This is a genomic window from Paenibacillus mesophilus, assembly GCF_005938385.1.
GTDB classification, from domain to species: Bacteria; Bacillota; Bacilli; order Paenibacillales; family NBRC-103111; genus Paenibacillus_AB; species Paenibacillus_AB mesophilus.
In genome coordinates this window covers 115,343-173,013 of sequence record NZ_VCRA01000015.1, presented here as the reverse complement: position 1 = coordinate 173,013, position 57,671 = coordinate 115,343, and the positions used below count along the sequence as shown (strand labels likewise).

41 protein-coding genes and 1 pseudogene (2 of these 42 running past the window's edge) are annotated in these 57,671 nt (G+C 46.0%); 37 read left to right on the top strand and 5 right to left on the bottom strand.

Annotation, left to right across the window (positions count from 1 at the left end; all coding sequences use genetic code 11):
• From pglX to FE783_RS24210, 26 genes and pseudogenes are all read left to right on the top strand, one after another.
• On the top strand, positions 1-1,026 hold the 3' end of the coding sequence (gene pglX / locus FE783_RS24335) for a BREX-1 system adenine-specific DNA-methyltransferase PglX (RefSeq protein WP_138881990.1). Its footprint begins 2,529 nt before the window's first position; only the last 1,026 of its 3,555 coding nucleotides appear in the window; the start codon falls outside the window, past its left edge; the stop codon is at positions 1,024-1,026.
• Between the two features lie 24 nt (positions 1,027-1,050).
• Complete coding sequence (pglZ, locus tag FE783_RS24330) at positions 1,051-3,573, top strand: BREX-1 system phosphatase PglZ type A (protein ID WP_138881989.1); 2,523 nt, start codon at positions 1,051-1,053, stop codon at positions 3,571-3,573.
• Positions 3,574-3,585: 12 nt separating this feature from the next.
• Positions 3,586-5,649 (top strand): protease Lon-related BREX system protein BrxL, encoded by a 2,064-nt coding sequence (brxL, locus tag FE783_RS24325; protein ID WP_138881988.1) that lies wholly within the window; start codon positions 3,586-3,588, stop codon positions 5,647-5,649.
• A gap of 172 nt (positions 5,650-5,821) precedes the next feature.
• Positions 5,822-6,274: an EVE domain-containing protein gene (locus tag FE783_RS24320; protein WP_138881987.1), complete on the top strand. Its 453-nt coding sequence runs from the start codon at positions 5,822-5,824 to the stop codon at positions 6,272-6,274.
• Positions 6,275-7,110: 836 nt separating this feature from the next.
• Positions 7,111-9,801: a DEAD/DEAH box helicase gene (locus tag FE783_RS24315; protein ID WP_138881986.1), complete on the top strand. Its 2,691-nt coding sequence runs from the start codon at positions 7,111-7,113 to the stop codon at positions 9,799-9,801.
• Positions 9,802-10,023: 222 nt separating this feature from the next.
• Positions 10,024-12,573, top strand: coding sequence for a DEAD/DEAH box helicase (locus tag FE783_RS24310; RefSeq protein ID WP_238403241.1), 2,550 nt, complete (start codon positions 10,024-10,026; stop codon positions 12,571-12,573).
• 79 nt (positions 12,574-12,652) lie between these two features.
• Positions 12,653-14,824: an McrB family protein gene (locus tag FE783_RS24305; protein WP_138881984.1), complete on the top strand. Its 2,172-nt coding sequence runs from the start codon at positions 12,653-12,655 to the stop codon at positions 14,822-14,824.
• Positions 14,799-16,292 (top strand): DUF2357 domain-containing protein, encoded by a 1,494-nt coding sequence (locus tag FE783_RS24300; RefSeq protein ID WP_138881983.1) that lies wholly within the window; start codon positions 14,799-14,801, stop codon positions 16,290-16,292. Before FE783_RS24305 ends, FE783_RS24300 begins: the two co-directional genes overlap by 26 nt.
• Positions 16,289-17,077: a PDDEXK family nuclease gene (locus FE783_RS38040; protein ID WP_202916250.1), complete on the top strand. Its 789-nt coding sequence runs from the start codon at positions 16,289-16,291 to the stop codon at positions 17,075-17,077. The genes FE783_RS24300 and FE783_RS38040 overlap by 4 nt, the downstream gene beginning before the upstream one ends.
• A complete protein-coding gene (locus FE783_RS24290; RefSeq protein ID WP_138881982.1) occupies positions 17,061-17,651 on the top strand; it encodes a hypothetical protein in 591 nt (196 codons plus the stop codon). The genes FE783_RS38040 and FE783_RS24290 overlap by 17 nt, the downstream gene beginning before the upstream one ends.
• A 29-nt stretch (positions 17,652-17,680) precedes the next feature.
• Positions 17,681-18,589 (top strand): HD domain-containing protein, encoded by a 909-nt coding sequence (locus tag FE783_RS24285; RefSeq protein WP_138881981.1) that lies wholly within the window; start codon positions 17,681-17,683, stop codon positions 18,587-18,589.
• Positions 18,590-19,312: 723 nt separating this feature from the next.
• Positions 19,313-20,230, top strand: a complete 918-nt coding sequence (locus FE783_RS24280) for a helix-turn-helix transcriptional regulator (RefSeq protein ID WP_202916249.1) — start codon at positions 19,313-19,315, stop codon at positions 20,228-20,230.
• Between the two features lie 6 nt (positions 20,231-20,236).
• The gene (locus FE783_RS24275) at positions 20,237-21,568 is read left to right on the top strand and encodes a dynamin family protein (protein WP_138881980.1); all 1,332 of its coding nucleotides are present in this window, start codon (positions 20,237-20,239) and stop codon (positions 21,566-21,568) included.
• A complete protein-coding gene (locus FE783_RS24270; protein WP_138881979.1) occupies positions 21,565-23,886 on the top strand; it encodes a dynamin family protein in 2,322 nt (773 codons plus the stop codon). The genes FE783_RS24275 and FE783_RS24270 overlap by 4 nt, the downstream gene beginning before the upstream one ends.
• A 13-nt stretch (positions 23,887-23,899) precedes the next feature.
• A complete protein-coding gene (locus FE783_RS24265; RefSeq protein ID WP_138881978.1) occupies positions 23,900-24,535 on the top strand; it encodes a hypothetical protein in 636 nt (211 codons plus the stop codon).
• A gap of 4 nt (positions 24,536-24,539) precedes the next feature.
• Positions 24,540-27,869: an ATP-binding protein gene (locus FE783_RS24260; protein WP_138881977.1), complete on the top strand. Its 3,330-nt coding sequence runs from the start codon at positions 24,540-24,542 to the stop codon at positions 27,867-27,869.
• Entirely contained in the window at positions 27,866-28,474 is a 609-nt protein-coding gene (locus tag FE783_RS24255) for an HNH endonuclease signature motif containing protein (RefSeq protein WP_138881976.1), read from the top strand. The genes FE783_RS24260 and FE783_RS24255 overlap by 4 nt, the downstream gene beginning before the upstream one ends.
• Positions 28,474-28,851, top strand: a complete 378-nt coding sequence (locus FE783_RS24250) for a hypothetical protein (RefSeq protein WP_138881975.1) — start codon at positions 28,474-28,476, stop codon at positions 28,849-28,851. Before FE783_RS24255 ends, FE783_RS24250 begins: the two co-directional genes overlap by 1 nt.
• 260 nt (positions 28,852-29,111) lie before the next feature.
• Positions 29,112-31,955, top strand: a complete 2,844-nt coding sequence (locus FE783_RS24245; RefSeq protein WP_138881974.1) for a helicase-related protein — start codon at positions 29,112-29,114, stop codon at positions 31,953-31,955.
• Positions 31,956-32,401: 446 nt separating this feature from the next.
• On the top strand, positions 32,402-33,907 hold the full coding sequence (locus tag FE783_RS24240; protein ID WP_138881973.1) for a recombinase family protein: 1,506 nt from the start codon (positions 32,402-32,404) through the stop codon (positions 33,905-33,907).
• Between the two features lie 30 nt (positions 33,908-33,937).
• Positions 33,938-34,312 (top strand): annotated as a pseudogene (locus FE783_RS24235) (sigma-70 family RNA polymerase sigma factor); the annotation flags it as partial.
• 638 nt (positions 34,313-34,950) lie between these two features.
• A complete protein-coding gene (locus FE783_RS24230) occupies positions 34,951-36,120 on the top strand; it encodes a GntR family transcriptional regulator (RefSeq protein WP_138881972.1) in 1,170 nt (389 codons plus the stop codon).
• Positions 36,120-36,938, top strand: coding sequence for an MBL fold metallo-hydrolase (locus FE783_RS24225; protein ID WP_138881971.1), 819 nt, complete (start codon positions 36,120-36,122; stop codon positions 36,936-36,938). Before FE783_RS24230 ends, FE783_RS24225 begins: the two co-directional genes overlap by 1 nt.
• A gap of 61 nt (positions 36,939-36,999) precedes the next feature.
• Positions 37,000-38,088 (top strand): extracellular solute-binding protein, encoded by a 1,089-nt coding sequence (locus FE783_RS24220; RefSeq protein ID WP_138881970.1) that lies wholly within the window; start codon positions 37,000-37,002, stop codon positions 38,086-38,088.
• Positions 38,089-38,261: 173 nt separating this feature from the next.
• Positions 38,262-39,269, top strand: a complete 1,008-nt coding sequence (locus FE783_RS24215) for an ABC transporter ATP-binding protein (protein WP_138881969.1) — start codon at positions 38,262-38,264, stop codon at positions 39,267-39,269.
• Between the two features lie 17 nt (positions 39,270-39,286).
• Positions 39,287-40,996 (top strand): ABC transporter permease, encoded by a 1,710-nt coding sequence (locus FE783_RS24210; protein ID WP_138881968.1) that lies wholly within the window; start codon positions 39,287-39,289, stop codon positions 40,994-40,996.
• On the opposite strand, the gene lepB is transcribed toward FE783_RS24210, so the two are convergent.
• A complete protein-coding gene (lepB, locus tag FE783_RS24205) occupies positions 40,972-41,571 on the bottom strand; it encodes a signal peptidase I (RefSeq protein ID WP_158302004.1) in 600 nt (199 codons plus the stop codon). The genes FE783_RS24210 and lepB overlap by 25 nt on opposite strands.
• Positions 41,572-41,639: 68 nt before the next feature.
• Entirely contained in the window at positions 41,640-41,777 is a 138-nt protein-coding gene (locus FE783_RS37670; protein ID WP_158302003.1) for a hypothetical protein, read from the bottom strand.
• Between the two features lie 230 nt (positions 41,778-42,007).
• Between FE783_RS37670 and FE783_RS24200 the strand changes: the two genes are divergently transcribed.
• Positions 42,008-42,670: a response regulator transcription factor gene (locus FE783_RS24200; protein WP_138881966.1), complete on the top strand. Its 663-nt coding sequence runs from the start codon at positions 42,008-42,010 to the stop codon at positions 42,668-42,670.
• 38 nt (positions 42,671-42,708) lie between these two features.
• On the opposite strand, the gene FE783_RS24195 is transcribed toward FE783_RS24200, so the two are convergent.
• On the bottom strand, positions 42,709-45,756 hold the full coding sequence (locus FE783_RS24195; protein ID WP_158302002.1) for an ATP-binding protein: 3,048 nt from the start codon (positions 45,754-45,756) through the stop codon (positions 42,709-42,711).
• Positions 45,757-46,045: 289 nt separating this feature from the next.
• Entirely contained in the window at positions 46,046-47,158 is a 1,113-nt protein-coding gene (locus FE783_RS24190; protein WP_138881964.1) for an ATP-binding protein, read from the bottom strand.
• 259 nt (positions 47,159-47,417) lie between these two features.
• Between FE783_RS24190 and FE783_RS24185 the strand changes: the two genes are divergently transcribed.
• From FE783_RS24185 to FE783_RS24145, 10 genes are all read left to right on the top strand, one after another.
• On the top strand, positions 47,418-48,200 hold the full coding sequence (locus FE783_RS24185; protein ID WP_138881963.1) for an alpha/beta fold hydrolase: 783 nt from the start codon (positions 47,418-47,420) through the stop codon (positions 48,198-48,200).
• 192 nt (positions 48,201-48,392) lie between these two features.
• Entirely contained in the window at positions 48,393-48,893 is a 501-nt protein-coding gene (locus FE783_RS24180) for a D-lyxose/D-mannose family sugar isomerase (protein WP_138882012.1), read from the top strand.
• A 175-nt stretch (positions 48,894-49,068) separates the two neighbouring features.
• Positions 49,069-50,379 (top strand): ABC transporter substrate-binding protein, encoded by a 1,311-nt coding sequence (locus FE783_RS24175; RefSeq protein ID WP_138881962.1) that lies wholly within the window; start codon positions 49,069-49,071, stop codon positions 50,377-50,379.
• An 18-nt stretch (positions 50,380-50,397) separates the two neighbouring features.
• Positions 50,398-51,498, top strand: a complete 1,101-nt coding sequence (locus FE783_RS24170) for a dipeptide epimerase (RefSeq protein WP_138881961.1) — start codon at positions 50,398-50,400, stop codon at positions 51,496-51,498.
• Entirely contained in the window at positions 51,495-52,433 is a 939-nt protein-coding gene (locus FE783_RS24165) for a C40 family peptidase (RefSeq protein ID WP_138881960.1), read from the top strand. The genes FE783_RS24170 and FE783_RS24165 overlap by 4 nt, the downstream gene beginning before the upstream one ends.
• Complete coding sequence (locus FE783_RS24160) at positions 52,423-53,391, top strand: carbohydrate ABC transporter permease (RefSeq protein WP_138881959.1); 969 nt, start codon at positions 52,423-52,425, stop codon at positions 53,389-53,391. Before FE783_RS24165 ends, FE783_RS24160 begins: the two co-directional genes overlap by 11 nt.
• A gap of 27 nt (positions 53,392-53,418) precedes the next feature.
• Positions 53,419-54,102, top strand: coding sequence for a carbohydrate ABC transporter permease (locus tag FE783_RS24155; RefSeq protein WP_338015896.1), 684 nt, complete (start codon positions 53,419-53,421; stop codon positions 54,100-54,102).
• On the top strand, positions 54,096-54,239 hold the full coding sequence (locus FE783_RS38865) for a hypothetical protein (RefSeq protein ID WP_338015895.1): 144 nt from the start codon (positions 54,096-54,098) through the stop codon (positions 54,237-54,239). The genes FE783_RS24155 and FE783_RS38865 overlap by 7 nt, the downstream gene beginning before the upstream one ends.
• Positions 54,239-55,033 (top strand): HAD family hydrolase, encoded by a 795-nt coding sequence (locus FE783_RS24150; protein WP_238403240.1) that lies wholly within the window; start codon positions 54,239-54,241, stop codon positions 55,031-55,033. Before FE783_RS38865 ends, FE783_RS24150 begins: the two co-directional genes overlap by 1 nt.
• A 78-nt stretch (positions 55,034-55,111) precedes the next feature.
• Positions 55,112-55,858 carry a Cna B-type domain-containing protein gene (locus FE783_RS24145; RefSeq protein WP_138881957.1) on the top strand — a complete coding sequence of 249 codons (747 nt, stop codon included), beginning with the start codon at positions 55,112-55,114 and terminating at the stop codon, positions 55,856-55,858.
• Positions 55,859-56,024: 166 nt separating this feature from the next.
• Here the strand turns inward: FE783_RS24145 and FE783_RS24140 are convergent, their stop codons facing one another.
• On the bottom strand, positions 56,025-57,671 hold the 3' portion of the coding sequence (locus FE783_RS24140) for a LuxR C-terminal-related transcriptional regulator (RefSeq protein ID WP_138881956.1). It continues 852 nt past the right edge of the window; only the last 1,647 of its 2,499 coding nucleotides appear in the window; its start codon lies off the right edge, out of view — the gene reads right to left on this strand; the stop codon is at positions 56,025-56,027.

Here is a 57,671-nt window from a genome sequence, read left to right as displayed (position 1 = left end):
AGCGACTCCGTAGATAGTATCGTTGACAACTGCGTAAGTATAGCAAAGGAGGACTGGGATGCTTTTGAATGTTCATGGGGATTTGTACGCCATCCTTTGCTGAAATATAATACTGCCTCTTCAATAACCAGTGCGTTTAATGAATGGCAACAATTTTCAACTAAGCAGTTTCAGTCACTGAAAGAAAATGAAGAAGTTCTGAATCGGTTGTTTATCAATGCATTTAAATTGCAAAATGAAATTACTTCAAGCATGGAAGAAAAAGAGATAACAATCCGCAAAGCTGATCTTGCTCGTGACATCCGTTCATTCATCTCCTATGCCATAGGTTGCATGTTTGGCCGCTACAGCCTTGATGTTGAAGGACTGGTCTACGCCGGTGGTAAATGGGATGTTAATAAATACAGCACTTTTATCCCGGACAAAGATAATATCATTCCAATTACTGATGAAGAATACTTTGAGGATGATGTTGTCGGTTTGTTCTGCGCATTCCTGAAAAAATCATTTGGGGTGGATACATTTGAAGAAAATCTGAACTTCATCGCTAAAGCACTTGGTAGCAAAGGTAATACACCTAAAGAAGTCATTCGCAATTACTTCTTGAAAGACTTCTTTAAAGATCACTGCAAGATTTACCAAAAACGTCCGATCTACTGGCTCTTTGACAGCGGTAAGGAAGATGGGTTCAAAGCTTTGATCTATTTGCACCGCTATAACGAGAATACAATCGGCAACTTACGAATTGACTATCTTCACCTGATACAACGTGTCTACGATAGAGAGATTGCCCGCATGCAGGAAACTATTGATAATAGTAGTAATGCACGTGAGGTGGCTGCGGCGAATAAACGGAAAGAAAAGCTGACCAAGCAGCTTAAGGAAACTAAGGAATACGATGAGAAGATCGCTCACTTAGCTCTAGTACGTATCTCTATTGATCTGGACGATGGCGTGAAAGTAAATTATGATAAAATACAGACCGGATCAGACCGCAAGAAGCTGGATATTCTTGCGAAGATTTGACAAACCATGAAAGGGGCTGGTCGGATGGCTGAACTGAATTTGAAACAGATTGCCGACAAGCTGAATGCTGAGTTTTCCGGTGGTACCCGAAAGCTGGTATTCTGGTACGACGAAAAAGCTGAGTTCGCTGATGATATTCATACACTAGAATTGTCTAATGCCAAGGTTTATTATTTGGAGCCAGACAATCAGTTCTATTCAAAATACTTTCTAGAGCGATTGGATCAATCGACCAATTATCTGATTTATGCTCCGTTCCCCAAGCCGGTTGTACGGGATAATCATCTGGCAGATACCATCAAGTATTCCAAAGAATTTTTTGCCGATCGTGTTTCTTTGCTAACGGTTGACCTTGGAATTGATGAGAAGTATAAATCTGTCATTCAGAAGTACATTAAGTTCTTTGGGGCAAAAGATAGGACGCAGCGGTTCTACGATCTAGAGATTGAGAATTTCACTAGAGATACGATCGAAATAGCACTGATGAGCGCACTCTGCAAGACACGAACAGCTTCCTTTGAGGAAGTTGTTCGTGTCGTTTTGACAGATAGCGATTTGGTGGATAATAAGTTTCTTGTAGAATTTGAGAAATACGATCTTCTTCCTGCTTTCTGGAGGCTTTGTGAAGAACAGTTTGGCTATTCTGATGTGAAGCCAACGCTTGAAAAGCTTGTCGTTACCATGTTTGTTACCTATACTGAGCGATATATGGATGCGGAGCTTCCTAAGTCCTGGAAGAGCTTTGTTTCTTATAAATCCGGCAATATTATTGCGTTCTTGGACAATTTGATGAATAGCCTGCTCTACCGTGGCAGATATAACGAGCTTTCTGAGTATGTGGCTGCGGGTTTGAATGCAGCTAACGCGTTGGAAGCGATTGATCCAGAAGATTTGTTGCGATGTGATACGTTTGCGTTTATCGACCGAATGCTTATCAACTGGATCACCGAACGGCTATTGGTTGAGGATACTGGTGCTAAGCTGAACAGCATGACTATTCCGCTGATATGCGAGGAGCGGAGTAAAATGTATTTTGGTGGTACCTACAAGGAACTGTATCAGCTTCTGGAACATGCCTATTACTTAATTCTTGAAGGCAATTATAAATGTCCGGATAATTTATTAGGGATTGTTAATCAATATCGTGAATCTGACTATCTGATTGATACCCACTATCGGTGTTTCTATACCTGTTTAGACAAGCTCAAGGACAATACTGCGTTTGAACAACTGCGTGATCTGATCGAGAACATCTATACAAATGAATACCTTGAAAAGATCATTCCTAAATGGAATGCAGCTATTTTAAACGATGAATTGATGACGGTACTGCCGCTGCAGCGGAATTTCTATTCACGATATATTCTCAACAGCAAGGAGCGTGTAGTCGTCATCATATCCGATGCATTGCGATATGAGACAGGCCGCAGTCTCTGGGCAAGATTACAGGATGATGAAAAATGCACAGCCAAGTTGGAATCCATGCTGAGTGTAATGCCGTCATATACAAGATGTGGTATGGCTGCGCTTTTACCACATAGATCATTAGAGATGACGGAAGATTACCGTATACTGGTTGATGGTACTTCCTGCGATGATTTGAAACAGCGTGAGAGAGTACTACAAAGGTATAATCCTAACAGCCGCTGCATTCAATATGATGACATTAAGACGATGAAACGGGATGCAATCCGCCAGTTATTTGTTGGAATGGATGTTATTTATATTTATCACAATCAAATCGATGCCCGCGGCGATAAGCCCAATACAGAGAACGAAGTTTTTGTCGCATGTGAAGAAGCGATGAATGAAATTCATGATCTTATTAAGCAATTAACAGATCATGTGAGTGCTACGCATTATATTGTCACTGCAGATCACGGGTTTATCTATAAGCGGGACAAGCTGCAGGAGAGCGACAAGATTGTGAGTTGCGCTGAGAAAGGTTCATTTGTTAACCGTCGATTTATAGTCTCTGATAAGGAAATTCAGGGGGATGGTATTGGATCTATGCCCTTAAGTAGAGTACTTGGCAATAATGATACTAAAATAGTATCGTTCCCAATCAGTTCCAATGTTTTCAAGGTAGCAGGCGGCGGTCAGAACTATGTACATGGTGGTTCATCCCCTCAGGAAATGATTGTTCCGGTTCTGGATATTAAGACTGAAAAAGGTCATAAAGAGACTCGCACTGTTGAGATAACGCTGGTTAGTATGGTTCACAAAATCTCAAACCTGATAACTACGCTGGACTTCATACAGAACGAGCCGGTCAGCGATGTCGTGAAGGGAACCAGTTATAAGATATCCTTCATTTCCGATGACAATGAGAAGATCTCAAATGAGAACATTTATATCGCTGATAAAAAAGATGTAGAGCCGCAAAAGCGAATTTTCCGTCTGCGGTTTAACTTTAAAAATAAAAAATACGATAAATCGAAACGATACTATCTCGTGGCATATGACGAAAAAAATGATCTAGAGGTTCTTCGTCATGATGTAATTATGGATATAGCCTTTGCCAATGACTTTGGATTTAACGTGTAGGACGGTGATAGCATGAGCGAAGATGTTCAGCAGGGTACAGAGCACCAATCAGAAATGATTGAAAAATTAAAAACCCATTTCTCAGGTAAAATCGTTAGAAAAGACCTAACGAAGAGAATCAAAGAAGGAGCCAACGTACCTGTCTACGTATTGGAATATTTACTTGGCATGTATTGCTCCTCCATGGATGAAGAAGAGATTGAAGCAGGAGTTGCTAATGTCAAGCAGATTTTGGCTGAAAATTATGTGCGCCCGGATGAAGCGCAGAAAATTATCTCAAAGCTACGTGAGCGCGGCAGTTATACAGTCATTGATAAAATATCGGTCAAATTAAATTATAAGAATGATATCTATGAATCAGAATTTTCCAACCTCGGGATCAAAGGGGTTCCAATCGCGGAAACGTATGTTTCGGACTATGAACGATTGCTCTGCGGAGGAATCTGGTGTATTGTCCAGATGGAATATTTTTACGATGAAGCAGATAAAAACCGATGTCCTTTCATTATCCGCAAGCTGACACCAATTCAGATGCCTAGTTTGGATATAGATGAGGTCAAGGCAGCTAGAGTCAATTTCAGCGATGATGAATGGATCGATCTTCTTCTAAGAAGCACGGGGATGGAGCCTTCTCAATTTAATAAACGGGTCAAATGGCTGCATTTAGCCAGATTGATTCCACTTATCGAAAATAACTACAACTTGTGCGAACTGGGACCAAGAGGAACAGGGAAATCCCATATTTACAAAGAAATTAGCCCCAATAGTATTCTTGTCTCCGGTGGTCAGACTACAGTAGCCAATTTATTCTATAACATGGGCAGCAAAACAGTAGGACTTGTTGGCTTGTGGGATTGTGTAGCTTTTGATGAAGTGGCCGGTATCAAGTTTAAAGATCAAGACGGCGTACAGATCATGAAGGATTATATGGCTTCTGGTTCATTCGCTAGAGGCAAGGAAGAAAAGAATGCCTATGCTTCCATGACATTCGTAGGCAACATTAATCAGAGTGTCGACGTAGTGTTAAAGACATCACATTTATTTGATCCGTTCCCTGATGCTATGGCCAACGACTCTGCATTCCTTGATCGTATGCATTGCTATTTACCCGGCTGGGAAATACCGAAATATCGGCCTGAATATTTTACGAATGATTATGGTTTTATTACCGACTACTTTGCGGAAATTATGCGTGAGCTTCGTAAAATATCCTATGGGGATGCATTTGAGAAATACTTCAAGTTAGGTAACAATCTGAATCAACGGGATGTTATAGCGGTAAGAAGAACGGTATCGGGATTAATCAAATTGATTCATCCTGATGGACAATTTACCAAAGAAAACGTGGAAGAAATATTACGGTTTGCCTTGGAAATGCGCCGAAGAGTAAAAGAACAACTCAAAAAGATTGGCGGCATGGAATTCTACGATGTGAATTTTTCGTATATCGATCAGGAAACCTTCAACGAAGAATTTGTATCTGTTCCGGAGCAGGGCGGTGGCAAGCTGATCCCAGAGGGAATGGGCAAACCAGGACATATTTATACGGTATCACATGGTAAGTCCGGAATGATTGGCGTTTATAAGATTGAGATGCAAATGAGCACTGGAACCGGCAAGTTTGAAAGAACCGGCCTTGGCTCGGACCGTGAAGCGAAAGAAGCTGTCGATACTGCGTATCGTTACTTGAAGGCGAATGGAAAGAATATTAGTGGTTCGATTAGTACGACCACTAAGGACTACCTCATGCATATTCAGGATATGAACGGTATTGGGATGACTAAGAGTTTGACTCTGCCAGCAGTAGTGGCTATCTGTTCAGCAGCATTAAATAAGCCAGCTTTGAATACTGCTGTTATATTGGGAGACTTGAGTATCGGTGGTACAATTATGAAAGTCGAAGAACTCGCAAATACCTTACAGGTTTGCTTGGATAGTGGGGCAAAGAAGGTTCTGATTCCAATAACGTCTGCAGTTGATCTTGGAACGGTACCTTCAGAATTGATTGGGTGCTTCATTATCATTTTCTACCAGAGTGCTGAAGATGCGGTGTTCAAGGCATTGGGAGTGGAGTAAGTCGATAGTTTGTAATTATGATAGTTTAAATTATGCAATTAGCTAAAAAAGCCCATTGTCAAACATGACAAGAGTGATATAAGTAACAGAAATAATAGTACAGTCTTGTGTTGTAAATACTGACCTTTTTGTTATTTGAGAATTGTTCGACATTATAAAGGGGATTTTAAATATGCACTTTATTTTCGTTGTAAATGATATGGATTTAGGTTCATTGAAGTTAAACGGAGAAGACATTATTAAAGAGTTACTTTCTAAAAAGATTTGGGTGTATTCAAAAAATGCTCCAAATATCATGAAAATAAATAAGGGAAGTAAGGTAATTTTATACTTAGCAGGGAAAGGGCGTAGATCATTTGTTTGTTCTTTTGAATTATCCGATGACATCAAAGAAAATGATACGTTGGAACCCATTTTAGATGAATCATATAGTAAGTTATTTACACTGTTTAAGCTCTCCTCTCCGTTAACAAACATTAAAATTTTTAATAATAAAGTAAATATTTCGGATATAAAGGAATCGCTAGATTTTATAGTTGATAAAAAAAACTACGGTTTATATTTTAGACAGTCTACAAAAGTCATTTCGGAAAAAGATTATGACACTATCTTATCTCTTTCATAACAAATTTATTAATATTGGAATATTCTATTGTGCATATCTTCCCTTCTAAAATAGGGTATTCTTCAGAATTAAATAAGAGGACTTGACAGAGAACTGAACTGTGGCCCCAGAGTATGCATAGTAAATAGCAAATAAATCCGGGCTCTAAATTCCAACAATTCTCCAGACGCAAGTAAACTATTAGAGAAAGTCCCGATAATTCCAATTCGATGAATGATTTTCGATTGTAGTCAGACTGTTGAGAACCCCTCAACAGTCAACTTTTTATTAATTACCTTCAGTCAATCACCGCGTTAATTTGGTTGAGTACAGGGGCGAGATGGTTTGTGCTTCGTTCCAATTCCAAAGTTCAAAATAATATGGATCCAATTGCATAGAAGATCTTGTTCCCCAAGATTATTTACATAGAAATTCAAGCCAATATCGATTTCTCTTTCATTCTTGATAAAGTTCACTCTTATTAGTGTGAAAACAACGGGCATTCTCCAAAGACTCTATTTTAATCTTGAAAATTATGCAGATTGATTATTTTTGTGGGATTTGATCAAGTACTTTAGAAATAAATTCAACATCCTTATTGGTGTTTTATATTATTTCAGGCAATGACTATGACTTAACACCCGACCGAAACATCAAGTTGCCAAGTTCGGATTTATAAACATTCTGGGACGACTTCGATCGTCTTTTTCAGTTTCATACTTACAGGACTAAAGGATCATTTTGTCGAAATACCCAGATAGGAAAATAATCCCGCGGGAACATATATTCCATGACATTCAGCCGACCAATCTATATGATTTAATAAAATTAACAATGATAGTGTGGAGGGGTTAGTTATGGCATTTCTAAAATGTTCAGAATGCTCGAATATGCTTAAAGCAGTTCAGATTTCACATAAAATCAGCCATATTGGAGAAAAGCGAATGCTTGAGTATACCCCAACTGGTATAAAATGTTCAGACTGGACTCCAGTGAATGAAAATTACACTGGATTCGTGGAGGGGATCTATTGCCCCAACTGTAGCGCTATCGTTCCATTGGAGAAAGAAGAAATTCCACTTTGCGAGGACTCAAGAATACCTGGCGTAGTTAGCCAAGAATTTTCATCTGACGAAGTGTTGGAAAGGCTGAGAAAGCTGGCCGACGAGGAAACTGCCGAAATCTATGTTCATACGTTGCCGGCGAAAGCTCCCATTTTTGCCGACATCCCCTTATCCACCCCCGACCCGATCAAAGAAGCATTGCTTCGTATGGGGATCAAGCAGCTCTATATCCATCAAGCACAAGCAGCAGACGCAGTTCGATCAGGATCTAATGTGGTTCTGGTTACATCTACGTCATCCGGAAAGACGTTGTCCTACAACTTGCCAATCATAAGCTATCTATATAACCATCCTACTGAAAGGGCGTTGTACATATTTCCGACCAAAGCACTAGCTAATGACCAATTGGATCAGATCAAACGTTTTGGTAAGGGTACAAGTTCAGATCATTCCTCTCTGGATGAGTGGTTTGAGACTCATTTGGACTTGGGAGACCGTACTATTCATATTGGCCGATTAGACGGAGATACAGAGAATGGGCCAAGGCAGCGTATTATGGAGAATGCCCAAATATGGATGACCAATCCGGACATGATTCATTACTCCATTCTTGGTCAGGTGCAGAAGCTGAAATATGCATCGGGTCAGCATATTCGGAACTATCTTCGAAATCTCAAATTTATCGTGCTTGATGAGATGCACATGTACCGCGGCACATTTGGAAGTCATGTCGCTCTTGTGCTTAGGCGTCTTCTTAAGGTTTGTCGAGAGCTTGGAAATATACATCGCATCCAAATAATTACAAGCTCAGCTACGATTGAAAATCCAGAAAGGTTAGCTGAGGATCTTACAGGACTTGAGGGTTTTGTCCTCATCAATACCGATGGCTCAGCTCATCAGAAGAAAGATATTGTACTCTGGAATCCTGGTATGTCTACTGGCGAACAAGTGCGCCGCGCACCCTCTACCGATGCAATTACGATGGCAAAACAAATTATGACCGTTGACCAGAAGGTGATTAAGAGCATTATTTTCCAACCTTCTCGTAGTCAAACGATGGTGTTCACTCGATATATTAAGGACGTACTGCGTCAACCACTTCGCTTATCTAAGGATAAAGTAGAGGGAGAGAAGCTAGTGGCCTTCTATACGGGGATTTTGCCCAACGAGACCCGCAAAAGAATTATTGATCGACTGAAATCCCATGAAATACATGTCATTATTACGACGAATGCTCTGGAAGTTGGAATCGATATTGGTGATTTGAGTTTAGCCGTTCTGGTAGGGTATCCAGGGTCTAAGGCGGCTTTTTCCCAGCAGATCGGACGTGTCGGACGAAAAGGTGAGGGGGTTGCCATTCTAATCTGGCAGGATGATCCACTACAACAATATTACATGCGGAATCCTCTTGAATTTATTCATAAGGCGCCAGAAGTCGTAAGAATCAATCCTACCAATTACAAATTGCTTTCTCTTCATCTTCCTTTGCTGAAAGAAGAGATAGGCCGGGAAATAACAGCAGCGGACTTACAAAACATGTTCCCTTCCATACATGAAGATTATATTCGTTCGATACTTCAAGTTGCCTCGGCATCAGCAGCAGATGAGCAAGCTGTACCAGATAAAAAGTTTAGCCTTCGCTCGATATCCGGGCAAAATTACAGTGTAACCATTCGAGGGCAAGATCAAATAGTAGTAGACGGTTTGGACGAATGGAGTGCATTTCGAGATTTTCATGAAGGAGCTATCTATTGGACTCCTGGGGATCGCGCCTACAGGGTTGATTCAATTAATCGCAGGAAGGGAGAAATCATACTTCTACCCATTCAGGAGTTAACCTATCATACCCAATCTACTTATCGGGATGCCATTGATATTTTGCACATGTATCGAAAGCAGGACATGGATGGAATCAACATAGCATACGGTGAACTAGAAATTAAACGCAGTGTGTTCGGCTACAAGAAAGTTTATTTCGGACAAAAGCATGATTCGGAGCAGGTTCAACTGGAGCATCCCTATGTAGCTAAATTTGCTCCGGAAGGGATGTGGCTAACCTTATCGGACTCACAATGGGCACACTTAAAGAACAACGTCCAGGAATGGGCAGACGAGAACAGACCAGTAGATGCATTGGCTGAGGCATCCTTATTTGCTGCTGGACACGCGATGACCTCGGTTATTCCAGATATGATCATTTGTGATACAAATGATTTTACTGGCTTCTTTGCAAGCGGAATGGCCGCATTCGCTAGTCGACCTGTTATCGGCTTTTATGGAGAGAACGGTTCTGGTCTTGGAACTATAGAAGCCATTTACGAGAAGATCCCAAAAGTCATGCGAAAAGCGCTAGAGCTTATTCAAAGCTGTCCATGTGCTGAAGGGTGTCCTAGTTGCGTACAACTCCCTGGTAAAGGAAATATTGATTTATTCAAACCGGGGGCTAAAATACTGCTGAAGACGTTGATTGAAGGGATCGATTAAGACATGCCTATAATCTGTTCAACATGTGGGGGCCAAAAGCCTTACGGAGACTTCGTTCAAATCAGCTATAAGGCAGATCCTCTTGGTTATTATCGAGAGATTTATCAACGTGCTAATGGTGTTCGAACCTCTGAGTGGCGTCCTTTTGAAGCTAACTTAGAGTTCAATAATCGTGAATCAGGTGTATATTGTTTTAATGACGGAAGTTCAATCTTGGATGGCATGCTGACTCCAGAAGAGGCGGAAATGCTTGTAGATAGAAGACTTCCTTTGCAGCATGCTTTTGATAGTGAAAATCTTGTCCGAGACCTATTGGAGCTGGGAAAACGTATTCGAAGCGATGTACACTTACATGAGATTAGCGCCGAGCAGGGAGCTTTTGCAGAGCAAATCACAATGCCCAGGTGGATGCAGAGTAAGCTAAAAGTTATGGGTATAGAGAAATTATATGAGCATCAAGGAGAGGCTATCCAAAATATCCGCCAAGGACGCAATGTTGTCATTTGTACGAAAACGGCGTCAGGGAAATCGCTTGCCTACAATATTCCCATCATGGAGCAGTTAGTTGCCGATTCGGATGCATGTGCGCTTTATTTGGCACCGTTCAAAGCATTGGTTGAAGACCAGTATGCACATCTGCAAAAATGGGCCGATCCTGCAGATGAACAAGCGAATAACTTCTCAGTTAATGGCTTCTCTCGGTTCACTGTAAACGGACGACAGATATCTGCAGGCATTCTCCATGGGCAGCGTAACGTTCCGGAACTCATGAGAAAAGACCAAGCATCCAGTTTAGTGTTCTCTGAAGGACGTTATTGGTTGACAAATGTGCATTATCTACACTTGATTCTTCAAGGTGCAAGTTCACAAACGGGAAAAGGGCCTCAATTGCTGCGCTTTCTTAAAAATATTCGCTATGTCGTCATTGATGAGCTGCATCAATACTCAGGGTTGTTAGGTTCAAAAGTATCGATGATTCTTCGTAGATTGAGAATGCTTTGTGAACGTCTGGGTAACAAAGAAGTTCAGTTCATTGCCTGCTCCGCTACAATCGCCAATCCGAAGTACTTGGTCGAGGAATTAACGGGAAAGCGAGGAATCAAAGGGTTTCATGAAGTATCCAATGCACAAACACCCATGAAGAAGAAAGATATTTTAATGTGGAATCCAGGTCTCTCCGATGATGAACGGAAGAAAAGAGCAACGGTATCTGATTTATATGAGATTCTACGCACAGTATACAGAGGTGGGCGCTGGCCAAGAATCATAATTTTCTCAAGCAGTCGTGGGCAAGCCCAGCTTCTTAGTCGCGAAGTAAATATGATCGTGCGAACATATCTGCATGAATGTGAAGAACTCGTAACAGATGAGCGACAAGAGTTATTTCTGCCATACCATGCTTACCTCACTCAGGAAGTCAAAGAGAAAACAATTCAAAAGCTCGAGCAAGGTGAGATTTTGGGAGTAGTTACTACTAGTGCTCTTGAGGTTGGCATTGATGTAAAATGCCTTGACGTATGTATTTTACTTGGATACCCTGGTTCGCAGGCCTCTTTTTGGCAACAGGCTGGTCGAGTAGGCCGCAGTAGAGACGGTGTGGTCATCATGATGGTTCAGGAAGAACCGTTACAACAATACTTTGCTCGTCATCCTAAAGAGTTCTTTGAACTACAACCTGAATCAGCGGCTATTAATACCATGAATCCAAAGCTTATCAAGGAGCATCTCGTCTATGCAGCACACGAGCAGGGCGGAATTGTTATAAATGCTATGAATTACGTCCGCTCATCAGCTCTTCGCAAGGTGGTTATAGAGGATAACGATCAGTGGCAAAATGTCGATGGAAAGCTAATTTATCACGGGGAATCGCCGAGGTATCAACCCTTATTTACAATGGGCGATACCTATATGGTTGTGACCAAAAATGGTTGGAACGAAGATATCTTGTTTCAGGGTGTAGATGGGCGCTCCTTGATTCGGGATTATCATGTTGACGCTGTATTTCTTGGGTCTGATAATCGTACCTTTTATAAAGTAAAGTGGGTCAATAACAAACAGCGGAAGGTCGTTGTCGAACCGGTGAGAGCAGATTATCATACTAGGGGAATTGTACGAGACAGCATCGAGATTCATGACATTACCAATTCATTAGTGACGAGTGATGATGAAACTAAGGCCAACATCGGAAATATCATCGTGAAGCGCAGCACTTTTGGATATAAAAAAGTGTACAATCACGGCTCGATGCCCCCCGAAACGGTTCAATTAACGAATACATATCCAGTTAGTTTTCAAACTGAAGCTTTCTGGGTGATGTGGGATCAAGAAGGGAAGAATGCAACCCGAGGACTTCTTAAGGAGCTACAGGAACATGAACTTGTTACCTTTGAGGATCTGTTTGAAGGAAGCTTGCATGCGGTTGAGCATGCTCTAGCATCCGCGATTCCAGCCATTGTAAGGTGCAGTATGGCTGATTTTCAACACACCTCTTTTTATTCTGGCTCAGCCTTGTTTGGAATGCCCGGAATGTTCTTCTACGATAGCCAAGCAGGAGGCGGTTCGGGAATAGTCGAGGTAGTTGCGGAAAAATTCGGGGTTCTCTTGGAAAAAGCCCAACAGATCATTAGCAGCTGTGGTTGTTCGGACGGCTGCCCATCGTGCATTCAGCTGTTTCATTGTGAGAAGCAGAATGAGCCGCTGCATAAGGCCGGGGGATTAGTTCTATTGGATTATTTGAAGGTTAAATTCAACGTAAAGTCAAAGGAGTCTTGAAATGATCAACTTGTCTCAATACCAGCAAATATTCGATATAGATAATACAGCGGAGCGGTGCAAGAAGGTGAACGATTCCATGGAACAACTGTGGAAATCTGAAATAGATCAATTAGCCGCTGAATTTCTCGGTCAGGATTATAGGATTGCAACGTACGGCCAGACTCTTGTTACGACCTATCATGATGCATTGAATCCTAAGTATGCGGAGCAAAAGAAGGATTCAAGTATTGGTAGAAAGTACTTTGCCCAGATTGTTCGTAAGGTTGGAAATAAAGAAGTGAATCTGCTCACTCTTGAGTTTAACGGCATTGAAAAAAGACTGTATGTCACAATAGACCTAAGCTTCTACCAAGTTCATGAATTGGTAAAAAGTGACCGTCTAAATGCTATGCTTGACGAATTGGATCCGAAGATCGGAACATTCACCAGAACAGGATCATTTACAAGGAACGAAATTGAGCGCGCGGTACTCGGCCAGGCACTCATAGAAATGATCAAACCGAGAATTCGACCATGGATTTACATCGGGATGATGCTTCCCCTTGAAGGGGAGTTTGAAGTAAGTTCAATTATTGATTATTTGAAGCAAACCTGGGAGCAGACGGCTGCATTTCGCCAATATTCATTGGAGTACAGTGAACAGAGTGCTAAAGCCGCTCATATCATGGACCTGCTAGCTTCTGTTGAAGAGGCCTTCACGGCAACCCTGTTCGGGAGGTTCTATCAGATTCAATATGGAGTTACAGGGAATGAGAAATCAGGTGAAAGAGAACAAGAATTTTCCTTAAAGAGGGATGGGCAGACGATCGTTCAAGGTTGTTTATTATATAGAGAGTACGAGGTGAGATCCGGTTCATCCAGACCCATGCTCGCAGTTGATGTGGAAGGCCACAATCATACCTATACCAACGTTGAGGCACTGCTTGGCGAAGGCCTTAAGGAATGGAGGTTATTCAAATCATTTCGAACAACAAATCAGGATAACGAAGAATTAAAGCAAGAAGCGATTGAATTACTAAGTCAGCATGATTTTGAAGTGGAACAAAATGGCTATCGGATCGGAACGTATAATAACGCTGCGCGGCGTTTCGAAGAGGATGTCCGTGAAATCAAAGGGAAATTGGTGTGCGCCGCGTTGTTGTTTGCTCACGTAGCTGGCCGTGGCAAATTCAAATTCCTTGAAACAGATGCGACAAACGACTCTTCCATCGTAAATGGCGATCATATAGATGATGATTCGAAGGAGATTATAGAATACAACTGTACCTTTAATTTCCCTGTTATTTATGAGGCCGTTCAGAACAGTTCCTTAACATTTGCTAAAGATTTGATCAGGGATCTGCATCTGAATTTGACTGCTTTGGACGACAAGCATTTCGTGATTCTTAGCGGTATCTCAGGAACCGGTAAAACGCAATTGGCTAAGCTCTATGCGAATGCAGTATATGGTTTATCTTATGAGGCCGATAATCCTTATTTGTCCATCATACCTGTCCGGCCGGACTGGACCGATGGGACGGCACTGTTCGGTTATTACAGTTCATTTGAGAACAGGTATATGATGACGGAGTTTCTGCGAATCATCCTGCATGCGCATGAGGAGCGCGAAAAGCCACATTTTATTGTATTGGATGAAATGAATCTTGCGAGAGTCGAGTATTATTTAAGCGATTACCTAAGCGGCGTAGAGTCGCATAAGGAAGTCCCTCTGCACAACCGGAATGATCTGGATGGAATTCCATCCAAAATCAATATTCCGCCCAATGTATATCTTATCGGTACGATCAATGTTGATGAAACGACTCATAGCATCTCGGATAAAGTATTGGATCGTGCATTCGTAATGACTCTAAGCGACGTGGATTTGGAAACGTTCTGGAGTCGTATGGACGAAGGGATCAGAACCGGACTTCAGAGTGAATTTACATATTTGAAGCGGCTGCATGGGCTATTGGCACCTAATCACCTTCATTTTGGATACCGGACGATGAGCGAGATGATGAAAAAGCTGAGCAGCCATCTGGTATTGGACGCTGAGTATCAGACCTCAAGAATAGCGATGCTGGATCAGGTGATTTCGGAAAAGGTGCTTCCGAAGTTAAAGGGTGATGATCGTATTGCTGAGTTGCTCAAGGATTTGAAAGACTTGTTTGCTGAACATTTGGGTCAAGAATCGATTAGCTGCAGTCATATCATTCGCATGGAGAAGGAGCTTTTACGATATGGAGCAACACAGTTCTGGCGGTAAACTATTGCTCCGAAGTAACGATAAAGTATGGGTTGCCTTGGAGGAGGCCTACCTGACCGAAGCGACATCCTACGAATGGAAGTACATCATGGACGACTTGGGGCAGCTGCCCTCGATCTATTTTTGCGGTTTGGCGCTATTTCCGCACCGGGTGCAGCAAGGTGAGGCTTATGGTCATCTGACTACCCCCTTTCAAAGCGGAAAAGTCCACTTTCAAATCAACGGGGTGCAGCTTGAAACCTATATTTATCCCGATAGCCGGAAAATGACGGAAGAGCAATATCACCTTATGCTAAACGATATTCTGAAGGAAGCATCCCTTTGTTTTGAATACTCGCATATTGAGGCGGGCATTGATGCCGATCAGCATTCTCGTGAGCTTTCATTGGCACAATGGTGCTATATTGAATCGTCGTTTGCGTTGTTGACTGCTATGATCTGGAGTATCATTCAACAACCGATCCGTATGCTTCAAGCTAGCGAGAGGCAGATGAGACGGGATCGTGTCAAAAGTGTGGAACCCAAAACCTTGGCATGGATGGAACAAAACAGGGGTCGAGGCACTAGCAGCGATATACCGGAAACGGTGAAATCTACAACCCGAACGGATAGCTATAATACTTATGAAAACAAGCTATTAAAGCGTTGGCTGGTGGAGCTAAGGCATCTACTGAAGATGTACGGTAAGAGCGTTCCGGAAGAACAAGCGGTTAGAGCAGAATCCTATGCGGACAAAGTTGGTTATTGGTTGCAAGATCCTTTTTTCAAGCAGGTTTCACCCTACAAAGGGGTCATTCGAATTACGCAGGTTTTCCGAAAACATCCTTCATATCGACAATGCTATCATTGGTTTGATCGTTTGTACAAGCATGGGGCCGAGCGCATCGGCATGAGCTATCATTATCCGCTGCGGGAAACCTTTGCCTTATATGAGATATGGTGCTATATGCAGCTTGTTAAGCTGTTTCGGGAAAAGGGCTTGTTAGAAGATAGCAGCGGGTTATTCCGTACGACAAGGGAAGGTCTCTTCCTTCATTTTGCAGAGCATAACGAGAGTATGGTGAAGTTGAAAAATGATATGCGGCTCTCGTATCAACGTGTATTTCAAAGTAATTCCCCCCGCTTTTATACCTATACGCAGAGAATGATTCCTGATATTGTCATCGAAGCAGGGGATACCTTATATGTGCTGGATCCGAAGTACCGCGTTGCTGCCAATCTAGGTACAGCGTTAGGTGAAATGCATAAGTACAGAGACGGGATTTTGCGTTGTTGTAACGACAGTCGGGCGGTTCATAGCGTGTTTATTTTAACACCTGTTCAAGATGCTGAACTTAATTATTTCAGACCTGATTTTCACAACAGATATAGGATGGGTGCCATCGCGCTTACACCTGGGGGAGACACGAACCTATTGAGTGATTGGATCTATAATCAACTGGTTCAAGGGGGAGGAGAAACGACATGATTGCTGAAATTCACAATAAAATTTCACGATCCGGAAGCAATCTGTCGGACCGGTTGGAAGATCAATTAACCGGCGATTTCTTTGGCTCCATACGCTACTTACCCTTTCATATAGGCTTGAAACACGTATTGGATGCCGTTCGGTTCCAGAAGGCTGATCAAGCTTCAGGGCGAAACTGGAGGAAGCTACTTGGATCAATTCAAGATTACGATTATCAAATGCATTTCTGGTTTCGACATACAGAGGGAGAAATTGATCTGATCATGGAACATTCCGATGTCGTTATCGGAATTGAAGTGAAATATTATAGTGGACTTTCATCTGACGATGAAGATACAGAGGAAATCGTTACTCCCGAAGAAAGCTGCCATCAGTTAGCTCGATACTCCCGGCTGCTTGAAGATATTCGGCAAGGACGCCAGGCCTATCTTATATTCTTGGCACCGAATAATATTCTGACTCCTGTAGAAGCGGGTATAATGGGGCGGTCAATTATATCTCCTAATATCTCTTTAGGGTTCTTAGCTTGGCAGAACGTATTGGAGCAGCTCAAATCCATAGAACTAACTCAATTGGATGCCGGTCAACGGATGATTATTCAAGACTTATCGGATCTTCTCGTAAGAAAAGGATTCGAGCGGTTCAAGGGATTCCTTTCCGGTACTCAAAATGTGAGTGTTCATGATAACGCATATTTATTTAAAGGAAAATCACACAATCAACGAGCTTTAAATTGGCCCATAAATGTCTTCGTACAGGAGGATAGCTATGTCTTCAACAAATGACTTTGGCGGGAATATCAGCTTATCAGTTAAGGTGCTTCGGGAAACGTACAAAAATATAAATCTGCTCTTTAACGAAATGGACATCATTGGCAAAGAACACGGCTTCATTTCCCTAACCCCCAAATTTCTTCGATGGAAGTCAGACAGCTATGAGGATGGCTGGTTGCTTAGCAATTTTATCAAAGTCTATCAAGTAGAGGGGGATTCTGCCGGAAACGATAATGTCCCAGACTTGAAGGACGGAGATGTATTTGTCGTGGAAATTGATTTAGAGGGGGAAGAGGACTATCCGGAGATTTCCATATCTCGATTTCAATATGATTTGACTAAGTGGGAGCGAATGCCTTCTATAGCAGATCACTGGCTTTTTCATGATCCTTATCGCTTAGAGAACCATTTCACTATTGAAGAAACAGATCAAGTATGGAGATGCAGGACGAAAACAAAGTCAATCAATAGGTACTGGGGGCTTAAACAAGCAATTGGAAAGGCATTTCCCCTATTTACCGTATGTGATTCCGAGGCAATAAAATCACATATATTTGAGGCATTGTTAAAGTTGCCTGAATCGTAAGAACGATATGGGGAAAGGGCGTGCAAAGCTTGAATCAGATCGATTTTGCTATTGAATTTGCAGCACATGCGCATCGAAACCAGCTAAGGAAGGGAACAGAAATTCCCTATATCAGCCACCCTTTTGGGGTAGGTATGATTTTGCTTGAAGCCAAATGCAATGAGGGAGTTATTATCGCGGGTTTACTTCACGATACATTGGAGGATACGGAGACTACGGAGGACGATATTCGCAGCCGATTCGGATCCGAGGTACTAAGGCTTGTGCAGGGGGCTTCTGAACCGGATAAGCACTTATCTTGGGAAGAACGAAAACAACATACGTTGGAATTCCTGAAAAGTGCAGATCTTGCCACTAGGCAATTGGCGTGTGCGGACAAGCTGCATAATCTTCGTTCTATTAGACGAGATGTTTCACTCTATGGGAATACGGCATGGAACAAATTTAAACGAGGTTATGATGATCAGAAATGGTACTATACCAGCTTGATAGAAAGCCTTGGATACGGATCGCGATTCCCGTTATTGGATATGTTTCAGGATGAAGTTGAGTCATTCTTCATGAACCTGGAGCTTATTGAAGACCTAAAGAATTGCCGTCGAAACAAGAAGTTCTACGATGCTGTGTTTGAATGTTTATTCGCTGATCCCGAGCGTGTTAGCCAATTAGAGGGGGAGTTGGAGGGGAGAGATTTATTAGATTTCAAGAAATCCGTCTTTGATTTGATAGAGCGTTATCGCAATTCAGAGGAAGACAGCTATGCTGACAAACAAGAGATGTATCGTTATTTAACCTGCCGCGGGATTGAATTTGAGATTAATTCGGATGGGACGGATATGATCATTTCGGCATGTGCTGCCATGCAAGAGATGTTCTATCTACACCCTCATGAAGTCTATCACCATTTTTACCGAAATCTGAAGAGAGGGCTGCTGTAATGATGCTTACTCTCAATTAGTACACTGGTTGTTTGATTGGATCAGTAGAAACGACGATGTATTACCGTTCCCACAACTCCCATTAATTTATAATACTCCCTGTATAAAAGAGTTAACGAGGAGTATTTGTCCAGGGACGATTCATACGAAAGAAAGCAATTTATAGAACAAGCAAGAATCACTTTCCTGTGAGGGAAGGTATGTTGGAGAAATTCCAATACATGGGGAGGACCCTGAGTGTAAAACGATTGAACGAGGAATCAGACAGTTGGTTGGTTTGCTGCAATCCGACTATTGAGCCTGAATGGAACATAAAATGTGCAGGCAATGAACGAATGCGCGGTGAAGTATTGGCCGCGCATTTATTTAACTTCTTACAACCAGTATAGTTGAGGTTTTCAGTCCAAAAGTTAATCTGAACCGTCAGGAATGGAACAAATTCCATACTTACATGATGTAACAGGGACAAGGAGCTACCTCTGCTTATCGAACAAATAGCGCCGGATGACTTCGCAACTAGCACATATTTTGATACATTACGATGCGTTATACACATTTCCACAACATTCGACATATCGAAAAGTGTAAAATTAGGTCATATGTCATGGGTTTATGCAACTATAGTGAATCCGAAAATTAGTTAAGTGGATACATCCTAACCCCAATATATGTCCATCTTGTTGTGATATAGTTGGAAAAAGAGTTGAAGAAGGGGGAGCTTGCTTGAACCTTGATTTTAAGGGTAATAAAGGGTTTCGCCTGTTGAATATGCACGAACTGCTCAATAGGGGTGAACTCATCAAGAAGGCAGAGCTTGCCAAGCGATACGGGGTAACAGAAAAAACGATTCAACGTGACATTGACGAATTAAGAGTGTATTTGGCTGACACCCGTTTTGCGGATGGGGAGGTATCCATCATATATGACAGATTTCGATCAGGATACTACCTTGTTCGTATGGAGCGCGAGTGGATTACTAACGAAGAGGTTTTAGCTGTATGTAAAATCCTTCTTGAGAGCCGGGCGTTTTGCAAGGAAGAGCTGGACGCACTTATTGTAAAATTATTAGCGCAGGTAACGACAAATGACCGCAAGCAGGTCGAGAACATGATCCGTAACGAGCAGTTTTATTACGTTCCATTGAGGCATGGCAAGAAGCTTCTCGAGAAAATATGGGAGCTTTCGCAGTACATAACGCAAAACGAAGTAGTCCGGATTTCTTATGTCCGTAAAGACGGTATGGAGCGGGAGCATGAAGTGAAGCCGGTCGCCATTATGTTTTCAGAATACTATTTCTATCTGGTTGCATTTATGTCCGATGATCGCCATGACTTCCCCACGGTGTTTCGTGTGGATAGGATTGGAAGGTTTCAAGGTACGGGAACCAAATTTAAAGTGCCTTATAAGGACAAGTTCAACGACGGAGAGTTTCGCAAGCGAGTGCAGTTCATGTATTCAGGTGAATTGCGCAGGGTGAAGTTTAAGTTTAGCGGCGCTTCTATTGACGCTGTATTGGATAGGCTGCCGACGGCAGAGATATTGTCGGAAAATCAAGGAATTTATGTGATTTCAGTTGAGGTTTATGGAAATGGTGTCGATATGTGGATGCGAAGCCAGGGAGAGAAGGTTGAGGTGCTTTAACTACGAATGGAAAGTACTCTACGAAATAATTTTGTAACCTCGCACAGCTTGATAGCGCATCCGCTAAAGAAGGCGAAGAAAAAAACTAAGATTCAATACTATGTCATACTCGAATATCTTGTGAACCGATGTGCAGGTTTTGCCGAATACGCAAGCGCTCGGTTATCACAATACCATTCAATGCTTATCGGAAATGAGAGCGCAGTTGTCTTAACTGATGGAAATCGTGAACGCATGATTCGTTCAATGGTAAATGACTGGTTAAGACCATGGATGTGGAAATATCGCCTCTGGCTTATGTGTGACATTGCGCTTATCGCAGCAGATAAGAGCGCGATTGAGAAAGCACAAAAGATCATGCTGGGATATTTGAACAAACGGCAGTCCGCTGCACTGGGTATACTGGTATCTGCCCTTTTTACCAATGAGGCGGTCCCGCAAAAGCTGCTTTTTGCCGAGGGATTGATTCACCAGTTTCGGGTAAACCGAAGATTTGCAGCGCAACAGGAAATGCGAATCTTGATTACGGCCAATATGAGCGCCGGAAAATCTACGCTTATCAATGCCCTGATCGGCAAGCAAGTCGCTCGAACATCGCAAGAAGCTTGCACAGCGAACCTGTGTTACTTGTTCAACAAGCCGGTTGAAGATGGCTCCATTTACTTGCTCGCCCCGCGGCTTAATCTGAATGCGACATACGACGATCTAATGGATGCTGGGCAAGCAGGTAGCAGTGATATCGCCTCCTATTTCCGTTCTTTCGTTCATTTGGATTCACCAAGTAGAATTTGTCTGATCGATACTCCCGGTGTAAATTCCGCTATCAATCGGGAGCACGGCATACGGACCCGTAAAGCGATACTGGACGAGCAATACGATAAGCTCATCTATGTACTGAACGCTAACCAACTCGGGACAGACGAGGAAATTCGTTACTTGAAATACGTTTCCGAAAATGTGCCAGGAGATAAGGTCATTTTTGTGCTTAATAAACTTGATAATTTCAAAAGCACAGATGATTCAATTGCCGCAAGCATTGAGGGTGTCCAACATGATCTTGTTCATCTCGGATTTGAAAATCCAGTCATATGTCCGTTATCTGCTTACTTCGCATTCTTGTTGAAAATGAAGCAGAATGGCGAGCCCATGAATGAGGATGAGCAAGATGCATATGACTACTACGTGAAAAAATTCAGTAGGCCGGAGTATGACATGTCTACCTACTTGGATGAATCCACCACTCCAGTACAGGCAGCTAAAGACGAGCGATCGGCACTTGCAGTGAGATGCGGGCTTTACGGTCTGGAAAACATACTATACGGGGGAAGCGACCGATGAAAAAAGTATTTGTAAAGTATAATCCATATAAGCTTGAAACGGAAATTACCGTTGAGGGGAAACGTTTGGCGCAAAACAGCAAGCTTGGCGAGAAAGCTGCCGACGGCTCACGATTGCAGGAATGGGTCGAGGAACTCCCGCGCATCCTTATTGACGAGTACAATGATACGAATTTTGAAGTGACGTTCCACGGCACGCTGCTCGACTACGAGGACTTGGTCGATGTATTCACCGAATCACATGTAAGAGGCGAGTTGACGGCAACGATTGAAAGAAAACCTGCCAAAGAAACGTCGGATAAAGAAGCGCTTATCGACGAGGTGTTCAAAGAAATTCAACAAGGTCCCTTCGATGAGCTCAGAGATGTGGAAATCGTAAGTGCATTCCAGCATGCAAAAAGCAGCGATTTCGAGGTTTGTGTTGTGGCAACAATGAGCGCTGGCAAATCCACGCTTATTAACGCGATGCTCGGCACCAAGCTGATGCCATCCAAGCAAGAGGCTTGCACGGCAATCATTACGCGAATTAAGGACATAACGCAGGATGCCGTACCATTTGGGGCGGAGGTTTACAATAAAGAGGGCGATCTGGCTGAGACGCATGCAAAATTAACTTATCCGATCATGGAACGTTTGAATTCCAGCGAGAACATTTCCGCCATCCATGTTTCGGGAAATATTCCATTCGTTTCGTCGGAAGATGTTTCGCTTGTGCTCATTGATACGCCGGGACCGAACAATTCGCGTGACCCCAGACATAGGAAGGTGCAGAGCGAATTTCTTGGCAAATCGTCAAAGTCGCTCGTACTCTATATTATGACAGGAGAATTTGGGACGGACGATGACAATGCTTTGTTGAATCGCGTCGCCGAGAGTATGAGTGTCGGGGGCAAGCAGTCGAAGGACAGATTCATCTTCGTTGTTAATAAACTGGATGATCGCAAAAAGGAAGATGGCGATACAAGTCAGACGTTAGAGCGCGTACGCTCGTATCTGAAAAACCATGGCATAGCAAATCCGAATCTATTCCCTGCGTCCGCCCTGCCTGCGCTTAACATTAGACTGATGGCAAGCGGAGCGGATGTGGACATGGATACAGTTGATGAGACAGAAATGAAGGTTAAGAAGTTGAACCGCAACGAAACGTTGCACTTTGAAACGTATGCATCACTCCCTCCAAGCATTCGCGGTGAGATCAATGGCCAGCTTGCGTCTACGAAGGCAGCGTGGAATGGCAGAGATAACGAGGATACGAACGAAGCATTAATTCACACTGGCATTGTCTCTATCGAGGCTGCGATTCGCCAGTATGTGCAGAAATATGCCAAGACAGCCAAAATTAAAAATATTGTCGACATATTCATGCACAAACTGGATGAAGTAGACTGTTTTGAAGTAACGAAGCGCGAGCTTGCTAAAAACCGCGATGATAGTAAGCGGATTGTTAAAATGATTGATTTGATCCGTGAGAAAATAGATAGTGCACACGATGCGAAGAAATTTAAGAAGAACGTTGAAGAGGCGGTTGCCAAGGTGACTGAGTCTTCCAAAGTAGTGGTAGAAGAAGTAATACAAAAGTTCCAAAACCGGATCACAAAACGTATCGACGATTCACGAGGCCAGGAGCTTTCACTCGAGGATGCCGAGGACGAAGTTGTGCGGTTGACGAAGTTCGTAGAGAAGCTAGAGCCGGATTTTGAAGAGGATCTGGATGACCTTATCCGAACGGACTTGGAAGAAACAGTAGATGCCTTGTTGGACGAATATAAGAAAAAGCTTCGTTCATTAATTGATGAAATGGATACCAAAGATCTCAATAGTGTATCCATTGATCCCTTAAAAATAATGAATGGTAGTGTACAGGGACTAAACTATTCGGCAAGGCATCTTGTACGCGAAGAAGATCGGGTTGTCGGTCAGGAAAGTTATGAAGTCAAAGAGCGTACAAGAGGCTGGTTTAAAAGTGTAAAATTTTGGCCTAAGAGCGAGTCTGTTACCAAGTACCGCGACATTTACAAAACGATCCGCTACATTAAAGGCGATGAACTAGCGCAAGAGTTTCTAAGCTCTGTACAGCAGAGCTTATTCGAAAACGGTATGGCTGCTCGCAAACATGCGCTTCAGCAGTCCAACCGAATCGCTGATCGTTTCCATAAAGAGTTTACTAGGCTTGACGGTGTGCTCAAGGAAAAGCTTGCTGAGCTGGAGGGTTACGCCACCGATAAAGAGAAAGCTGATGAACGTATTAAAGAATCGGAACGCAAGCTCAATTGGCTGGAGCATATCAAAGCCAAAGTGGAATTAATTATGGAAATCTAGGGGGAACAATATCATGGCGATTACGAATGCTTTCAGAAGCGCCGTTGCATCAGGGAATGTCATAGGCATCCGAATTATGATGAAGGACAGCCTACTTGTTGACCCAACATTCGTTGAATTCCACGAGATGGAACATTGTGCTCGAACTATGGAGGGACTTTATGATGAACACGATGGACGAGAGCTCGAAGACGATAAAACCGCCTGGAACGACGACTACATGAATAAACTAATGGTTCAGGTCGTCGGCAATTTCTCGCACGAGCGGATCGGTCGTCTCAAAGAGATCGTTAGACATCTACGCCCGGTTGCTTCACATACACCAGCAAGACCTTCAAGCGGCAGCGTTATCAGTAAGGTTCCCGGCAGTAGCAGTAGCAGAATCGTTGGTGCTAATAACGGTAATTATACCTTTCGCGAACCATCCAGCAGCTCGTGGCGATCGTCGCCCCCCAGTCCCAGGCAACAGCAATGGATTGGTAAGCAAAATAAGCGATTGCGCACTACCAGAGTCACAACTGGAGCCGTCGCAGGCGGAGTCGTCGTCGGTACGGCCACCGCAATTGCCGGAGGCAGCTTTGTCGCAGGCGCTGCCGCAGGAGCGGTCATCGTTGGTGCCGTCGTGTGGGCCGCAACAAACAGGAGGTAGTCCTATGAGTGATTTTATAGACTTGACTGGCGGGAAGAGAACGGTGGCGGTGAATGTCGAGAGCGAAAGCGAATTAATAACCTCCGCCCCGCCAACCAGCAATGTCCCAAGCTATGATACACTGCAGAGTCAGCTTGCCGAGGCGAGCTTGCTTGTCGACGACATTGTGCTCAAAAACTACTTAACCAAGCTCACCGAGCTTGATATTATTCCACTCCCCGATATTCTGAAGCAAATTAGCGATATTCGTTTGTTTAAAATAACCGAAATGGTCTATCAAAACGATGAGTACTCGACCTACAAGTTTGCTTCTGTATTCAATTCGGTACAAAACCTGAACTGCGGTGTATTCATTATTGCCGACAGCGATGGTCAGAGAACCGACTTTTATATGGGCGTTCGCACACTCGACGACAAGCGGACAACGAAATCGCTCAAAGATACGTTAAGAAACGCACTGCGCGGTCAGTTCCCTGGCGTTAAGACGAACGATCTTCTCGACTCTGCTGCAGAGCAGGTTCTGTCGGGCGTCCAGTCGAAGAACATCGCGGCTGTTTCTTGCGTCGCTAACAATAAAGATGCCGAATTCACCGATAACGAACGGTTTATTCAAGGGCTCGACAAGCTAGTATTAGCCATGCAGGGGCAACGCTATACAGCCATCGTATTGGCGAAGAGCACGCCAACCGAGCAGTTGGCAGAAACGCGCCATGCATACGAAAACGTGTATACACAGCTTTCGCCGTTTGCGAATATGCAGCTTAGCTATGGCACGAATACCGCTTTGAATGTTTCTGATGCTTTCTCAAGAGGAACGACAACGGGCACTTCCCATTCGACCAACCACTCGACCCAGACCGGCACAAGCCATTCTTCGAGTTGGACAATCAATGAGTCCGAGACGAAGACCGATACAGCCGCCATGATTGCGAAGGGAGCTGGTACAGCTTTGCTTGGCGTAGCGAGCATTGTTACTGCTCCGCTGACTGGCGGTGCGAGCCTTGCTGCCGCTGGGGCAATCATGGCGGGTTCTGTTGGCTTAAGCGCTATCAATCCCAAGTCGGTCACGAAAGGAACCTCTACGAGCGAGAACAATAGCGAGACTTCCGCCGAAACGTTCGGAATGTCCGACTCCACGAATGAAGGCACAAGTGATAACTATACCAAGACAAAAGGCTTAACATCGGGAACCTCTGACAATATGCAGCTAACCATGCAGAACAAGACGCTGATCAACACGCTTGAGCGGATTGATCAGCAGTTAAAGCGCATTGACGAATGCGAAAGTCTCGGCATGTGGGAATGCGCTGCCTATTTCTTGTCAGACAGCCAAGAAACAGCGGAGATGGCGGCAGGCACGTACAAGGCCTTGACGAAGGGCGCGAAGTCCGGTGTAGAAACGTCAGCGATTAACTTCTGGGGACGCCATCATACCGAACAGATTCCTATGCTTCGGGAGTACATTACGAATTTTATCCACCCTGTCTTTGCGTATCGGACGAAATCGACGATGCTTCCCGTAACAGCTTCCTCGTTAGTAAGCGGCAACGAGCTCGCGATTCAGATGGGGCTTCCCCGCAAGTCCGTATGCGGATTTCCCGTCATTGAACACGCTGATTTCGGGAAGGAAGTTGTCAAATATAATCAGCGCAATCGCGAGAATGGCTTTATTCTCGGCAATGTGTTCACGATGGGAAGCCCAACCAATACAGAGGTGCGCCTTGATCGAGATTCGATGGCCATGCATACGTTTGTAACAGGTTCCACCGGCTCCGGCAAAAGCAACACTGTATATGAAATACTTAACCAGCTGCGGAACGTATATGGCATCCCGTTTCTGGTCGTTGAGCCGGCCAAGGGTGAGTACAAGAATGTGTTTGGGCAATTTGCCGATGTATCGGTTTATGGCACTAACCCTAAGAAATCGGATTTACTTCGAATAAATCCGTTCCGCTTCCCGCCCGATATTCACGTTTTGGAGCATTTGGACAGGCTTGTTGAATTGCTTAACGTATGTTGGCCGATGTATGCCGCAATGCCGGCTATCTTAAAGGAAGCGATGGAACGTTCCTATATTGCGGCAGGCTGGAATTTAAGCACCTCCGAGAATCCGAAGGGCGATGTATTTCCAAACTTTACAGATCTGCTGGAGCAAATCGAGAATGTCATTAATGAGTCCAAATACTCCGCCGACAGCAAGGGTGATTACTCCGGTGCCTTGTGCACCCGTGTACGCTCCCTAACGAATGGATTGAATGGTCTCATTTTCACAAACGATGATTTAACTGATGCCGAGTTGTTCGACAAAAACGTTATTGTAGATTTGAGCCGAATCGGATCAACGGAAACCAAGTCGCTCATCATGGGACTGCTCGTTATGAAGCTCAACGAATATCGGATGACCTCAGGCCAAACGAACAGTTCGCTTAAACATCTCACTGTGCTTGAGGAAGCACATGTTTTATTAAAGCGCACATCTACAGAGCAGTCCGCTGAGAGTTCCAATCTTCTCGGTAAATCGGTAGAGATGCTTGCCAATTCAATTGCAGAGATGAGAACGTACGGAGAAGGATTTATTATCGCTGATCAGTCGCCCGGGTTATTGGATATGTCCGTCATTCGCAACACGAACACCAAAATTATTCTAAGATTGCCGGAACGAAGCGATCGTGAACTTGTAGGGTATGCCGCGAATCTAGATGAAGAGCAGATTGACGAGTTATCAAAGCTGGAGCGTGGCATTGCGGCAATTTACCAGAATGATTGGGCAGAGCCTGTGTTGGTTAAGGTGAATAAATGTAATATAGATGAAAAACAGTTCGACAGCAAAGTCCGTTTGAAGGCGACAGATCCCCAGAATGTTTGGACGCAGCTCCTGTCGTTACTTATCCAGGGTAGAGTGCGTGAACGGCTGGACTTCGATTTAAGCGAAATTGAACATGGCCTGGCTTTGCTTCATTTATCCTCGCACAACAGGGAATTTGTAGAGGAACAAATCTTAGAGTATCAATCAGAGGGGCAATTGTCCATATGGAACCCTTCCGAATTCATTAAGCTTTCTCGCCGCATTACGGGCTTGCTTGGTGTTCGTGCGCAAGTCGAAAGTTGCGTGTCTACTTCCGTTAATAATGCCGAGTTGACCGAGAAGCTTGCAAGACTCGTGAATCAGTTCGTACCCCTTGCCTCCGAAGAAGTAACTCTTGCACTAAGCCAGTGCTTGATGAAGGAGATAAGCGTCCAGCAGGAGGAATCGGAAGTTCGTGAACGGATTTATATGCAATGGATCGATTTTGTCAAAGAAAGGGCAATTGGGAAAGTTGGGGCGAAACTATGAGCATTGCTTCGTTTAAGGAAGTAGCAGAGATCTCGGAAAAGCGGCTTGCTGACTCTCCGCTCGGCAAGATGGCGGAAGGCAAGACGTTTGAAAAACCGATGAGCGAGTATGATAAGCCAATAGGTTTGGTGTGTGAAAATCTCAGAAATTGTCCGATTGAAGGCAATAATGGACACTGGGAAGGCGAGCGCGGCGACTCCAAATGGTTGCCTGATCGCGACTATATCCCATCTGAAGTGAAAGGAAGAACTCGTTCTAACCCAGATGGCATCACGATGGGGGAACTGCTCGATAAATACGGCATTGAAGACGGGATTATCTATAAGGACGGCGAGCCGGATTTTAGCGAAGTTAGTAAAGGCAACGTCGAGATTGAACCGTTCTCTACCGAACGTTCGGATAACTTCGATAAGGCGGATATCGAGTTAGCCAACCAGAAGGGCTGTGCGCCCGAGGAAGTTGCACAATGGCGCAAAGACAATAATTACACGTGGCACGAATGTAGAGATATGAGAACGATGCAGAAAGTCCCTAACGAAATTCATGCCAATTTCCCGCATAGCGGCGGAATATCTGAAGCTAAGAAAGGAAACAGTGAATCCTAATGATAAATTCAGTGTTTGGTGAGCTTGTCTTCAACGTCGGTTGGAAAGCAGAAACGGAGATTTCGCTTTTTAATAAAAACTATAATGTGATCATCAAAGCGGCAGCATACTTTGAAAAAGATGGTATTACCGCAGAACAGGAAGCGGCGATTGTTGATTTTGGTGACCATAAGAATGAACGTTTAAAAATGGTCGAAAAGCTGCTAACTGATTTTTCTGAAGGAGATGCCTCTCAGCAGTTTGTCCCAGTTATCTTATTGTTCAAACGCAATGGCAATTATGCCTTGCTTATCGATGATAGAAAAGATGAAGATGAAGGTATTGCAGTTTGTCTTCAACCAGAAGTGAAAATTGTATCACAGGATGAATATCTTTAATTTTTCTACTGACCAGAGTTCGTAAAATTGACCGATTCATTGACCCTATGTAATGACATTGTAGCAAGAAACTGAAAGGTCAGAATGATAGTGATGTGAAATACAATTAAACCGAACAACTTATGGATGAGTTAATCGACAAACAGGGGCGACGAATGCGTATATTCGACTTGCCCCTTTTTAAACATTTGTATCGATTCAACTTCATGTATCGTCTGGTCTGCTGTTAGGAATCATTTAATTGTTAGGAGTGGATATGTTTGGTTGGACGTAATTGGCTAGAGTTTGTTAATCCTGAACTAATTGATTTATTTCCATTACAATTTGTAAATTGTGATCGCTTGCAACAACACGATTCTATGTATATTTTCGATGAAGTAGGAAGCGGTAAAACTATTACGAGTGGCTTAATGGCACTTGATTATATCGAACAGAATCGTAAAGATGTGTTAATTATTACTACAAAGGCGCTCTCTGCAGGTGAACATCAGGGGCAGTTCTTAGGTGATTGGTATCTGAAACTGCCGTTTATAGATATGGGATATGCACATCATGTCCATATTATTAATAACCATTATTCTCATATCAAGAAACTCGCAGGAAAAGCTTTTGGTCTCATTATTGTTGACGAAGCACACTTATTCTTGTCATATGACACCAAGAAAAGAGTAGCCCTTGAACAGTTAACTACTGAGAAAGTCGTTTTTTTAACGGCGACACCTATTAAATCTAATAAATATGACTTACAAACGTATGTTAATATCGCCAAGCAAATGACTAAAAAAGAAATTCCAAACAATTGGATTCAAAATATTGAAACGATTGGCAAGGAAAAAGAAACACTTATTTGTTCAAGCTTCGATATAACTTCACCAGTTACACGCTATTTCAAAGATACAATCCAATCCTTGCAAATAAGGGAATTTCATAAGATGGCCATTAAGCGTCATGAAACATTGATTCATGAAGTAGGAATTAAATACGAAGATAGCAGAACTCCACAGCGGCAAAAGGCAGAACAAACGGTTGCATTTATAGAGACACGCTTGAAGGAACAGCATGATGCACGCTTTGTTATTTTCACACGTTTCATTGAGAAGGAAGCAAAGGTACTTCGACAAGCTTTAGAAGAGGCTGACTTTATGAAATTCCGGGCAGAGACAACGGGTAAAAGCTTCGCTGTCGTTTCGGGGAGTAACAATTATGAACTGGCAGATTATTCTAATAGAACAAAAGAAAGTACACTGCCGACCGTGCTCGTTGTTAGTTATCAGATTGCTGAACAAGGTGTCAACTTACCTGGCTATAATCATGTGATTAACTATCATATTCCTGCTTTCCCTTCAGCTATTGAGCAACGTTACGGCCGAATTGATCGTCTAGCTAAATCAGGTAAACAATATGAAGCTATTTATAATTGTTTCATATTGACAACTAATTTTTACGATAGTAATAATTCGAACTTTTATACAGCTATCTCGATTTCCTTGAATAATCTTTTGAAGTTCTTACCGTCTCGCAATACCTTGCTGTCTCGTAAGATGCTAACCTCATATTTAAGTAAAGCCTCTATTCTTCAGAGACAACATGAGCTCTTCAATGAAGCACTTAAAAGTCAGGAGAAGATAACGAATCTGTACTCTTTAGCTAAGGCCGATAAGGATGCTGAAGAAGATACGCTCTTTCCGCTTTTTGAACAAGTTGAGGATTTTGAATTTAATGATGAGGCTGATAATATCGATCTTTTTAGGAAAGCACTTGAAGAAGCGCTTAGTACATTCTATGTACTAAGTGAAAAAGGGACAAAACTAGCTGAAATGTTACTAAAGAAATATGATGTGGCAGCAGAAACAGCAATTTGGGACAATATTTTTTATCGTCAAAGTATAGATTCATATGAGAACTTATCTGATTTGAATGCTATAAATGAGGCGGCCGCGTTCATTCGAGAAAGTGAAGCGTATTCGTTATATCGAATTAAATTTGAAGAAGAATTGGAACCGAATTATCACTTTAATAAGTATAAAAAATCGCTGGATTATTTTTTTTACAATAAATTTAATGATAATCAATTAAAATATGTGTTCCCAATTGCAGCCAATCAATCTTATCAGAAGGTTGTACTTGATTGTCAGGGAACCATTAAAGATTTTGCCAAAGAAATAGGACAGGTACTGACAGAGGATGATATGCGCATCATATTAATAAACATCAATCGTTGGGCATCTAAGCTTCCTCTGTTTGTATTTTTTGGAGAGTTCAAGCGATTAGTCGGGAATGTTAGCAGGACAAAAGAGGACATAAGCAGGAATTACAGCGATGTAAGCAATCGATTATGTACTCGTGCAAACTATGAGGGGAATGTGTTTATTAGAGCAGTTCTTCAACTTCAGGACATTCAAATGCCAGCTTATCCAGCCATTCAAAACGAAATTCGTGCAATGGGCTATGAAGATTTAGAGAAGCAGATTGTATTAATAGAATCTGGTTATTTCGATGAGAGCAATAATAAAAATGGAACGATAATAACAGCCACTAAATATTTAAAGTTGCTATACCACTTTTCTCGTAAAGAAGTATGCAGCTTTGGTAAGCTAAAAGATTCAAGTAGCGGAGATGGCAGCGTTTATCATTCAATATTCGCTGATATTGAGAATGTTAAAACTCAGATGGTAAATATCATTTATCATCCATCGATATCGGAAAAAATGAAAGTATACTTTAAGGAAAATTATTATAAGGAAATTCCTCTAGAGATGGTTGCGCACGTTTCGGACTCATCTTTGCTCGACGAATTGAATGAATTCAATCGATTATCGAGAAATCTTATAGCTCTTCAAAATCAAGAACTCACTATTCTTAATTATATGTCAATGTTTATGCATTTTGTTTTTTCTGAGTATCCGAACAGTAGAGATAAGCGTGCCCAGCGATCATGGGTGAAAGACGATTATAAATACGATATGAAACTGCCAAATAACTATTATTACTATTTGGAGGATTACTGGACTATTCATATTATTCGAGAATTATTCGGAGTGAAACTAAACTCTGTTCATGTTGTGCATTCATCAGTTTATAAGATGGATACGGTAACCCTATAGTATTCTAGATAGTTTTTGATGTAACCGACAACTGGAGCGATTGGATTTAGTTATAGTGAGAATACGTTGTATGCTAGTCATACAATGGATCATCGCAAATGGTAGGTTATACTCCCATTTCCTGTATCCGATTTAGAAAGATAGACGATATCTTAGCTTTGTCATTTATGAGAATGCCAAGTCCCTAATCCCTGATTTTCTTCAAATCCGATGAATATGACACAGCTTAAAGTAAGTCCAGTCCTTAACCTTAAACGGCTTTTGCCTTTCAAGGTTTTGTGGCAGTGTTAAAGATCATTTTTTTATCAACTGTCCAAGCCGTATCCGCATAACCTCCATTAGGAGGAGATGCCGGGTGCATGTAAAGTTTATCACAGGTGAGTCTAATGACAAGATCCGCATTGCCTGTTATGATTATCTCCGAGAGAAGTTCAGGAGGGAGAAACATGATCGCGATATACGCCAGGGTCAGTACAGAAGAACAAGCAAAACATGGATTCAGCCTGAACGATCAGGTTCGTCAGTGCCAACTGAAGGCGGGGACCAATAAGGTTAAAGAATATATAGATGACGGAGTTTCCGGCGAATTTTTAGATCGACCAGCATTAACTAAACTACGTGAAGACGTAAGAGAAGGTATTATCTCAAAAATTATCTGTCTAGACCCCGACCGATTGTCACGCAAGTTGATGAATCAGTTGATTATCACGGATGAGTTCGATAGACGAGGAATTGTGCTTATCTTTGTAAATGGTGAATATTCTAAAACTCCGGAAGGGAATTTATTTTATTCTATGCGCGGAGCAATTGCCGAGTTTGAAAAGTCGAAAATTAATGAACGTATGAGCCGCGGGAGAAGAGAAAAAGCACGGCAAGGGAAAGTGTTGCGTGATTTCCAAGTATATGGATATAGATACGATAAAGAGTCAGAACGATTCATTGTAGACGAAGATGAAGCCGCAATCGTTAGATTAATTTATGATTTGTTTACTCAACCCAATACCTTGGTACAAGGGCTAAATGGAATTGCATTATACTTAACAAGTAAAAATGTTCCAACCAAGCGAGGGGCACAGGTGTGGCATCGTCAAGTTGTTAGACAAATTATTATGAATAGAGCCTACGTTGGTGAGTTTTATCAGAATCGTTGGAATACGGAAGGTATGCTTGGTAACAAGCACCGTAAAGACGAAGAAAAGGTCCCAATGAGGGAAAGGCCAAAGAATGAGTGGATATTAATTCCTTGCCCCGCGATTATCGAAGAATCACAATTTGAACATGCTCAAAGGCTGCTATCTGAATCACGTCGGAGATGGGCACAGAAAAGCAAACATCCTTACTTGCTGAGCGGGCTACTAAGATGTGGTGACTGCGGAAATACGATGACTGGACGGCTTTCAAATAATTGGGGCAAAAAAGTGCCTGAATACACAGATGTAAAAAATACTGCCGGAGCAAAAACAAAAGGTTGCGGACGTAGAGTTAAAGCTCAAATGATTGAGGATCAAGTTTGGGAACAGGTTGCATCATGGTTAAATAATCCTGATGAGATAGCCGCGGCATTACAACAAGAAAAAACTAAAGAGCCTTTTGAAGCAGGAGAAATTGCCAGGATTGAAAAAGAAATTGAGAAGACTAAAAACGCTCGAAAAAAATTGATTAAACTTTTTGCTGCCAGTGAAGATGGTATTGCAGAAGAGGATATAAGACAAGAATTGAAGGAGTTAACGCAGAGGGAAGAATCATTAAACAATCAGTTATTTGAATTGACGAACTTATTAAACAATACCCATAATACAGAATACAATATGAATGTGATGATGGAGGCTGTTCAATATTACTTATCGAAAGGTCAAGAGGAGCTTATCTTTGATGAGAAACGTGATTTAATCCGGCAGGTCGTGAGGGAAATCAGGGTTTACGAAGACTCTGTAGAGATTTATACGTTTTAGAATTTTTCTTGAGACATGACCACTAATGACATTAAAACCGAAATACTTATGCACTTGCGATCCTTGAAGAAAACACGCAAGGACGTTTCCCTGCACGACCCGATCGGAACGGACAAGGAAGGCAACGAAATTACGCTGATCGATATTCTCGGCACGGAAGCGGACGACGTTGTCGATAAAGTTCAGCTGAAAATCGAGAAATCGAAAATATACAAAAATCTGGATATTCTCGACGAACGCGAAAAAGAGGTCGTCGTCGGCCGTTTCGGGCTGGAGCACGGCGGGGAAGAGCGGACGCAGCGGGAAATCGCCAAGGAGCTCGGCATCTCGCGCTCGTACGTGTCTCGTATCGAGAAGCGGGCGCTTATGAAGCTGTATCACGAGTTTTATAAAGCGAAGCGGTGAGTAGAACAATTGTGGGGGCCTGTCATGGTGGCAGGTCTTTTTGATCGATAAGGAAAGTTTAAGTTCTCTAATGCAATAAAGCGAAAAGAGACTTTCCTTACTAAGAATAAGCTACCGCTAAAACACGAATGAACATCATCGAGAAGGCTTCGATCAGAAGCTTTTCTTTTTTGGTACGCCTAGCCAGGCTTTGCACAACTAGCCGGTGGAAGTCCGGTCGAGGATATGAGTCATGTCGCCGCACAGCGGACAAGCAGTTGATGAAGATATCCTAAGGCTGCAATAGCTCCTCGGGAGTGCTGGCATGGCACATGAATATTGATATGTATTGGTATATAAATCCTGATGTTTCGTCAAATCAGTGACTGTATTTATTGGATTTACAAAATATTAATTTATATATCATTGAATATGTCAGTGACATAATATAAGCTACTTTTAGATCACATCTAAGCAATAGGTTGCTTGCGACCATGCTCTGAATCTGACGTAGGCAATACCATGTGCAGAATAGCAAAAAAAACTAGGACTACCGGGTTGCCAGTGGTTGCGCCCTACGCGGTGAAGAAGTCATTCATTTTGTAAAAACGCTTACAATTAGGAGTCAATGATTATGATAAACCGAAGGATGATCGTAGATGAAGAATGTACGTGCATCAAAAAAAACGAGTCAGCAATTGTATTTGCAGATTGCCGATAAGGTCAAAGACATCATCCAGAGCCGCAGGCTTCAACCGCATGACCCCGTTCCTTCAGAGGGAGAGCTTGCGAAGCTGTTCGGCGTAAGCCGGATGACCAGTAAGCTGGCACTAGAACGGTTGGCGGAGCAAGGTATGGTATATCGTTTGCCGAGAAGGGGGACCTTCCTATCCGGACCGGAGGACAGTGTGCCGTATGACGGAGGGCTTCCGCCCGAAAGAAAGCCGGCTCCGGTAGAGGAGAAGCATTGTAGGCAGATAGCACTTATCGTGCCCCATCTTTCCGATTACACTTCAAGAATTATTGCCGCAGCCGAGTCGGAAGTGCGAAAGCACGATTGCGATCTTATTTTGAAAATCAGCAAGAGTAAAGATGATGAGGATAACTGCCTGCAGAGGCTTGTTGAAGGGGGAATCGACGGCATTATTTTATTTCCCCAGGGGCGCAAAACATGCAGTGATCAGGTGCTGAGATTGAAATTACAGCAATTTCCGATAGTGATTATCGACCGGATATTCCGTGAGGTTCAGATTGATTGCGTATATCACGATCACTACCTTGGTTCGTATCAGATGACCAAGTATTTGATCGAAAAGGGACATCGGGAAATCGGATATACTTCGAATGCGATCGATAATATTACCAGCAGAGAGGAGCGGTATCAAGGCTATATTCAGGCGCTGCTCGATCATGCGATTCCCGTAAAGGTCCAATCTATTCATTTTAGAAGCGTACCTTGCGATCCAAGCCGGATTAACGAGAGTGACCCTGAGCAGGAACAGTTTATAAAGGGAAATCCGCAGCTCACAGCCCTCATGTGCGGGGATGATCATGTGGCTATTTCAACCTTATACACAGCCCTGCGCATCGGGATTTCTGTCCCCGATCAGCTTTCTATCGTTGGGTTCTCTGATATTCAATTAGCAGCTTTAACTCCGATTCCTCTTACAACAGTCAGACAGGATACGGAGCAGTTAACCCATTCGGCTTTTAATCTGCTTATGAAGCGGGTTAACCATTCTCTTGAGAAACAGATTACGATCAAAATTCAAACGACGATCATAGAGAGAAAATCCGTTCTTTTTGGAATGACAGGAGGAGTTTTGTAGTGAAAATTCATTTTCTAGGAACCGCAGCTGCGGAGGGGTTCCCGAATGCATTTTGCCGCTGTGAGCATTGCCTCAAAGCAAGAGAGCTTGGAGGGAAAAACATACGAACACGAAGCTCGGCCATCATTGACGACGTGATCAAATTCGACTATTCGCCCGATTCTTATATGCAGGCGCTTCGCGACAACATTGATTTCACCACTATCGAGCACCTGCTTGTCACTCATACGCACTCCGATCATTATAATGCCTATGACTTGGAATGTCGGAGGACAGGAATTGCTCACAACCTTCAGCATCCGATGCATATCTACGGCAATGATGCGGTGATGCACCATACACGAGTCGCCATAGGCCGTTTTGTAGGGGAGCGTTATGCATGCCATCTGCTGCGCCCATTCGAGACGATAACCGTGGGTGACGCACGGGTTACGCCGCTGCTTGCGGATCATGACCGCATGGAAACATGTTTGCTGTACGTGATCGAGAAGGGAGGAAAAAAGCTGCTGTACGGACATGATTCCGGCTGGTTTCCGGAAGCTACCTGGGCCTGGTTAAAAGGGAAGGAACTGGACTGTGCGATACTCGACTGCACCCACGGATATACGGGAAACTCCCGCGACCGAAATCATATGTGTATTGAGACCATACTAGAGGCTCAGCGCGAGTTCCAGAAAGAGAACATATTGAAAGAGGAAGGGCTCATCATCGCTACGCACTTTAGTCATAACTCCAAGCTGCTTCACGACGAATTTGACGAAATATTCAAACCTGCCGGGATCGTTGTGGCCTATGACGGAATGATTGTTCACATCTAGAAATACAACTGATTTTGCTTTTATAAAAAATCAACCTACAACCAAAGGAGTGTCAAAAAGTATGATGAAAAAAATGATAAGTACGACGTTGCTCTCGATCCTGTGTCTCACGGTAACTGCTTGCGGTAGCGGCAATAATAACGGAAATGCCTCGCCTTCCGCAGCTGCGCCGGCAGCGAATGAACCGGTGAAGAATGAGAAGCTGATTGTTTATACGAATGCGAATTCCGATGGTCGTGGCGAATGGATCATCGAGAAAGCGAAAAGCGCCGGCTTCGAGATTGAGCTTGTCGGAGCAGGCGGAGCCAATTTAACGAACCGGTTGATTGCAGAGAAGAATAATCCGATTGCAGACGTAGTGTTCGGCTTGAACAACATGCTCTATGAAAACTTGAAGAAGGAAAAAGTGTTGACCAAATATGTTCCGAAATGGGCTGGAGAAGTAGAGCCAGGCTTGAACGATCCGGAGGGCTACTATCACGGACTTGTGAAGCAAGCGATTCTGCTTGGCTATAATCCGAAAAATTATACAACCGAAACGGCACCGAAGGATTGGACGGACCTTTATAAAAATCCAGCATTCAAAGGCAAATATGAAGCTCCTACTCTTCTTGGACAAATTACGCCTCAACTCGTCGTTGCCGGAATACTGACCAGACACCAAGATCCGAAGGGGGAGCTTGGTATCTCCAAGGAAGGCTGGAATGAAGTGAAGCAATTGTTCGACAACGGCGTGAGAGCGGTTGAAGGTGAAGACTTCTACGCTAACCTGGCAAGCGGAAAAACGCCTCTTGGCGCGGTAGTTTCAGGTACACTCAGCAAGAAGGAAGAGCAGTATAAAGTGAAGGCGGGTATTGTAAGTCCGCAAATCGGCGTACCGATGATTGTAGAGCATGCGGCGATTGTGAACGGTACCAAGAAGAAGGCAACGGCAGAGCGGTTCGTCGAATGGATGGGTACTGCTGACGTTCAAGGAGAATTTGCCGCAAAGTTTAACTCCATGCCTGCGAATACGAAAGCAGCTGCTAAAGCCAATGATTCCGTGAAGGCATTGTATTCCAATTTGAAAGCACAGCCTTTGGATTGGGGCTTCATTGCTAACAACATTGGCAAATGGGTAGAGAAAATCGAATTGCAGATCATGAAATAAGCAAAGTGAAACAAGGTTAAACGGTTTCTCCGCCTTTTGGTGGCACGTTTACCGAGAAATGGAACAATCAGCGGAGAATATACTTTCTGACATTTTGAAAAACACACTGCATATTGGAGGCTCCAATATGCAGTTGTTCTTTACGAAATTAAAATAAGGTCATAGGGGTATATATGATAACATTTCGAGATATACAAATTAAATTCGGTAATTTCCATGCGATCAAAAACCTCAATCTGCAAATCAATGAAGGTGAGTTTTTCACCTTTCTGGGTCCGTCAGGTTGCGGGAAAACGACGATTCTTCGCAGCCTCGTTGGATTTATTACTCCAACGAGCGGTCAAATTATGCTAACCGACAGGGATATTACCCATGTGCCTATCGAAAAAAGAGGCATCAGCATGGTGTTTCAAAGCTACGCTTTGTTCCCGACCATGAATGTTTATGAGAATATCGCCTTCGGCATGCGAGTCAAGAAATCCTCGAAGGCCGAGGTAGACCGGGAAGTGAGGGACATCGCCCAGAAGGTGGATTTGAAGGAGGAACAGCTTTTCAAAAAAGTGTCGGAGCTGTCCGGTGGCCAGCAGCAGCGCGTAGCGATTGCCAGAGCGCTGGTGTTAAAACCAAGTATTCTAGCGCTGGATGAGCCTTTATCCAACTTGGATGCCAAGCTTAGAGTACAACTGCGTAATGAACTAAAGAACCTTCAGAAGAAGTTCGGGATCACGACCATCTATGTCACTCACGATCAGGAGGAAGCGTTAACATTGTCTGATCGTATTGCCGTTTTCAACAATGGAATCGTAGAGCAAGTCGGCACACCGCAAGAAGTCTATAATCAATCCCAGACGGAATTTGTTTGTAACTTCATAGGCGATATCAACAAGATCGATCCGCAGACAATTCAAAATAGTCGATTGAAGGAATATATAGATCCTAACAAAGTAGCCTATATCCGCAACGAAAAGGTGAGCTTGCTTCCCCTGCCGGATCAAGATGCCGTGCAAATGAGGGGGAGGATTGTAGATAGAGAGTTTTATGGACTGTATAGCAAATATGTAATAGAAGTTACCGGCGGGGGGCTGCTGAAGACTATCGAGAAGGAAAGCGGGCTTGCTCCTAATAAAGTCGGTGACGAGATTACTATATATATTCAAAGCAAAGATATTTTGCAGTACTAAGGGAAGGAGGACGTGTGTTGAACGCAGAGAAAGTGAAAAAAACGATAGCCTCTATCAATCCCACTGCCTTTATTTTTTATGCTCTGATTGCCTGGTTCGTCGTTGCATTCCTGATTTATCCGAACATTAATATTTATTATGAAATCTTTTTTAAAGGCGGCAAATTTTCATTCGAGGCGGCCGAGAAGCTGTTGTCATCCGAACGAGCCATGAGAAGCTTGTATAACAGCTTTATTCTAGCCGTATCCCTTGTTTTTACGGTAAACATTGTTGGCGTTACATTAGTATTGATCTCGGAATATTTTGATATCAAGGGTGCGAAGGTATTAAGGCTTGGCTATTTCACTACCCTAATCTACAGCGGTGTCGTACTAGTGTCTGGATATAAATTCGTATATGGCGAGAACGGATTCGTAACCAAGCTACTCGCCAGTCTGTTTCCTTCTTTTGATACGACCTGGTTTCATGGCTACTGGGCAGTATTATTCGTAATGACCTTTGCATGCACGTCCAATCATGTCCTATTTCTAAGCAATGCCATTCGGAAAATTGATTTTCAAACCGTAGAAGCGGCGAAAAATATGGGTGCGTCCACTTTCTATATTTTATGGCGGGTTGTTCTTCCGGTTTTGAAGCCCACGATGTTTGCTCTCACGATTCTGATCTTTCTGACAGGCCTTGCAGCAACGTCCGCTCCGTTGATCTTGGGTGGAAGAGAGTTCCAGACGATCACGCCGATGATTCTAACCTTCTCAAACAGTATGTCATCTAGAGACCTAGCCGCACTACTGGCGCTAATTCTCGGTCTGGCTACTTTAATTCTGTTGACCGTCATGATCCGGTTTGAACGGAAAGGTAACTACATGTCCGTTTCCAAAGTGAAGTCGGAGCTGGTCAAACAAAAGATCAACAATAAGCTTGGCAATATCGCCGCACATGTTCTGGCGTACATCCTGTTTCTCATTTATATCATTCCGGTCGTTCTTATTGTGGTCTTTTCATTTACGGATGCACACAGCATATCTACAGCAACGCTGGACTGGAACAGCTTCTCCTTGAGCAATTACATTCAAGTGTTCTCTAACATGTCGGCGTTCAAGCCTTACCTTGTGAGTATTGTGTATGCGGCTGCGGCATCAGTAAGCGTTGTAGCTCTGGCCTTGGCAGCGTCTCGAATTTTGCATAAGTTTAATAACAAATGGACCTTTGCCTTGGAGTATGCGCTTCTGATTCCGTGGATGCTGCCTTCCACCTTAATCGCAATCGGGCTTATCGTCACCTTTAACGTACCAAGACTGATTATCGGGAACTCCATATTAGTAGGAACGGTCTGGATGCTGTTTCTGGCCTATGTGATCGTTCACATTCCGTTCACCCTTCGAATGGTGAAAGCGTCCTTCTTCAGCTTAGACAGTAACCTGGAGGATGCGGCGAAAAATTTGGGCGCCAAGTCCTTCTATACGTTCAGGAAGGTATTGTTGCCCATCATACTCCCATCAACGCTTGCGGTTCTTGCGTTAAATTTCAACGGAATTTTGGCTGATTACGATTTGACCGTATTCCTCTATCATCCGTTGTATCAGCCGCTTGGTATCGTGATCAAGAACAGTACGGATGCGCAGGCTTTGGCAGATACTAAAGCATTAACCTTGGTATATTCCGTAGTTTTGATGATCATGTCCGGTATCACGTTATATTTTGTTTATGGCAAAAAAAGTAAAAGGTAACCGAGGGAAATCTGGAAGATCTTATTTCGATCGGCACGATCGGTTAGGAAAGCCGTTTTCCCGATTACATGCGAGAAGGGCACAGGTCCGATCATCCGGCTGTCGAGACTGTTGTTGCGGTTATCGCCCATGACGAAAACATAATTGTCTTGTACGATAAATCGGGCATCAGGCACGCCTGCCATCGCTTCCCGAAGGTAAGGCTCATCAAGAATGCTGCCGTTGCGGAGAAGTGCCCCATCGCGGAATTCGAGTTCATCTCCGGGCATGCCTATGATACGCTTGATCCAGAGATGGCTGACGTTCCCGGATAAAATCGAATTGCTCCGCAGACGATCGAGAAACGATGGCTTCCTATCGATGCGGGAATCAATGACAACTATATCTTGATGCGAGAATGAACGGTCCAACTTGGAGATAAGTAAATATTCATGGTTTCTGAAGGTCGGACTCATGGATTCTCCATCCACCTTGTACATCTGGATGACGTACATGTTCATAAGAAGCACCATAATGATGGCGGCCGCGATACATAATGACCAGTTTGCAGCTTCCTTCCACAGCTTCTTGTTCATGGAATGTCTCCTCCCATACAAAAGGAGCAGCTTCGGTAAGCTGCTCCTTTTGTCTCGTAATGATCGTATTATTTCGTAAGCCACCAGTAGCATTGCTCCAAGATGGTGATGTCGGAGCTCGTTCTTGCGGATACGGAGATTGCCGCTACGGAAGTAATGATGGATACCGCAAGGAATGCCGTCATCATGCGTTTGCCGAATTTCATCGTATTCACCTCGCTTTTCAAAATGGTTTGTGTCACCCGGTTCCGATTCTTTCGTAAACCGGTGTATCGGAACAACTACATCGTACCACTTGGAAACGGAAGTGATTAGTTACCGGCGTCATCGATTCGTCATTTGTTGCGGCGGCCTTTGAAGAGGACTTTGGCACTATACGCAGAGTGTCAGCGGTGATATAATTTCCAAAAACCCATTATATGGAGAGTAGTGCTCGATGATAACGATCATTATTGCCGACGATCAGACGCTAATGAGGGATGGGCTGGAGACGATCCTGAGCCTGGAAGACGATATGACTGTTGTGTCAACGGCTAACAATGGCGAGCAAGTGTACAACCTCGTTAAGGAGCACCGGCCGAACATCGTTTTGATGGATATCCAGATGCCGATACAAGACGGGATCCGCAGCTCGGAAGCGATTAAACGGGATTTCCCGGAAACCGTCATTCTCATCCTCACTACGTTCTCCGACGAGGATTATATTGTAGAGGCGCTAGTCAGCGGAGCTTCGGGCTACTTGCTTAAAGATATGCCCGGAGACAAGTTGATCGAATCTATTCGGGATGCAGCCAAGGGCCAGCTTATGATGCCCGCCTCGATTGCAGCCAAGCTCGCCAACCGGCTCTCGTTTCTATCCGGAACATCCCGCCGCTTCTTCGACCCGAGTAAGGCGCCAAGCAAACAGACCGAATTCACCGAGCGCGAGCAAAAGATTATTGCGCTCATGATAAAAGGGAAGACGAACCGGGAAATAGCCGACACGTTCTTCATGAGCGAAGGTACGATCAAAAATTACATCAGCGTTATATACGGTAAAATTGGCGTCAACGATCGAACGAAGGCTGTTATGTACTTGAAAAAAATATTTGCCGAATAGGAGAACGGCGCAAGCGAGGCTGCTCTCCTGAAGAAGGATTAGTTCGTCGTCATAGTAAGAGGAACGGTAAGGATTAATTCGCACCCCGAATCCGAAGCGGACTTAACTTCCATCGTACCGTTAAAATTTCGTATCCGCTCGCGCATTGCGGATAAGCCATACCCATAAGCGGCTTGTGATAGCGGCTTGCCGTTATTGTATAGTGAAAAATGCAGCCGGCCTTCACGAACACCAAGCTGGAATTGAAAGTGAGTGCTTGCCCCGTGCTTCAATCCGTTCGTTAACCCTTCTTGAAGCGCATGGTAGACCGCTTTCTTCAGCAGCGGCGGCAGAACGGGAAGCGGCTCGATCCGGCAGTCGACATGAATTCCCGTAATGCTTTCGGTGTCGGCGATCAGTTTGGTCAAGCTTTCCGATAGATCGTTGTTCAGCACATCGTCCCGCATCATTCGAACGACGCTTCGAATGTCTTCGAGCCCTTTGCGAACCAATTGTTGGGCGCTGTCGAGCTTGGTGCGGGCTGTTTCAATGTCTTTGACAAGCAGCCGTTTGGTCGCTTCAAGCTGGACGATAGTTGCCGTGAGCGTATGACCGACCGTATCGTGAATTTCATGGGCTACCCGATTTCGCTCTTCCAGGCTGACGACTTCTTCCACGGCCCTTATCGTTTCTTTGATCGAGGCTTGCAGCTGCCTATTCGTTTCTTCCAGATCCGCCGTACGGATGCGGACTTCTTCCTCGAGGGAGAGAGTTAGTTTGGATATTTTCAAGTGCGTCTTGATTCTCGACAGCAGCTCTTTTTTGTAAACGGGCTTCGGCAAATAATCGTTGGCACCCATATCCAGACCTTCCACGACGTCTTCCGGAAGTGCCTTGGCCGTCAACATCAGGATCGGGATCTCCACGTCCCGGTAAGTTTGGCGTATTCGGGCACACAATTCAAAGCCGTTTACTTTGGGCATCATGATGTCGGTTATCATCAAATCCGGTATGCCGCCTTCCGCCATCCATTGGAGTGCCGCTTCCGCGCTTTCCACCGGAATGACGTCATACTCCGTTTGCAGCTGTGCGACAAGCACCTCCAGATTGACCGGCTCATCGTCGACGATCAATATTTTATATTTGCTTGAATTAGCCGGGTTCGGCTCCAAGTCGACTGTTCTCCAATCCAAGGATGGCTGATGCAAGATTGACATACCCGAATGATCGTTCTGCTCGTCATGAAGCGCCGGCCCGGCATAGGAACGCTGCTCCGTTTTCCATACAGGAAGGGTGAAGCAGAACGTACTGCCGGCCCCCGACTCGGAACGGAGCGAAAGTGTGCCGCCGTGGAGCTCTACCAGCCGCTTCGTGACCGTGAGGCCGAGTCCCGTGCCCGCGAAGGCTCCAAGTGAGTTTCCCGCTTGGGCGAACGCGTCAAAAACAGTCGCCTGATCCTGCTGGGGTATGCCGATTCCCGTGTCGGACACACATATTCGCAGCAGATTGCCGTCCACTTCCGCCGCCAATCGCACCTCTCCATCGTCGGTAAATTTAATGGCATTCCCGATTAGATTGAACAAGATTTGCTCCAGCCGGTCCTCATCCGCCGCAGCGGCGGGAAGTCCCGATGAGATGCCGTTAACGAACCGGACCCGCTTCTTGGAAGCCTGCGCTTGCAGCAGCATGACGACAATATCCGCCGCTTGCCGAATATCGGTCGGTCGAACGTTTATTTGCAAATCGTCGTGCTTCATTTTGGACAGGTCCAAAATATCGTTAATCAGACGGGACAACCTCCTCCCGCTGGCGATAAGCAGCGACATGCGGTGTACCGTTGCTTCATGGCCCGAAATCGCGGGATGATCGATTAACGTTTCGGCCAGACCGATCATTCCGTATAAGGGAGTTCGCAGTTCGTGGGATGTTCGTGCAAGAAAGTCGTCCTTCAGCTTATCCAGCTTCAGAAGCTGATTGTTTTTGATTTCCAGCTCCTCGGCATAATGCCCCAATTTCCTCTGAGTAAGGGCAAGGCGAAGGACGAGCACTACGCCGAGCGAGAGTACGAACAGCATGACGCCGATAATGATCAACGTTTCATTGAAATAGGTGGTCAGTCCCGGCCAATACCGGAACATCATAAAATCATAGGACACCAAGCTCATTTGGACATGGTGCAGAAAGGCGAACAAGCATAACCAGAAGCAGCCTGTCAGCACCCAGAGCGTTTCGGCGTCCCTGTGCCGAATAAAGGAGGCAACGAGCAGGCCGATTAGGACCAGGACGGAGCCCAGAGCCGCATAAATAAAAATGTTGGCGACCATATACCGGTATAAGTCTGCATCGACAAAAGCCGCAATACCCGCAACGGGGACGAAGACAGCCATCAGCAAAGCCGCATAACGGGAAAAGGCGCGAATCCGCCGCTCATACATACCGCCAAGAAAAAGAAATAAAGAGCATGCGCCTATCGGCAGTGCAACATCCTGCAAATAAACGAAAAGCGGATAATCGGCAACGAGCTGAAGCACCTGGGCTCTCCCGATAGCCCCATATGCCGCGCATGATGCCAGAACGCCAAAATGAAAATAAAGCGAATGTTTTCGGCTATTGGCATGAAGAACGAAGGAAACTGCGGCCAGGAACAAAAACATGACGCAGAGGATAACTCGCAGCAAGTCCCTCTTGATCATATTGACGTAAACATCCGCTCGCGATCCCAAGAGGAAGCTGCCCATTAACGGATCGTTATCGGTTTGAAGAATCCGGACATAGAGCATGTTGCCATGATCCGAGCTTTGGAGCGGTGCAAGTCCCCAATGTAAAAATTTGTTCACCTTCGGATCGGGATGTTCCATATTGAATTCATAAATCAACCGGGTTTCCACAAAGATTTGAATATGCTTATAACCCCGCATAAATAGCTGCGGGTCTTGGATGTCGCCGAGCTGCGGAATCGGGATGCGCATCCAGTATATGCCTTCATATTGCCGGGGAATGGGCGGGAATGGCGTCATCCGGTCGTCGAAAGGCTGCCAGGAAGCATCGGGATCGGGGACCGGCAGCCCTTGAACCGAGGCAAAGTCTCCGAGATGAACTTCCCACATGTTGTCTTCTCCAATAGTAGTAAACCGGAGGTTTTCCGCCCCCGTACGATCTCCGAATAGGATCGGAAAGCAGATTCCAAGTAAGAAGAGAAGCGGCAAATATGCGGCATATCGGATGAAACCCCTCTTTGCTCCGGATAAAAAGGGACCGATGGGCATTCGTCAACCTCCTATGTCTCTCGTTTATATGTAAAATATAGCATTTTTGTCCCGGAGCATTACCAATAATCTCACCGGTTACAAAATGAAAGGAACTGCACGCACGCAGTTCCTTGTTCGAGTGCGAAGCCTACCGAACACGGATGCCCAGCCCGGGGTACGCTTCTCGCAGCTCGGTGGCCCGAGCCTCAATCTTCGCTTTATCGAACCGGCCCGAGAACAGCTCCGGATCGGGTCTGAACGTGACGCTCGTGCCGGTCTCATTCGTCTCGCCGACCGTCATCAGGCCGGATTGCGGAACGCCGTGCCGGTATTCTTGCCGGTAAATTCCGCCGTCTCGCCGGATTTCAACGCTTAATGCGCGGGACAACGCATTGACGACCGCGATGCTGATCCCTTTCTCGGCCCCGGGGGCCATGAACGTTTGGCTGGAATCGCCGAACAGATCGAGCTTGGTCAATACGGATTGCACCGCCGGCTGGCCGGTTTGCGGCAGCAAGCGGGTCGGGAGGCCCCGGCCGTTATCCGCAACGGTTGCGCTGCCGTCATCGTGCAAATAAATGCCCACCTCGCTGCAGGTGCCGTTCTGATGCTCCAGGACCGAATTGCTGACGACCGCCCACAGGAGCTGATGAAGGTCGTATCCATCCTTCGTCGCGGCTCCCAAATAGCTTTGCGCTTCATTGCGCGCCTCCGTCATATCGATATAGTCGCTTGTGTCGATCAAATCCGATACGGCCGACAATAGCAGCAAAATCGGAAACCGGCGGTGTGCCGGAATCGTATAACGTCCGCCGCTTCGCTCCTCCTGGGCGAGCAAATCGGCCCCGGTCAATGCCTTCAAATGATGGTACAGCTGCCCCGTAGTCCCCATATTCAGCCGCTCCACAAGCTCCGCCCCGGTAAGAGGCTCCTTCCACAGCTCAAGCAGCAAATCGAGCCGCTGCTTATGTCCAAGTGCGGAAAGCACCTTGGCCGCCTTGACCCTGCTTAGTCCGAGCAACTCGTCCGAATGCCGCTGCTGCGGTTCGAATCGTACGGTTATATCGCCGCTGCGGTAAGACCCCGAGAAGTAAATGACGGATTCCGCACCGCATTCCTGCGGGATAACTTCCTTCTCCAACCGGTCGGCTCCTCCGGCCGAAGCTTTTCCATCAGGGCCGGCCATTTGCAAGACAAGCCTTTCGAGCTCCGCCATGCTTGCCTTCAATGCGTCCAATTCGGCGCCATAGTCTCGATTCAACGTAGTCACACTCCTTTGGGATTTACCTAACACGAAGCAGTCTGTAATATTATTATTAAATTACGTAATTTCGTGTTTACGTATATTTTATCCGACTTTATTATGCATGTAAATAGGGGAGCACGACTGTCTAAACCTATTTTTTACGGAAACGGACGACTTGGCGGTGTCCATACAAGCCATTTCCTTTCAAGCGGAATATAGTGAAGGGGTGTCGTTCATAAGCGAGTGAGATTACGATGCGGGGGAGTGGGACGAAGTGGAGAAAGTGCACGTTAACGGCGTGAACATATGCTACGAATCAACGGGGGAAGGATATCCGTTAATCGCGATTATGGGAAAAGACAGCAACATGGACTGGTGGAACCCGTCAATCAAGGCCGCGCTAAGCGAAAGAAACCGTCTCATTATGCTCGATAATCGCGGAACTGGCCGGAGTGATGTTCCGGAGGTGGCGTACGGTATAGCGGATATGGCCAAAGACGTCGTCGGGTTGATGGATGCGCTCGGCATCGACAAGGCGCATATATTCGGACAATCGATGGGCGGGATGATCGCACAGGAAATTGCGATCGAATACCCCGAGCGCGTGGCGAAGCTGATCCTATGCTGTACGACCTGCGGGGTCACCCGGGTGCTGCCTACTTGGCGGATGGTCATGCGGCTGATGCGAAAAAAAACCGGATTCTCTGCGCAGAGCACGCTGAACATGCTTTATTCCAAAGAGTACATGAAACAAAATCCGGAACAAATCCGGGCATTCGTCGAGCGGGTACGGAACGCCCCCCCGGACCCCAGAACCGTGGACATGCATAAACGGGCCAGCAGAGCTTTCGATTCGTACGAAAGACTCGGACGGATCACGGCGCCGACTCTTATTGTTCACGGCGAGAAAGACTGGGTATTCACTCCGAAGCACGCCAAACTATTGAACGGGCGCATTGCCGGCTCGAAGCTGGTCCTGTTCCCCGATGCGGGGCACGGCCTGTTTACTCAGGAGTATCGCAAAATAATAGAGGAAATTCACCGTTTCATCGGCTGAAGGGTGCCGTCCATTTCTTACGGTTGCGACCGCATAAGCTGGATTGTTTCTGGACAATTCGATGTTCATCCGGTAAAATTATGATGAAAACGAACATTGTAATGTTTAAAAACAACGTTTAATGCGGGATGGGAAGTGATCGTGTTGTTATCCATAAAGGATGAGCTGCTTGCAAGGCAGCGCGCGGCATCCATGTTCGTGAAAGCCGGAATTGTGCTCACTCCGATCGATCAGAAGCAAATCGAAATCGCCGAATTCGGATTGGGGAACTTGGAGCTCGAAGGACTGGAATTGTTCACGTACATTAATAACGAACGGTACTGCGCCAAAGAACTGGCGCTGTTTCCGGGACAAACCTGTCCGGAGCATAAGCATCCGACGGTCGGAGCCCATATGGGGAAGATGGAGACGTTCCGGTGCAGATGGGGCAAAGTTTATTTGTATGTCGAAGGGGAACGGGCATCAACCATTCAAGCGAAGGTACCTGCCGGAAGCGAACCGTATTATACCGTCTATTGCGAAATTGTGCTTCACCCCGGCGAACAGTATACGATAGCGCCGAATACGCTGCATTGGTTCCAGGCTGGGGAGGACGGAGCCGTCGTATCCGAATTTTCCAGCACGAGCCGCGACGATCTCGATATTTTTACCGATCCGCGAATACGGCGTATTCCGGAAAGCGGCGAAAACTAAACGCAATCCTTTTACACATAATGCCGAGCGGCGATCGCTCGGTTATTTTTACGTCATTTTTGAGGGAGACCTATAAAGTAAAGAAATAAAATTTCTTAAAAACGCTTGCAAAATGATATTTTATTTATATAATCATATTAAGAAATTGTAAATCGATAGGAAGGGGCATGATCGTATGAAAAAGAACAAGCTCTATTTCAGCTCCGTGCTTTTGCTGCTGGCCTCCGTCATTAGTGCCTGCGGAAATGGAAGCGCTACCACTGGGACCGATTCCAAAGCGGCGTCGGGCGGGGAAGTCGCGAAGCCGAAAGGAGACCCGGTGAAGCTGGTCATGTACAGCTGGAGACCGGAAGACAAAGACGGCTACGCCAAAATTATCGAGGAGTTCGAGAAGGACAATCCGGGCATCAAGGTGGAATTCAAGCCCTTCAAATCGACGGAATACAATACGATCGTGACGAACGCCCTGCAGTCGGGGACGGGCGTGGACATCCTGCAGCTGCGTCCTTACGACGGGGCGAAAGCGCTGGCCGATGCGAACTATTTGACCGCCGTGGACAAGGTGAAAGGGATCGAGAATATTCCGAGCAGCTATTTGGACGCGGCCAGAGGCGGCGACGGCAAAGTATACGGCATTCCGTTCATGCTGAACAACGCGGTCATTTTCTACAACAAGAAGCTGTTTGACGACAACAGCCTGCAGGTTCCCGAGACGTGGGACGATTTTCTTAAAGTAAGCGATGCGTTGAAGGCGAAAAACATTACGCCGATCGCCCAATCCGGCAAAGCCGCTTACTTGCTGTCGATGACTCATACGGTTATCGGTGCAAGCGCTTACGGAGGCAACGAGTTCGTCCAGTCGCTGCTTAAAGGGTCCGTCAATTTCAAAGACGCCAAATTCGTCGATTCGATCAAACGGATGAAGCAGCTCGAAGCTTATTTCCCGAAAGATTTCGTCGCGATCGAGGACAAAGATGCGCAGGCGCTGTTCTACACCGGCAAAGCTGCCATGTACATAAACGGAAGCCACAGGCTGGAAACGTTCGAAGCGAACAAGGTTGCTTTCCCGATCGATTATATCCCCGGCTTCGCCGCCAAAAAAGGAGATCCGGCGCAAATTACGACGTGGGTGGACGGTTCCTACGGCATTGCCAAAAGCTCTAAGCACCAGGAGCAGGCCGCGAAGTTCATCGAATTCGTCGCCTCCAAGAAGTTCGGCCAGCTGTTCAGCGACACGCTCACCCGGGTCAGCCCGATTAAAGGAGTCGAACCGAAGCACCCGCTGCTCAAGAAAATGGCGGCCCAAAGCGAGAAAAACAGTACGCCGTACTTGCTGCTGACCCACTTCAGCCAAGGCACGCCGACGACGAAGACGACGTTCGAAGATTCGCTGCAGGGCATGTATATCGGCAAGCTGACGGTCGACAAAGTGGCCGAGGATACGCAAGCTTCCGCCGCCAAATGGTTCAAGCCGCAAGCCAAATAAAGACCGGGAGAACATACGATGGAAATAAGCGGCATCGACGTCATGCGCCAATCCGTTCCGCTCGTCAAACCGTTTAAGACGGCGCTGCGCACCGTATCCCGGGCGGAATCGGTATTGGTTCGGATGACATTGAACGACGGGAGGACCGGTTGGGGGGAAGCTCCTCCCACCGTCGTCATTACCGGGGAAAGCATGGAAAGCATCGAAGCGGCCGTTGCCTATACGTTCGCTCCGCTCTTGATCGGGAGAAGCGTGCTGGCCTACGAGCAGCTGCTGCAGTCCGTCCATCAATCGATGGCGGGCGCAAGCAGCGCCAAAGCGGCCGTCGATATGGCCGTCTACGATTTGGTGAGCCAATGCGCTCAAATGCCGTTGTATCAGTTTCTCGGCGGCTATAGGGACAAGCTGGAGACGGATTTCACGGTCAGCGTCAATACCCCCGAAGAGATGGGGGACGATGCGGCGGCCTACGCGAGAAACGGGTTTACGGTGCTGAAAATCAAGGTCGGCAAAGATTCGATCGAGCGGGACATCGAACGGATCCGGGAAGTCCGGCGGCGGGTCGGCAAAGACATCAAAATCCGGGTCGATGCGAACCAAGGCTGGCAGCCGAAGGAAGCGGTCCGGTCGATACGCCGGATGGAGGATATGGGGCTCGACATCGAGCTGGTGGAGCAGCCGGTAAAGGCGCATGACATCGACGGCTTGAAGACCGTTACGGATGCCGTCGAGACGCCGGTCATGGCGGACGAAAGCGTGTTCTCGCCGCTTCAGGCTTTCGACATCATTAGGCGCCGTGCGGCGGATATGCTCAATATTAAGCTGATGAAGTCCGGAGGCATCTATTACGCCCAGCTCATCAATCAGATGGCGGAGCAGTTCGGCATGGAATGCATGGTGGGCAGCATGATCGAATCGCGCGTTGCCGTCACCGCGGCGGCTCACTTCGCAGCAAGCAAAAAAAATATTACACGGGTGGATCTCGATGCGCCGCTTATGCTGCTCTACGACACGGTGGATGGCGGAGTCGAGTACGACGGGCCGAATATGCTGCTTCCCCGCGCGGCGGGGCTTGGCATTCGCAATGTGGTGCCTCGAGAGACGGAGGCTGCGCTATGAGTGCGCTCGCCAGGATGCTTGCGGCCGTATCCGTAGCAACCGTCTGGACATCGCCGGAATCGCCGAGACGTCTGGACGAACCGGCATTGCAAAACCCGGCGGATATAAGCGGCTGGATCGGCGCGCTGACCGTACCGGACAAGCTGAATTTGTCCGACGACAATCGGGTGCAGACGCAGGTTCTGTTCGGTACGGAGCTGTTCGTCGGGGAGGAGCGGGGCGATTGGGTTCTAGTTTATATTCCCGGGCAGATGACGTCGAAGCATGTAGACGGCTATCCCGGCTGGATGCCTAAATGTCAGCTGGCGGAGCCGCCAAGCCGACCGGTCGGTGCGGCATGGGCCGAAGTGCGGGCGATGCGGGCAACGCTCACGCTTGGCTCGAAGGAGCTGGAGCTCAGCTATTTAACCCGGCTTCCCCTATTGGAGGTGACCGCCGACGCGATAAGGGTGATTACGCCGGTCGGAGAAGGACTGCTCAGCCGGAAAGAAGCGGAGATCGCTCGCGATCCGGCAAAGTGCGGATCGTTGCCGGCCCATACGGGGAGGAGCATCGCAGAAGAAGCGGTCAAGTTTACGGGACTGCCTTACTTGTGGGGCGGGTTGTCTTCCTTCGGCTTCGACTGCTCGGGCTTCGCCTATATGATGCACAGGTCGCAAGGCATCGCGATTCCCCGCGACGCTTCGGACCAAGCCCGGTATGGCGATACGATAGCGCGGGACCATCTTGCGCCGGGGGACCTGGTCTTTTTTGCAGCGGATGAAGGAAAGGGCCATATTCACCACGTCGGCATCTACATCGGGGACGGCCGCATGATTCATTCTCCGGATTCGAGAGGCGCTGTAGAGACGGTGCCGCTGGACGAAGGGAAGCTCGGGAAAGAGCATTGCTTATCGAAACGATATTGGGGGGAGGGCGCCGCCTATGCCGGGTAATACGATCGAACGAGCGGAGGAAACGAACCTTTATAGGCCGCCAGTCAACCATAAAAGGCGGTTCGCGAAACATGGGGTCCATCTTTTTTTGCTGCCGGCTCTCCTCTTTTACGCAACATTTATGATCTATCCGATTTTCCAGGCTCTGCTCAACAGTTTTTTCTCGTGGAAAGGACTTACGAGAGGGTCGTTCATCGGCCTGCAAAATTTCATCCGGCTGTTTACCGAGTCTCCGTTCAAGGAGACATTCGTCCGGGCGCTCGGACATAATATCGTGTTTTTTATTGGCGTCATGCTGAGCAAGCTGGTTGTCGCCTTTATATTGGCGATGCTGATCAACAGCAAAATTCGCGGGAAAGAGCTGTTCAAAACAATCTTCTTCGTTCCGAAGCTGCTCTCCGTCATCGTAGTCGGCTTCTTGTTCAGTTTGATTCTGAATCCGACCTACGGCGCGTTAAATACGCTGCTCCGGGTCATCGGACTCGAGGAGCTCGCCAAGCCATGGCTCGGAGACCCGAACACGGCGCTTTACGCGATCATCCTCGTCAACAGCTGGTACGGCTTCGGCTTCGCCGTTCTGATTTTCCTCGTCGGCCTGCAGGCGATATCGCAGGAAGTTTACGAGGCGGCGAGAATAGACGGAGCCTCGGGCTTCAAGATGATCTATAAGATTACGATTCCGCTCGCCATGCCTTCCATTATGATTATGTCGATATTGACGTTTATCGGCGCTTTCGAAACGTTCGAGCTCATCTTTGCGATGCAAGGCTCGTCAGGCGGACCGTACTATTCGACGGATGTGCTCGGCCTTTACTTCTACCGGCTGGCCTTCGGTTCGGTAGGCGGAGGAGAATCGATCGGCTTGGGCTCGGCGCTGGCCGTCATCCTGCTGCTGCTGATTTCCGGGGCTACGGCGGTTTCGATGTATTTCTTCAAACGGAAGGAAGTCGAGCATTGATTGGAAATCTGTGACAGGAGGTAGCCTATGGCGCTGCGGCTGCAACAAACGGGAAAGTATATCGTCTTGTCCTTCTTCGCTTTCATTTCCCTATACCCGATCTTTCTGATGATCGCCTCTTCCTTCAAGACGAAGCAAGAAATTATTACGCATCCGCTCGGGCTTCCAAGCAGCTTTTCATTGGTAAACTATATATCGGTGTGGAAAAAAGTCCATTTCGCCGACTATTTTCTGAATAGCTTGTACATAAGCGCCGTATCCGTGCTGCTCATCTTGCTCGTATCGTCCATGGCGGCCTTTTATGTGGCGAGGTATTCGTTTCGCTGGAACGGCTTCCTGCTGTTCTTCTTCATGCTGGGGCTGATGCTTCCTATGAAGCTGGCGATCTCGCCGCTGTACATGATGATGCTGAAGCTGAAGCTGCTGGATACGCATAGCTCGCTGATTATCGTCTATGTAGCAGGCCACATTTCGTTTGCCGTATTCGTGTTTTACGGGTTTTTCCGGACGCTGCCCAAAGATTTGGACCAGAGCGCGCGGATCGACGGCTGCAACGATTTCCAGGTGTATTACAAAATCGTGCTGCCGCTCATGAGACCGGCCTTGGCGACCGTCAGCATCGTCGATCTGATCGGATATGGAACGATTTCTTTTACCCGCTTATCTTCATTAAAAGCACGGAGCTCGGGACGATCCCGCTCGGCATGCTGACGCTGTTCGGCGAATACGACACGGACTGGAACTTGCTGTTCTGCGGCTTGACTTTGTCTTCGCTTCCGATGATATTGGCGTTTCTATTTGCATCCAGACAATTTATCGAAGGAATGACGACGGGGGCGGTCAAGTGATGAAGAAGTGGATTACGTTCGATCTGGACGGCACCTTGATGCAAAATCCGTTCGGCAAATGGGTGTTTCCGGAAGTGGAGGAGCTCATCTCGAACCGGCTGCAGCGCCCGTTCCGGTCGACCGAAGCGCTTATCCGGGAGCATGAGCGGCGCATGGGGCAGAACCGGACGGTGGACGCCTATGATTGGGACGATATGGTCCGGCGGCTGCTGGACGAGCTGAAGCTCGATCTTGCCATCGATGTGGAGCAGCTCGTGCTGAAGCATTCTACGGCACCCAAAATATATTTGCTGGAAGAAACGGTCATCCCAACATTAATGAAGCTGAAAGAGCAAGGGTTCTCGCTTGCGACCGTTACGAACGGATTTTATAAATTTCAGTATCCGGTCATGAAGCAATTGGGGATAAGCGGATTGTTCGACGAGATCGTCACCCCCGAGCTGGCGGGCTGCGGCAAACCGGATGAACGCATTTTCCGTGGACTTCGGGAAAGCGGGCAAATTGTCGCTCATGTGGGAGACAGGCTCGATCACGACGTTTATTTGGCCAACCGATCGGGAGTCCCTTCCGTATTGATATATCGCGGCTTGTCCGAACCGCTTAGGGCGCTCGAACCGCAGAAACGGTCGGAGAGCGCACTGTTTCTACAATTATGCGAGGAGAAGCTGCAAGCGGAACATCCGCTCGCCGTAACGACTCCGTTTCCTCCCGCCTATATCCCGACCCACGTGCTGGATCGGATCGAAGAGCTGCCTGGTTGCATCCAATCTTTTTCTTCCTCTCTATTACTTTAGAGACATGCTCCCTGCAACTTAAATCATTACAATGATACTAGCCTGAACAGGTATCATAAAGAAAGCGGGAGAGAACAGATGAAAAAGAGTATGAAGTACGTTTTAGCCGCACTACTCGTCTTCGCATCGTTGTTTGGAGTTTCGTCGGCGGCATTCGCAGACGCGGCCATGGATTTCGAAGTAACCGCAGTCGGTTACGAGAACGGCGTTTTGAAGGCTACCGGGATTTTCAAGAACACCGGGGACAAAGCGATCGATACCGTCAATAAAGTCGATGTGAAAATTTTCTTGTACAATGACGCCGGAGACGGCACGGAGGCGGCCCACCAATATTTCTCCGACTTGAAGGTCAACCTGAAGCCGTCCGAGTCCGTCGAGTATTCGCTTGAGTTTACCGGCGTGCCGGAATATGTGGATGCTACCAAATGGAGCGCCGAAGAAGGCGAGTGGGAATTCACTTACATCGAGGAGCAAGCAGCTCCGGCTCCCGCTCCGGCTGCAGAGCCGGCCGCCGAAGCCGCCCTCGATTTCGAAGTAACAAGCGTCGGTTACGAGAACGGCGTACTGAAAGCAATCGGCAAGTTCAAAAACGTCGGCGGCAAAAACATCGATACCGTAAACAAGGTTGACGTGAAAATCTTCTTGTATAACGATGCCGGCGACGGCAAGCAAGTAGCTAATCACTACTTCACCGACTTGAAGGTAAATCTGAAAGCCGGCGAAGAAGTGGAATACACGCTTGAGTTTACCGATGTGCCGGAATATACCGATGCGACCAAATGGAGCGCAGAAGAAGGCGAATGGGAGTTTACTTATTTCGAATAAAGAACAAGATGCCGCTGGTTCGGGCTTAAGCCCGCTCCATGCGGCATTTTTTTGTCGAGTGCTCCCTCGGAAGCGGATCTTCACTTTCAGGGGAATATTTAGTCGGGGGCTCCCCCGGAAGTAATAGGAATAAGCTGCGAAGCTGGTCTTCACTTCCGGGGGATAATTAATGGATCAGCTTCCATTCTTTGGCCTGCGCTACGGCTTTCATTCTTTTGCTGACGCCGAGCTTGCCGAAAATGTTTTTGATATGGTTTTTGACCGTGCCGACGACAATGTCGATCTGCTCGCCGATTTCCTGATTGGAAAGCCCTTTGGCCATCAGCTTCAGCACTTCCAGCTCCCTCGCGGTCAGCGGATCGACAAGTACGGGTGTCGGGGTGACGCCGGCCGCCTGAGCGGAGACGACCGTTTTCTCGACCGATTGCAGCATTGTCCGTACATAATACGTCTGCAAGGCGAGCAGCTGCAGCACATCTTCCCGATTCAACGCGAAAGCGTGCGTGGCCGTACTGTGTTCCAAATACAGCAGCAGGTTCGGATGGCCGGGCTTCGTTACCGGCAGGCACGCGATCGATTTCGGCCGCTGATCGCGTATGTAACGGTCTTCGCGGAACCGCTCGTCGATACCGGCGTTATCCAGCTTGACGGCCGTCAGGAAGGAGGCCGAATAACGGACTACGTCGCCCGCCAAATGCGGATACTGCTCTAGCGGAACGGATTCGAGGGACGGCGCATTGCCGTTATCCGGCAGCATGACGATTTCCACAAGCAGCTGTTCCCCTCTCTCCACGAGAAGGCAGCCTTTCTCGGCTCCGGTGTTCTCGATCAGGATATGGATAAGCTTGGACAGCAGCTGCTCCAGGTCGGCTTCCTCCAGAAAAGATTGAGCCGCCTTCAGAACGCTGGTCAAATTCCGTTCGTCGGAAGCATGACTGGACAGAAGGCTAGGCAATTCCGGCTCCGTACCTCCCCTATCGGTTACGGTCGATTCCTTCGGCGCGAGGCCCGGGTAACGATCCAGCATCGAGCGGGCTTTCACGATCGCCCCCCACTCCATGTAGCTCTCATAAGCATCGGTCAAATAGACGCGGGCGACCTTCTCGATTCCTTTGGATAAGTAAAATTTCGCGAACAGCTCGCTTGCGATCGCTTCACATTGGACATGCCCGGCTTCGCGGGCGGATAGCAGCGACTTGTGGTAGAGGCCGATCGCTTCCGACTCGCGGCCGGCGATTCTGGCTAACTCTGCGGATATAAGCTCGTGCTTGTGCAAGTAGTTTGCCGGGCTGACGGCTGACCATTGCTTCATTTGACCATGGAGTTGTTTCAAAGATGCGCGTCTTGCCGGCTTCTCGCTATCCGCAAACGTATCCCATGCCGCACATAGGGACAGCGCGTAAAAGAAATGGTGCTCTTGCAGATGCGGGACAAGCCTGGCACGGGGAATGTAGGGGAGCGCCGCTTCGGCAGCCATGATGGCTTCCCGGTAGTTGCCCAGTATATAGTGTATTTGGGACCGGTATGTGTAGTTTCGAAAAAACTGAATAGGGCGGTATTCTTTGCCCTTGATCATGCTGCGCATGGAATGCTTGTTCAGCCGTTCCATGGCGGGACTCGCAAAGTCGTTCGTCAGTCCTTGATAATCGCTGACAAGCTGCATATAGTTGCAGAACGCCATAAGGCGGAACGAGTTTTTCGTTTCCAGCATCGTAAGCAAATACGATTGCGCGAGACGGTACAGCGGCTCCAACGTGCCATGAACGTATACCGCGTTGGCATGGTCGGTCATCGCCATCCCGGCGTAAACGAA

Bases quoted from the DNA above. Each gene is read 5' to 3' on its own strand.
- FE783_RS24215 (WP_138881969.1), top strand. From the start codon at position 38,262: ATGATAACATTTCGAGATATACAAATTAAATTCGGTAATTTCCATGCG.
- pglZ (WP_138881989.1), top strand. From the start codon at position 1,051: ATGGCTGAACTGAATTTGAAACAGATTGCCGACAAGCTGAATGCTGAG.
- lepB (WP_158302004.1), bottom strand. From the start codon at position 41,571: ATGAACAAGAAGCTGTGGAAGGAAGCTGCAAACTGGTCATTATGTATC.
- FE783_RS24195 (WP_158302002.1), bottom strand. From the start codon at position 45,756: ATGTGGGAAGTTCATCTCGGAGACTTTGCCTCGGTTCAAGGGCTGCCG.
- FE783_RS24250 (WP_138881975.1), top strand. From the start codon at position 28,474: ATGATAAATTCAGTGTTTGGTGAGCTTGTCTTCAACGTCGGTTGGAAA.
- FE783_RS24150 (WP_238403240.1), top strand. From the start codon at position 54,239: ATGAAGAAGTGGATTACGTTCGATCTGGACGGCACCTTGATGCAAAAT.
- FE783_RS24300 (WP_138881983.1), top strand. From the start codon at position 14,799: ATGGAGCAACACAGTTCTGGCGGTAAACTATTGCTCCGAAGTAACGAT.
- FE783_RS37670 (WP_158302003.1), bottom strand. From the start codon at position 41,777: ATGAAATTCGGCAAACGCATGATGACGGCATTCCTTGCGGTATCCATC.
- FE783_RS24320 (WP_138881987.1), top strand. From the start codon at position 5,822: ATGCACTTTATTTTCGTTGTAAATGATATGGATTTAGGTTCATTGAAG.
- FE783_RS24305 (WP_138881984.1), top strand. From the start codon at position 12,653: ATGGAACAACTGTGGAAATCTGAAATAGATCAATTAGCCGCTGAATTT.
- FE783_RS24270 (WP_138881979.1), top strand. From the start codon at position 21,565: ATGAAAAAAGTATTTGTAAAGTATAATCCATATAAGCTTGAAACGGAA.
- FE783_RS24170 (WP_138881961.1), top strand. From the start codon at position 50,398: ATGGAAATAAGCGGCATCGACGTCATGCGCCAATCCGTTCCGCTCGTC.
- FE783_RS24240 (WP_138881973.1), top strand. From the start codon at position 32,402: ATGATCGCGATATACGCCAGGGTCAGTACAGAAGAACAAGCAAAACAT.
- FE783_RS24165 (WP_138881960.1), top strand. From the start codon at position 51,495: ATGAGTGCGCTCGCCAGGATGCTTGCGGCCGTATCCGTAGCAACCGTC.
- FE783_RS24155 (WP_338015896.1), top strand. From the start codon at position 53,419: ATGGCGCTGCGGCTGCAACAAACGGGAAAGTATATCGTCTTGTCCTTC.
- FE783_RS24200 (WP_138881966.1), top strand. From the start codon at position 42,008: ATGATAACGATCATTATTGCCGACGATCAGACGCTAATGAGGGATGGG.
- FE783_RS24160 (WP_138881959.1), top strand. From the start codon at position 52,423: ATGCCGGGTAATACGATCGAACGAGCGGAGGAAACGAACCTTTATAGG.
- FE783_RS24145 (WP_138881957.1), top strand. From the start codon at position 55,112: ATGAAAAAGAGTATGAAGTACGTTTTAGCCGCACTACTCGTCTTCGCA.
- FE783_RS24230 (WP_138881972.1), top strand. From the start codon at position 34,951: ATGAAGAATGTACGTGCATCAAAAAAAACGAGTCAGCAATTGTATTTG.
- FE783_RS24260 (WP_138881977.1), top strand. From the start codon at position 24,540: ATGAGTGATTTTATAGACTTGACTGGCGGGAAGAGAACGGTGGCGGTG.
- FE783_RS24290 (WP_138881982.1), top strand. From the start codon at position 17,061: ATGTCTTCAACAAATGACTTTGGCGGGAATATCAGCTTATCAGTTAAG.
- FE783_RS24255 (WP_138881976.1), top strand. From the start codon at position 27,866: ATGAGCATTGCTTCGTTTAAGGAAGTAGCAGAGATCTCGGAAAAGCGG.
- FE783_RS24265 (WP_138881978.1), top strand. From the start codon at position 23,900: ATGGCGATTACGAATGCTTTCAGAAGCGCCGTTGCATCAGGGAATGTC.
- FE783_RS24220 (WP_138881970.1), top strand. From the start codon at position 37,000: ATGATGAAAAAAATGATAAGTACGACGTTGCTCTCGATCCTGTGTCTC.
- brxL (WP_138881988.1), top strand. From the start codon at position 3,586: ATGAGCGAAGATGTTCAGCAGGGTACAGAGCACCAATCAGAAATGATT.
- FE783_RS24315 (WP_138881986.1), top strand. From the start codon at position 7,111: ATGGCATTTCTAAAATGTTCAGAATGCTCGAATATGCTTAAAGCAGTT.
- FE783_RS24275 (WP_138881980.1), top strand. From the start codon at position 20,237: ATGGAAAGTACTCTACGAAATAATTTTGTAACCTCGCACAGCTTGATA.
- FE783_RS24175 (WP_138881962.1), top strand. From the start codon at position 49,069: ATGAAAAAGAACAAGCTCTATTTCAGCTCCGTGCTTTTGCTGCTGGCC.
- FE783_RS24180 (WP_138882012.1), top strand. From the start codon at position 48,393: ATGTTCGTGAAAGCCGGAATTGTGCTCACTCCGATCGATCAGAAGCAA.
- FE783_RS38040 (WP_202916250.1), top strand. From the start codon at position 16,289: ATGATTGCTGAAATTCACAATAAAATTTCACGATCCGGAAGCAATCTG.
- FE783_RS38865 (WP_338015895.1), top strand. From the start codon at position 54,096: ATGCTGACGCTGTTCGGCGAATACGACACGGACTGGAACTTGCTGTTC.
- FE783_RS24310 (WP_238403241.1), top strand. From the start codon at position 10,024: ATGCTGACTCCAGAAGAGGCGGAAATGCTTGTAGATAGAAGACTTCCT.